Origin of the sequence: Ottowia sp. (assembly GCF_035444425.1) — a bacterium.
In the GTDB taxonomy this organism is placed as follows: domain Bacteria; phylum Pseudomonadota; class Gammaproteobacteria; order Burkholderiales; family Burkholderiaceae_C; genus Ottowia.
This window is the reverse complement of the sequence record NZ_DAOMOQ010000008.1, coordinates 57672-107010: the sequence shown is the minus strand read 5'-3', so window position 1 is coordinate 107010 and position 49339 is coordinate 57672. Positions and strand designations below refer to the sequence as shown.

The window sequence follows — 49339 nt, the reverse complement described above, 5'->3', positions numbered from 1 at the left end:
CCATACCGGTCTGACTCAAGCCAAGGAGCCTCCACGAAAACCGGGGCGGTTCAGCTCCACCAACTCAGTGATAGCCCTGATCCGCCGCCACCTTGCCGCGGAACACGTGGTACGACCAGCCGGTGTAGCCGAGGATGATCGGCAGCAGGAAGGCCAGCCCCCACATCACGAAGCCTTGCGATGCCGGCGGCGACGAGGCGCCCCAGATGGTGAGGGTGGGCGGCACCAGGTAGGGCCACATGCCCAGCAGCAGGCCGGCGAAGCCGAGCGCGAACAGCGCCAGTGTCCACAGGAACGGCCGCGCGTCGTGCGGGCGCTCGGCGCGCGGACCGACGGCGGCGTCGCGCCAGAGGCACCAGGCGACGAGCAGCGTCAGCGCCGGCACCGGGGACAACCAGATGAAGTGGCCGTCCTCGAACCAGCGCGCCATCACGCGCGAGTCGTGGAACGGCAGCCACAGGCTGACCGCGGCCATGAAGAACAGCACGCCCAGCACCAGCGGCCGCGCCCAGCGCCGCGCCTGCTGGTGCAGCCTGCCCTCGGTCTTGAGGATCAGCCAGCCGGCGCCGAGCAGGGCGTAGCCGCAGAGCAGCGCCACGCCGGTCATGAGGGCGAACGGGCTGAGCCAGCCCCACAGGCCGCCGGTGTAGCGGCCGCCCTCCATTGGCAGGCCCTGTACCAGTGCGGCCAGGATCGTGCCCTGGCTGAGCGCGGCCACGAAGGAGCCCAGGCTGAAGGCCGCTCCCCAGGCTCTGCGCGCATGGCCGTGCGCCTTGAAGCGGAACTCGAACGCCACGCCGCGGAAGATCAGCCCCAGCAGCATCGCCAGCACCGGCAGGTAGAGCGACGACAGCACCAGCGCGTACGCCTTCGGAAAGGCCGCCATCAGGCCGGCGCCGCCCAACACCAGCCAGGTCCCGTTGCCGTCCCAGACCGGCGCCGCGGTGTTCATCATGTGGTCGAGCTGCGGGCCGTCGTCGGCCAGTGGCGCCAGGATGCCCAGGCCGAGCACGAAGCCGTCCAGCAGCACGTACATCAGGACGCCAAAGCCGATCGCGCCCAGCCAGGCGATCGGCAGCCAGAATGCGATGCCGTCGGCGGCGGTGCGGATCAGCTCGTCCGGGATCATGCGCGCGCTCCTTCGACGGCCTCGGTGATGTCGGATTCATCGCCGGCCGACATCGGGCGGGCGCCGGTCTTCACGCGGTGGTCGGACGGCGCTGTGCCAGGCGCTTTCTCTCCCGCTTTCGGTCCCTTCTTGAGCAGTTGCCGCAGATACCACATGCCGGCGCCAAAGATGATGGCGTAGACGGTGGCGTACGCCGCCAGCGACGAGGCCACGGCGGCGGCCTGCAGGGCCGGGTTGACGGCGTCGCGCGTGCGCATCAGGCCGTGGATCACCCAGGGCTGGCGGCCGATCTCGGTCACCCACCAGCCGGCCAGCAGCGCCACGAAGCCCGATCCGCTGAGCAGCTGCCAGCCGCGCAGGATCCATACCGACTGCTCCAGCCTGCCGCGCCACCAGGCCCAGGCCGAGGCCAGCACCACCAGCAACATCAGCAGGCCGATGCCGACCATCACGCGGAAGGCGTAGAACACCGGTGCCACCGGCGGGCGGTCCTCGGGCGGAACGCTGGTCAGCGTGGGGATCTCGCCGTCCAGGCTGTGCGTGAGGACCAGGCTGCCCAGGCGCGGAATGGCGACTTCCAGGTCGTTGCGCTCCTCGCTCTGGCGCGGCACCGCGAACAGCACCAGCGGCACGCCGGCACCTTCGCCGTGCGAGCGCCAGTGTCCTTCCATCGCCGCCACCTTGATCGGTTGGTGCTCCAGCGTGTTCAACCCGTGCAGGTCGCCCACCAGCACCTGCGCCGGCACCGTGATGGCACCGAAAACGATCGACAGGCGCAGCATCCTGAGCGCCATCTCGCGGTGCACGCCGCGCCGCAGGTACCAGGCGCCGACGCCGCCGATCACGAAGCAGGTCGTGATGAAGGCGGCCAGCACCATGTGCGTGAGCCGGTACGGAAACGAGGGGCTGAACACGATGGCCCACCAGTCGCCGGGCGAGAACACTCCGTCCTGCAGCACGTGGCCTTGCGGCGTCTGCATCCAGCTGATGGCGGCGATGATCCAGAAGGTGGAGATCAGTGTGCCCGCGGCCACCATGATGGTGCAGAAGAAGTGCACCGCCGGCCGCACCTTGTGGGCGCCGAACAGCATCACGCCCAGGAAGCCGGCCTCCAGGAAGAAGGCGGTGATCACCTCGTAGCTCAGCAGCGGGCCGAGCACGTTGCCGGCGCGCTCCGACAGCACCGGCCAGTTGGTGCCAAACTGGAAGCTCATCACGATGCCCGACACCACCCCCATGCCGAAGGAGATCGCGAACACCTTGCTCCAGAACCGGTACAGGTCCCACCACAGGCCCTCGCGCGTGCGCAGCCAGCGCCATTCCAGGAACACCAGCCAGCTCGCCAGGCCGATGGTGAAGGCCGGGAACAGGATGTGGAAGGAGATCAGGAACCCGAACTGGATGCGGGACAGCAGCAGCGCGTCCATGAGCGGCCATTGTGGGAGCGAGTGCTGCCGTGGCTTGTAGGCGGGTGCCGATGATGGGGGGCGGTGTACTAAAGCATCTTCGGCCTGGATGCATACAGTCTCAGGCGCTGGAACCTGGATATCGGCCCGTCCCCCGTGTGGGAGCGGCGGCAGCCGCGAATGGAGCTTGCGCCCGGCGCAGACGTTTGTTCGCGGCTGCCGCCGCGCCCACAGCCGCTACCACGACACAGCCAACCCGGTAGGTTGGCGGAGGGCAACGCGAACCCCGATAAAGGCCTGCACTTTGAATTCGCGCCTCCATGGTGTCAGCACTTGAGTCGAAGTTGCTCTGGATCTGCCGTGCGATCGCCCATGCCATGGTGCTTTGCGTGCTGCCACCAGGCAGAGCTATGCAAGCCATCACGCGCATGTCAGCGCCAGCGCACAAGAACAAGCTGCGCCAGACGACTCCGGGCAGGCGTCGACAGGCGCAGCATCAGCTTCCCCAATCCAACTGCAAAGGACCGTGCAATGAAACGCATCAACCTGACCGCCCTGGCGATTGCCGCCGGCATGGCGCTGTCGCCCAGCGTGATGGCGCAGGCGGCGCAGAACACGACCACCGTCGATCCGAAACCGCCGTCACAGCCGCAGCCTGGCCAGTACAACCCGGCCGGTCCGACCGCCGCACCGGCTGCGCCATCGCCCGCCGCCGCGCCGGCGCCGGCGACGCGCAGCACCAGCCCGAACCGCGCCACCCGGGCACCACGACCCGACCGCAACTGACCCGAAGCCGCGAAACCGCCAGCGGGTGCGCAACATGCGCAGCATCCGACTGGCGCGATGTCATCGCGTCTATTGCGCCGGCACCAGACGTCCAGGCCGCTGCCGCGTCCGCCAGTACAACCACCCCGCAATGCTCAGGTTGAGCAGGTTCCAGCCGATGCCGTTGATGAAGGCGGCGTCGTAGCTGCCGGTCATGTCGAAGATCCAGCCGCTCATCCAGCCGCCCAGCGCCATGCCGAGCAGGGTGGCCATGATGACGGCGCCGGTGCGGGCGCCGGCTTCGCGCGCCGGGAAATGCTCGCGCACGATGATGGCGTAGGCCGGCACGATGCCGCCCTGGAACAGCCCGAACAGCGCCGACACGACGTAGAGCGAGATCATGCCTTCCACCGGCAGGAACATGAGCAGCGCCACGCCCTGCAGCGCCGAGCCCAGCAGCAGGGTGCGCAGGCCGCCGATGTGGTCGCAGATCCAGCCCGACACCAGCCGGCTGACGATGCCCGAGAACAGCATCAGCGACAGCATCTCGGCGCCGCGCGCGGCGCCGTAGCCGAGGTCGGTGCAGTAGGCGACGATGTGCACCTGCGGCATCGACATGGCGACGCAGCAGGCCACGCCGGCCAGGCACAGCAGCCACTGCGCCTGCACCGGCGCCAGGCCGAAGGGGCGCTCGGTTGGCCAGGGCGTGACGCGCGCGGGCGCCGCCGCGCCGGTGGCTGGCAGCGTCAGCGCCGGCGGTGGGCGGCGCATGAAGAAGGCCAGCAGCAGCATGCCGATGCCGCAGACCAGGCCGAGCGTGATGTAGGTCGGGCGCCAGCCGTACTCGGCGATGCCCCATTGAGCCAGCGGCGGCCACAGGGTGCCGGCGATGTAGTTGCCGCTGGCGCACACCGCCATGGCGACGCCGCGCCGCTTGTTCCACCACAGGCCGGTGTCGGCCATCAGCGGCGCGAAGGTGGCGGCGCCGCCGAGCAGGCCGAGCAGCCCGTGCGCGATGCCGAACATCCACACATTGCCCGACAGCGCCGCCAGCACGTAGCCGCCCAGCACTGCGGCCGAACCCAGCCACAGCACGCGCGCGATGCCCCAGCGGTCGGCCCAGATGCCGGTCCACAGCCCGCCGATCCCAAGGCACACCATCATCACCGTGTAGGGCATCGAGGCGTCGGCGCGGCTGATGCCGAACTCGGCCTGCACCGCCGGCAGCACCACCGACACCACGTACATGGCGCTGTTGCCCAGCGTGACCAGCAGCACCGTCACCAGCAGGCGCCAGGCGGCGGTGCGCGAATCGATCAGGCTGGCGTCGGCTTGAAGCGTTCTCATGGGCAGGCGAGGGTGGCTGCTTACGCGGGCGTGGCGCTGGACTGCGGCGCCTGCGCCAGCCGTGCGATCAGCCCGTGCTCGGCCGGGCCATCGACCGGGATCCATACCCGCAGCGGGTTGCCGGGCGCCACCTCGATCGATTCGCCGTCAGCGTTCTTCATCACCTGAAGCTGCACGGTGCGGTTGCCCTGCGGCGTGATGATCTCGATCCAGTCGCCGACGGCGAAGCGGTTCTTGGTCTCGATCTCGGCCCAGCCATCGCGCGTGCTTTTCACCTCGCCGACGAACTGGCTGCGCGTGGCGACCGAGTGGCCGGTTTCGTAGTTCTGGTAGTTCTGAGCCGGGCGGCGTTCCAGGAAACCGGATGTGTAGCCCCGGTTGGCCAGGCCCTCCAGTTCGGTGATCAGCCGCGGGTCGAACGGCCGGCCGGCGACGGCGTCGTCGATGGCGCGGCGGTACACCTGTGCGGTGCGGGCAACGTAGTACAGGCTCTTGGTGCGGCCCTCGATCTTGAGCGAATCGACGCCGATGCGGGTCAGCTTCTCCACCAGCTCGACCGCGCGCAAGTCCTTGCTGTTCATGATGTAGGTGCCGTGCTCGTCTTCCATGATCGGCATCAGCTGGCCGGGGCGGCCTTCTTCCTCGATCAGGTAGACCTGATCGGCCTTGGGGTGGCGCTGGCCGCTGCCGGTGGTCGACAGGGCGTTTTCTTCCGCCTGCTCCTGCGCGGCGGCGAAGCTGAAGCCTTGCAGGTTGTCGGGAGTCGCCAGCGCCTCGCCGGTGTTGGGGTCGACGGCGGCGTCGTGGGTCTTGTAGTTCCAGCGGCAGGCGTTGGTGCAGGTGCCCTGGTTGGGGTCGCGGCGGTTGAAGTAGCCGCTCAGCAGGCAGCGCCCGCTGTAGGCGATGCACAGGGCGCCGTGCACGAACACCTCCAGCTCGATGTCGGGGCATTCCTGGCGGATCTGCTCGACCTCGGCCAGGCTCAGTTCGCGCGACAGGATGATGCGCGCCACGCCGATCTTCTGCCAGAACTTCACCGCCGCCCAGTTGGTGGTGTTGGCCTGCACGCTCAGGTGGATGGGGATGTGCGGCCACTGCTCGCGCACCAGCATGATCAGGCCGGCGTCGGCCATGATCAGGGCGTCCGGCTTGAGGGCGACGACCGGCTCCAGGTCGCGCAGGTAGGTGCGCAGCTTGTCGTTGTGGGCGATCAGGTTGCTGGTGACGAAGAACTTCCGGCCGCGCGCATGCGCCTCGGCGATGCCCAGCGCCAGCTGCTCCAGGCGGAACTCGTTGTTGCGCGCACGCAGGCTGTAGCGCGGCTGGCCGGCGTACACGGCATCGGCGCCGAAGTCGTAGGCGGCGCGCATCTTGTCCAGGTTGCCGGCGGGCAGCAGCAGTTCGGGGGCTCGGAGCGTCATGGGGCGCTATTGTCTGCGTTTGGCGACCGGCCTGCCGGCGGAACGCCGCTGTCTTGACTCGTGTCAAGATTGCGCGCTCTGCTTTCAGCTATCGTGCAATCAAGCAAAGATCGATATCAACCCCAAGGAGAAAACATGATCCGTGAAGTCGAAGGCGACATTCTGCTCAGCGAAGCCCAGGTGATCGCGCATGGCATTGCCACGCAGGATCCGTTCGATTCCGGCCTGGCGCTGGCGCTGCGCGAGCGCTTTCCGTCCATGGTCAAGGACTACCGCCACGCCATGCGCGCCAATGCGCCCGATACCGGCGACGTCTGGGTCTGGCGCGGCGTCAACGAGGATGGCTCGGTGCGCGGCATCGTCAACCTGCTGACCCAGGGCATGCAAAGCCAGGACAAGGCGGCGCGCCCGGTCAAGGCCAAGCTGGAGGACGTCAACCGCGCCCTGCGCGCGCTGGCCAAGCTGGTGCAGGACGAGGGCATCAAGAGCGTGGCGCTGCCGCGCCTGGCCACCGGCGTCGGCGCGCTGGACTGGGCCGAGGTCAAGCCGCTGATCCAGCAGCACCTGGGCGGGCTCGGCATCCCGGTGATCGTCTACGAGGTCTACCGAAAGGGCGAGAAGGCCGACGAGAAGCTGGCCTGATCCGGGCGCTCGCGCCCGGTCACCGAGCCAAGGCCCGGCAGGCGCGCCTGCCGGGCCTTGTTGCGTCTGGCGCCACCATGGGCCTAGGAGTCTGCGCGGCAGAACAGGGTAGTTCCTGATGTCGGAGTGAGCGGTGTAAGCGTTGATGACGCATGCCCACGAGTTACCGCCCCTACGAACCCGAGCAAGTGATGTTGTTGCCTGCGGCGCCGCAAGACTGGCTGCCGGCCGGGCACCTGGCCTACTTCATCCATGACACGGTTGATGCGCTGGACCTGAAGGCGTTCTACGCCCGCTACGAGGGCGGCGGCTCGCGCAACCAGCCCTTTCACCCGGCCATGATGGTCAAGGTGCTGCTCTATGCCTACGCCAGCGGCGTGTTCAGCTCGCGCAAGATCGAGCGCCGGCTGCACGAGGACCTGGCATTTCGAATGCTGGCGGCCGGCAACTTCCCACGCCACCGCACGATCTGCGACTTCCGGGCCTTCCACCTGAAGGAGCTGTCGGAGCTGTTCGTGCAGGTAGTGCAACTGGCCCGCGAGATGGGCCTGCTCAAGCTAGGCACGGTGGCCATCGACGGCACCAAGCTCAAGGCCAACGCCAGCCGCCACAAGGCGATGAGCTACGAGCGCATGAAGCAGGCCGAGATTGAACTCAAGGCGCAGATCGATGCGCTGCTGGCACGCGCCAAGGCCACCGACGAGGCCGAGGCGGGCGAGCCCGAGCTGGACCTGCCGGCCGAAATTGAGCGGCGCCAAGTGCGCCTGGCAGCCATCCGTGAGGCCCGCCAGCGCCTGGAGCAGCGCCAGCGCGAGGCGGACCTCGAGCGCGGCCGCAGCGATGACGATGACCGCCGACCGCGGGGCCCGGACGGCAAGCCCCGCGGCGGGCGCTACAAGCGCGAGTTCGGCGTGCCCGAGGCCAAGGCGCAGGAGAACTTCACTGACCCGGACAGCCGCATCATGAAGCGCGCCGGCGGTGGGTTCGACCCCGCCTACAACGCCCAGACCGCGGTCGACGAGGCCGCGCACATTATCGTGGCGGCCGAGCTGGACAACACCGCAGCGGATGCGAACTGGCTGCTGCCGATGATCCAGGCGGTGCACGACAACCTGGGTGAGCTGCCCGAGCTTGGCCTGGCCGATGCAGGCTACCGCAGCGAAGACAACCTGAAGAACGCGCCCATCGACGTGGTGGTGGCGCTGGGCCGAGAGGGCAAGCAGCACGCTGAGATCGACGCCCAGCAGCATCCGCACACCGCGGCCATGGCCGCCAAGCTCCAGACCGAAGAAGGCCGGGTGGCCTACCGCAAGCGCAAGTGGATCGCCGAGCCGCCCAACGGCTGGATCAAGAACGTGCTGGGTTTCAGGCAGTTCAGCATGCGGGGGCTGCATCGGGTGCGGGCTGAGTGGAAACTGGTGTGCACGGCGCTGAACCTGCGGCGGATGGCAGCGATGGCCGGCTGAGGGGCCGCAGCTGGCCCCAACCAAACCCGGCTCAACCCTTCCGCTCGCAGACCGCCACGTAGCCTCGCAGCCTGTCACAGAACCCGCAAGGGGTCGATCACGGCCATCGAGACCCCAGATGCCGCTTCGCTATCGCAGTTTCCTCGCGCTGAACTTCTGCCGCGCAGACTCCTAGGGCCTGTGCGTCACGCCCGGGGTGGCGGCGCGCGATGAAGCGGCGCTGCCGCGCCGGGCCGACAGGGCATTGCTGGCTTGGTTGACGGCAGTTTCGGGCGCTGCAAGCGGGATCTCGGCCCGCCACCCGTGTGGGAGCGGCGCCAGCCGCGAATGGCCGTTGCTTGTTGGACGCGTTGATTCGCGGCTGCCGCCGCTCCCACAGCCACAGCCAACCCAGTAGCTCCCACAGCCACAGCCAACCCAGTAGCTCCCACAGCCACAGCCAACCCAGTGGCGCCCACAGCCACAGCCAAGGCGACGACCCGCCGCAGCCTGAATTCGCGCCACCATGGTGCAGGCACTGGCGCCGAAGTTGCCCCGGCGGCAGGCATTTGGTATGACCACGAGTAGGGCGATGGCCGCCGCGATGGAAAAGTCACGGTGCGCCTGACACAATGGGCCACGCCTGCGCTTGGCGGGCATCACACGATATTGAAGGAGAAGCTCATGGCCACCAGGAAATCCCACGCGTTCGCGTCCACCCTGAAGTCCTTCAAGACCGCCTCCGGCGAGACCGGCAAGCTGTTTTCGCTCAAGGCGCTGGCCAAGGAGTTCCCCAACGTCGAGCGCCTGCCGCTGTCGATCCGCATCGTGCTGGAGTCGGTGCTGCGCCATTGCGACGGCAGCCGCGTCACCGTCGATCACGTGCGGCAGCTGGCCAACTGGCGGCCCAAGGCGCCGCGCACCGACGAGATCCCGTTCACCGTCGCGCGCGTGGTGCTGCAGGACTTCACCGGTGTGCCGCTGCTGGCCGACCTGGCGGCGATGCGTTCGACCGCGCAGCGGCTCGGCGCCGACCCGAAGAAGATCGAGCCGCTGGTGCCGGTCGACCTGGTGGTCGACCACTCGATCATGGTCGACTACTACGGCCGCCCGGATGCGCTGCAGCTCAACATGGAGCTCGAGTTCCGCCGCAACCGCGAGCGCTACGAGTTCATGAAGTGGGGCATGCAGGCCTTCGACACCTTCCGCGTGGTGCCGCCGGGCTTCGGCATCGTGCACCAGGTCAACCTGGAGTACCTGGCGCGCGGCGTGCACCGACGCGCCGATGGCGTGTGCTACCCCGACTCGCTGGTCGGCACCGACAGCCACACCACCATGATCAACGGCATCGGCGTGGTCGGCTGGGGCGTCGGCGGCATCGAGGCCGAGGCCGCGATGCTGGGCCAGCCGGTGTACTTCCTGACGCCCGACGTGGTCGGCTTCGAGCTCACGGGCCGCCTGCGCGAAGGCTGCACCGCCACCGACCTGGTGCTGACGGTGACCGAGTTGCTGCGCAAGCACAAGGTGGTCGGCAAGTTCGTCGAGTTCTTCGGCGAGGGCACAGCCAGCTTGAGCGTGCCCGACCGCGCCACCATCGGCAACATGTCGCCCGAATACGGCGCCACCATGGGCTTGTTCCCGGTCGACCACCGGACCATCGAGTACTTCGAGGGCACCGGCCGCACCCAGGCCGAGATCGAGCTGTTCGAGGCCTACTTCCGCGCCCAGGGCATGTTCGGCGTGGCGAAGGCCGGCGAGATCGACTACTCCCAGGTGGTGACGCTGGACCTGGGCGACGTCACGCCCAGCCTGGCCGGCCCCAAGCGGCCGCAGGACCGCATCGACCTGGGCAGCCTGTCGAAACGCTTCACCGAACTGTTCAGCACGCCGATGGAAGACGGTGGCTTCAGCCGCCCGGCCGAGCTGCTGCACACGCGCGTGACGCTGGAGTGCGGCATCGGCGAGGTGGCTGGCCGCGCGCCGGCCACACCGGATGGCGCGCCGCGCTCGGTGGTCGAGATGGAAGGCAACCGGCCGCTGGTCGACGCGGTGGCGGCGGTGGTCGAAGAGTGCGAGGTGCCGGAGCCGGGGACCCCGGAAATCACCATCGGCAACGGCGACGTGCTGATTGCCGCCATCACCAGCTGCACCAACACCAGCAACCCGAGCGTGCTGCTGGCCGCCGGCCTGCTGGCCAAGAAGGCGGTCGAGGCCGGCCTGACGGTGGATCCGCACGTCAAGACCTCGCTGGCACCCGGCTCGCGCATCGTCACCGAATACCTGACCGAAACCGGCTTGCTGCCTTACCTTGAAAAGCTGGGCTTCACGGTCGCCGGCTACGGCTGCACCACCTGCATCGGCAACTCGGGCGACCTGGCGCCGGAGATCAACGAGGTCATCAACCAGAACCAGCTGGTGTGTGCGGCGGTGCTGTCGGGCAACCGCAACTTCGAGGCCCGCATCCACCCCAACATCAAGGCCAACTTCCTGTCCAGCCCGCCGCTGGTGGTGGCCTACGCGATTGCCGGCAACGTGATGGTGGACCTGATGACCGAGCCGGTCGGCCAGGGCAAGAACGGCAAGCCGGTCTACCTGGGCGACATCTGGCCGAGCAGCGACGAAGTGCAGAAGCTGCTGAAGTACGCAATGAAGGGCAAGGCCTTCCGCGCCAACTACGCCAAGATCGAGACCGAACCCGGCGAGCTGTGGGAGCGCATCGAGGGCGTCGAGGGCGATGTCTACACCTGGCCGACCAGCACCTACATCGCCGAGCCACCGTTCTTCGAAGGCTTCACCATGGACCTGGGTGACACGGGGCAGGGCGGTGCGGCGGTGCACGGTGCGCGCATCATGGCGCTGTTCGGCGACAGCATCACCACCGACCACATCTCGCCGGCCGGCAGTATCAAGGAGGCGTCGCCCACCGGCCAGTGGTTGCGTGAGCACGGGGTGCAGAGGGCTGACTTCAACAGCTATGGCTCACGCCGCGGCAACCACGAGGTGATGATGCGCGGCACCTTCGCCAACGTGCGCATCAAGAACCTGATGATCCCGCCGCACGCCGACGGCAGCCGCGAGGAGGGTGGCCTGACCATCTACCAGCAGCCGGGCGAGGAGCAGGGCAGCAAGCAGTTCATCTACGACGCCGCCATGAAGTACATCGCCGCCGGCGTGCCGACGGTGGTCTTCGCCGGCGAGGAATACGGCACCGGCTCCAGCCGCGACTGGGCCGCCAAGGGCACGCAGCTGCTCGGCATCAAGGCCGTGGTGGCCAAGAGCTTCGAGCGCATCCACCGCTCCAACCTGGTCGGCATGGGCGTGCTGCCGTTGCAGTTCAAGCCCGGCGAGTCGTGGGAAAGCCTCGGCCTGCACGGCGACGAGCTGATCGACATCATTCCCGACGATCTGGCGCCGATGAGCAATGCGCGCATGGTCATCACGCGCGCCGACGGCTCGAAGCAGGAAACCAAGCTGACCCTGCGCATCGACACGCCGATCGAGGTCGACTACTTCCGCCACGGCGGCATCCTGCCGTTCGTGATGCGGGAGCTGCTGGCCTGATGCGCATGGCGCGGGCGTCGATGCGGGCGGTCCGATGAACGCACGCGTGTTCGGCAATCCCTTCGTCGACCGCTACCTCGCGGCCTACATCGGCTTCGACGTGCCGGCGCTGCTCGCCATGCTGAGCGAGGATGTCTGCTTCGAGACCTACGCGAACGACCGCCTGACTGCCTCGGCGCGCGGCATCGCCGAGTACGAGGCGCTGGCCAGGAGCTCGGGGGCGCTGTTCTCCGAACGCAGCCAGGCGCTGCGCTCGCTCAGCCTGTGGTCGGATCGCGGCATGGCGGTGATCGACTTCCGTGGCACGCTGGCGCGGGACATCCCGGACGGCCCGCCGGCCGGCACCGTGCTCGAGCTGACGGCCCGGTCCGAGTTCAGGTTCCAGGGCGACAGGATCACCCGCATCACCAACCGCTCCTGAAAGCGTGTCAGGCATCTCAGGCCGCGTGGCGTCAATCAGGTCTTGAAAGGAATCGACATGAACCAACGCGTCCACCTCGGCCAGGCCGCCCCGGAGCTGTACCAGGCGGTGCTGGCGCTGGAGCAGCTGATGTCCGATCGCGTCGCCAAGGCCGGCATCGACAAGGGCCTGGCGCACCTGCTGCGCCTGCGCGCCTCGCAGATCAACCAGTGCGCGTTCTGCGTTCGCATGCACACGCGCGACGCGCTGGCCAGCGGCGAATCCAGCGACCGCATCGCCATGGTGGCGGCATGGCATGAATCCGGCTATTTCAGCCTGAAGGAGCGCGCCGCGTTGGCGCTGGTGGAGGCCATCACCCTGGTCGCCGATGGCCAAGTGCCGGATGCGGCCTATGCGGAAGCCGCAGCCAGCCTTTCCAGCGAGGAAATCCTGGCCGTCGAATGGCTGGCGGTGGTCATCAACGCCTGGAACCGCATCGCCATCGCCAGCCGCTACCCGGTCGAGCCGTAGGCGCGCGTGGCGACGCGATGGGCGCGCTCTACGACCGCATCGGTGGCAGCTACGCGCGGTCGCGCCGTGCCGATCCCGGCATCGTGCAGGCGCTCGCGGGGCTGTTGCGCCCGCTGCGGTCCGGCACCTACCTCGACCTCGGCTGCGGCACCGGCAGCTACACCGTTGCGCTGAATGCGCTGGGCGGCACCTGGAGCGCGGTGGATGTGTCCGGGACCATGCTGGGCCAGGCGCGCGCAAAAACCGGCGAGATCGGATGGATACAGGCCAGCGCGGATGCGCTGCCGTTCGGCGATGCGGTATTCGACGGCGCGATCTGCACGCTTGCCATCCATCACTTCCCGGACCTCGAGTCGGCGTTCGCCGAAGTCCGCAGGACGCTGCGCGCCGGGCCCTTCGTCATCTTCACCGGCCTGGCCGAGCAGATGCGCCACTACTGGCTGAGCCACTACTTCCCGGACATGATGGCGTGCTCCATAGAGAAGATGCCATCGGAGCGGCAAGTCCGGGCGGCATTGAACCGTGCGGGGTTCAGGTCGGTCGCGCTGACGCCGTTCTTCGTCACGAACGCGCTGCAGGATCTGTTCCTGTACTCGGGCAAGCACCGGCCCGAGCTGTACCTGGATCCGGCGCTGCGTGCCAACATGAGTTCGTTCTCCAGCCTGGTCACCGCTGCCGAACTTGAAGACGGATTGGCGCGGCTGGTCGCCGACCTGCGCAGCGGTGCCTTCGCGGCGGTGCAGGCGCGCCATGTCTCGGCGCTGGGTGACTATGCGTACCTCTGTGCGCGGCCCTGATGCGCTGTGCCGCGATTGGGCCTATAAAGCGTATCGACCTGACAAGGAGCGCCTCCGTGACCACACCGTCTTCGATTGCGCTGGCTGGCTTCGTCACCTGGGCGCTGCTGGTGGTGCTGATGGAACTGGTGCGTACACGGCTGGTGCTGACGGGGCGGGTCTCGCCGGCGGGCTTCGTGCCGGACAACGCGAACCTTTCTCCCTTCATGCAGCGCCTGGCGCGCGCGTATGCCAATTGCGTCGAGAACATCCCGATCTTGGGCGGCCTGCTGCTGGTGGCCATCGTCACCGGACGCGCGCCGGTTACCGACCCGCTGGCCTGTGTGCTGCTTGGCGCCAGGGTGGTCCAGTCGTCGATTCATCTGGTGTCGGTTTCGCCGCCGATGGTTACCGCCCGCTTCGCCGCCTTCGCGGTGCAGCTGGGCATCGGCCTGTACTGGGCCTGGAAGCTGCTGTTCACGGCCGGCGCCTGATGGCCCGCGCGGCCGCGACCTACGGGTGAGGCGGGCGGCCCCGGCTGATCGCGGCGTCACCGCTGGTGGCCAGCGCCGCCACCAGCGCCCACGGCGGCACAATTCGGTCCATGAGAACGCAACAACTGCTGATCGCCGGTGGCGGCATCGGTGGGCTGGCCGCGGCGCTGGCGGTGGCGCGCGCCGGCTGGGACGTGCGCCTGTTCGAGCGTGCGCCGCAGTTCAGCGAAGTCGGTGCCGGCGTGCAGCTCGGCCCCAACGTGACCCGCGTCCTGCGCGACTGGGGCCTCGAGGATGAACTGGCTGCCGTCGCCGCCTTCCCCGACCGCCTGCAGGTGCGCAACGCCGTCAGCGGCGCCGAGCTGGGCACGCTCGGCCTGGGCGCGCACTCGCTCGAGCGCTACGGCGCGCCGTACGCGACCATCCACCGCGCCGACCTGCACGGCCTGCTGCACCGCGCCGCCCGCGGGCAGGCGCGGCTGCACCTGAACCTGGAGCACGAGCTGACCGATTTCGTCGACGACGGCAAGACGGTCACGCTCGGCCTCAAGTCGGGCGCCCCGGTCGAGGGCGACGCGCTGCTGGGCGCCGACGGCCTCTGGAGCCGGGTGCGCCAGCAGCTGCTGGATGACGGCCCGCCGCGCGTGACCGGCCACCTGGCCTACCGCGCCATGCTGCGCCAGTCGGCGCTGCCGCAGGCGCTGCGCAGCAGCCAGGTCACCGCCTGGCTGGGGCCGCGCCTGCACGTGGTGCAGTACCCGGTGCGCCGGCGCGAGTGGATGAACCTGGTGGCGATCGTGCACGGCGCGCCGCCGGCCGATCCCCAGAGCTGGGACCACCACGCCAACGCCGCCGACCTGCAGCGCGCCATGGGCACGCTCTGCACGCCGCTGCGCGATCTGATCGCGGCCGTGCCGGCGGCCAGCGTCAACCCGCAGGCCTGGCGCCTGTGGGCGTTGGCCGACCGGCCGCCGCTGAGCGCCGCCGGGCAGATGGCGCGCGGCCTGGTGGCGCTGCTGGGCGATGCCGCGCACCCGATGCGGCCCTACCTGGCGCAGGGCGCCGGCATGGCGATCGAGGACGCGGCCGAGCTGGCACGCTCGCTGGCCATGGATGCCGTGGATGTGCCGACGCGGCTGAAGCGCTACGCGCTGGCGCGCTGGCAGCGCTGCGCACGCGTGCAGGCGCGCTCGATCCGCAACGGCCAGATCTTCCATTCGACCGGGCTGATGCGCCTGGGGCGCGACGCCTCGATCCGGCTGCTGGGCCAGCGCGTTCTGGACGTGCCCTGGCTGTACCGGGGCTGAAGCACCGCGCCTGGGCCGGGCGCCGGCGACGCGGCGGCGGTCTGGCGCGCGGGGAACCCGGGCTTGTTGTTTGTCTCTATCAAGAGTACATTTTGTCTCTAATGATGGAGGTGCCCATGACCGCTTCGCTTTCGTCCGCCACCGCGCGCCAGGCTTCCGACCGGCCGGGCGCCTACGTGATCCCCGGCCGCGCGGCGCACCAAGCAGCGTACCGGCTGTCGCCGGTGGAACGCTCGCAGCTGGTCAAGCAAGGCGTGCCGGCGCGCCAGGTGGTGGCGCTGAGCCAGGCCATGGGCCTGCCGCGCGACCAGTTGATGCGCGTGCTGGGGTTGGCGCGCTCCACCGTGGAACGCAAGATCGCCCAGCGCGGCGCGCTGTCGCAGTCCGAGAGCGAGAAGCTGGTCGGCGTCGAGCGCCTGATCGGTCAGGTCGACGCCATGGTGCGCGAAGCCGGCGAGGCGCCGCCCGAGTTCGACGCCGCGCGCTGGTTCGCGCGCTGGATGGCCGAGCCGGTCGCGGCGCTGGGCGGCCTGACGCCGCAGTCGCTGCTGGACACCGCCGACGGCCGCGAAGCCGTCAGCACGCTGCTCTACCAGATGAAGTCCGGCGCCTATGCCTGATGCCGACGCCGTCAGCGTCTGGCGCATTGCCACCGACACGCCGGCCTATACCGCCGACGACCTGAGCGGCGCCGGCGCGCGCGCCACCGGTGGGCGCTGGAACGAGCGCGGCACGGCGCTGGTGTACGCCAGCAGTTCGCGCGCGCTGGCCTGCCTGGAGACCGTGGTGCACCTCGGCGGCGGCGTGGCGCTGCCGCTGAACCGCTACCTGGTGCGCATCGACGTCCCGGCCGCGTGCTGGGCCGCGCGCACGGTGTTCGATGCGGCCCGGCACGTCGGCTGGGACGCGCTGCCGGCCGGCCGCGTCAGCATCGCCTGGGGCACGGCCTGGGCCGCCTCGAGCGCCAGCCTGCTGGCGCAGGTGCCCTCGGTGATCGTGCCCGAGGAGCACAACCTGCTGCTCAACCCCCGGCACCCCGACGCCGCGCAACTGCGCGTCCGCAAGCTGCGCCGCTGGCTGTACGACCCGCGTGCCGTGGCTGGCCGCACCTGACTGCCTAGAATGCCCGCATGAACACTGCCGCACGTCCCCGCATCCTGATCGCCCGCGCCATCTTCCCCGAGGTGGTCGAGAAACTGTCGCAGCACTTCGAGGTCGAGGCCAACCCGTCCGACGAACTGTGGCCGCGCGACGAGCTGGCGCGCCGCCTGCAGGGCAAGCAGGGCGTCTTCACCACCGGCGGCGAGCGCATCGACGCCGCGCTGCTGGCCCAGTGCCCCGAGCTGAAGATCTGCGCCAACATGGCGGTCGGCTACAACAACTTCGACCTGGCGGCGATGACGGCCGCCGGCGTGCTCGGCACCAACGCGCCCGACGTGCTCACCGAGACCACCGCCGACATGGGCTTCGCGCTGCTGATGGCGGCGGCGCGCCGCGTCACCGAGAGCGAGCATTTCCTGCGCGCCGGCAAGTGGGACCGCTGGGCCTACGACATGCTGATCGGCCAGGACGTGTACGGCGCCACGCTCGGCATCCTCGGCATGGGCCGCATCGGCCGCGCCATCGCCCGGCGCGGCGCACTCGGCTTCAACATGCCGGTGATCTACCACAACCGCTCGCGCCTGCCGGCTGAAGCAGAGGCCGAGGTCAGGGCACGCTACGTCAGCAAGGACGAGCTGCTGCGCCAGTCCGACCACCTGGTGCTGGTGGTGCCCTACAGCGCCGAGTCGCACCACGCCATCGGCGCCGCCGAGCTGGCGCAGATGAAGCCGACCGCCACGCTGGTCAACATCGGGCGCGGCGGTGTGGTCGACGACGCGGCGCTGGCGCAGGCGCTGCTTGACAAGCGCATCGCCGCCGCCGGCCTCGACGTTTTCGAGGGCGAACCCAAGCTCAATCCCGCGCTGCTCAAGTGCAGCAACGTGGTGCTGACGCCGCACATCGGCAGCGCCACCGTGCCGACCCGCATGGCGATGGCCGGGCTGGCGGCCGACAACCTGATCGGCTACCTGACTACGGGCAAGGCGCTCACACCCCTCAACCCGGAGGTCATCGGCCAGCGCTGACACGCCCCGTGGCTCAGGGCAGGAGCGGCGGCCGCCGCGAACAGCCGCCGACATGTACCCCAGGGTAGGAGCGGCGGCAGCCGCGAACAGACGCCTCGATCGGGCACAAGTCGATTCGCGGCTGCCGCCGCTCCCACAATGTCAGCATCGATCTCCGACAGCCAGCACCCAAGCCGCGCGATCAGCCACATTGAAGACAGCATCCTCGCCGCCATGACCGCCGCCGAGTTCATTGCCAAATGGGGTCCCGGTGGCCCCGCCTACGCGCTGAACGAGGAGCAGGGCGCGCAAAGCCATTTCCTCGACCTGTGCGATCTGCTGGGCGTGGCCAAACCCGGCAGCGGCGACGCCGATGGCGAATACCTGTTCGAGCGCCGCTCGCTGCAACTGGGCGAGGCGCGCGGCTTCGCCGACGTGTTCTACCGCGACCACTTCGCGTGGGAGAACAAGGCGCCGGGCCGCAACCTCGACACCGCGCTGCGCCAGCTCCAGCAGTACAGTCTGGCGCTGGCCAACCCGCCGCTGCTGGTGGTCTGCGACCGTCTCACGATCCGCATCCACACCCAGTTCAACGGCCATCCTTCCGAGACGCACACGGTGCGGCTGGAGCAACTCGACCAGCCCGACAAGCGTGAGCTGCTGCGCCGACTGTGGACAGCCCCCGAAAGCTTTCGCCCGCGCGCCACCAGCCGTGACATCACCGAAGCCGCCGCCCGGAGCTTCGCCACCCTGGCCGAGCAGTTGCGTGGCCGCGGCCACGACGCCGATACCGTGGCGCACTTCCTGACCCAGTGCCTGTTCTGCTTCTTCGCCGAGGACGTCGGCCTGCTGCCCGGGCGCATGTTCGAGCGCCTGGTCGGCAACCGCCAGCTCACCAGCGACCGGCTCAGCGCCGGTCTGCAGGTTCTGTTTGCCACCATGCGCGATGGCGGCCTGTATGGTCCCGACGACATCCCCTGGTTCAACGGCAACCTGTTTCAGCGCATCGACGTGCCGCCCTTGCAGGTCATCGACATCACCGAACTGCGCAACGCCGCCGCCCTCAACTGGAGCGCCATCGACGTCTCCATCTTCGGCACCCTGTTCGAGCGCGGCCTCGACCCCGCCAAGCGCAGCCAGCTCGGCGCCCACTACACCGACCCCGCCACCATCGCCCGCATCGTCGAGCCCGTCGTCACCCGCCCCTTGCTACAACAATGGGAGCTGGCCGCGCAAGACCTGCGGGCGCTCACGGCCAAAGTCAAGAAGCATGGCGACGCCGCCCACCGCAAGGCCCACGCCCGCTTCGTGCAGTGGCTGGAGGTGCTGCGCGCCTACCGCATCCTCGACCCCGCCTGCGGCAGCGGCAACTTTCTGTTCCTGGGCCTCAAGGCGCTCAAGGACATCGAACTGCTCACCATCATCCAGGCCGCCGACCTGGGCCTGGATCGCGAGCAGGACCTGGTCACCGGCCCGCACAACGTGCTCGGCATCGAGCTGAACGAATACGCCGCCGAGCTGGCCCGCGTCAGCATCTGGATCGGCGAAATCCAGTGGCGCATCGCCCATGGCTACCCGCCCAAGACCAACCCCGTGCTCGAGCCGCTGGAGCAGATCGAATGCCGCGATGCGCTGCTGCAATTCCTCCCTCCCCCGCTGGGGGAGGGCCGGGGTGGGGGCACGCCCGCCCAGCCAGCCACCGCCCAGCCCCTCACCCCCACCCTCTCCCCAGAGGGGCGAGGGAGCCAGCCCGCCACCGAAGCCCCCTGGCCCGCCGCCAGCGTCGTCATCGGCAACCCGCCGTTCATAGGCGTCAGTCGCAAGCGCCGTGAACTTGGCTCCGAATACGTCGATGCGCTGGACGCGGTTTATGCACCTCGCGTACCGGGCGGCGCTGATCTCGTTTGCTACTGGTTTGAGAAAGCGCGTGCAGCCATCGAGCGACAAGCATTGACCGCTGCCGGTTTCGTAGCCACCAACTCCATCCGTGGGGGCGCCAATCGCGCTGTGCTGGACACCATCACGCGCGAGTCGCGCATTTACGACGCCTGGAGCGACGAGCCCTGGATCAACGAGGGCGCCGCCGTGCGTGTGTCGTTGGTTTGCTTTGGGCTTCGACTCCCAGCACGGCTCAACGGACAAGATGTACCTGAGATATACGCCGACCTGACAGCACCGACTCAGGACGGCGTCAACCTTGATCTGACCAGCGCGCACAGGTTGACGACCAACTTCGGTGCCAGTTTTCAAGGTGCGTCGAAGAAGGCCAAGTTCGAGATAGACGGTACGCTCGCACGCCGATGGCTGCGGCAACCTAATCCACACAGCAAGCCCAACAGCGATGTACTGAAGCCGTGGGCCAATGGGTTCGAACTGAGTCGCAGGCCACAAGATCAATGGATCATCGACTTCGGAATTGAGATGACGGAAGCCGATGCATCGTTGTACGAGACGCCATTCAGCTACGTGACCTCTCACGTAAAACCAGAGCGCCTAAGAAACAACCGTGAGGCATACCGCAGGTTCTGGTGGCGCTTTGCCGAACCCCGTCCAGGATTGCGCGCCGCACTCCGTGAGGTTCATCGTTTCGTCGGCACGATTGCACATTCCAAGCATCGGTTTTTCACTTGGCTGCCAGTGACGACCTCGCCGGATCAAGCGCTGATCACCATCGCCCGCGCCGATGACACCACCTTCGGCATCCTGCACAGCCGCTTCCACGAACTCTGGTCGCTGCGCATGGGCACCTCGCTGGAAGACCGGCCGCGCTACACCCCCACCACCTGCTTCGAGACTTTTGCCTTCCCCGCCGGCCTGACCCCCGCCGACACCGCGCACCAGCGCACCGAGGACATCGAAGGCGGCGCGCTGATCCCGGCCGGGCTGCCCGAGGCCGTGCGCGCCGCCGCGATCCCCATCGCCCAGGCCGCGCACCGGCTCGACACCCTGCGCCAGAACTGGCTCAACCCGCCTGAGTGGACGCAGCGCGTGCCCGAGGTGGTGCCGCTGGGCATGACCGAATCGCCGTACCCCGACCGCATCGAGCCGCGGCCCGGTTTGAGCGCGCAGGACGACAAGGCGCTGCAACAACGCACCCTCACCAAGCTCTACAACCAGCGCCCGGCCTGGCTGGCGCAGGCGCACGCGGCGCTCGACGCCGCCGTGGCGGCCGCCTACGGCTGGCAGGACTACACGCCCGAGATGTCCGACGACGAGATCCTGCGCCGGCTGCTGGCGCTGAACCTGGCGCGAGCGACGCTTGAGAAGAAGGGTGATGACCACCGTGAGAAGGCGGTGCAGCCATGAAACTCGACAAAGTTTGGCGGGGTGCGGTGCTGGGTTGGTGGCTGGCGACAGGACTCGTTGCGCCAGCCGCTGCCTGGAAGATCACACCCGAGGCGACGGCGACGGAACGCGGCTTGGCAGCGGTGTCCGGCACCCGGTTGCGCCAGTTGGTCAGTGCTGGCGCCTTTCAAGGCGTGGCGGTGGTGGGTGAGGCGGTTCACGAAGAAATCACCCGGCGCGCGTTGCAGTGCCCCGAGGACGGGCCTCGGCCGACCGGCTGTGCGTTCGACATCCGCTATGAACTGGCGGGGGCGCGCTGGAATGACGACCCGGCGTTCCGGTTTCTGCCGGGGCGCGGGCAATACGCGGGCTGCCTGGCGGGCCAGACGGTGCGCATGGTCACGCAGCCGGCCTGCTGGATACAGGTGTTCCTGAACGGGGAGCGCATGGCTGCTCGGGGCAAGCGCTTCACCGGTGCCAATTCGAATCTGCTGGTGCGCTCGCATTTCGGCGATCTGCAGTTTCTGCACGCCATGGCGGGCACTGATGGCGAGGCGCCGGAACAGACGCGGCGGCAGATCATGGCGTGGCTGGAGTTTACCTGGCGGACCGCGATTGGCGACCGCGGCTTCGGATCGCAGCGTATCGTGTCCAGCTTGCCGATCGAGGGGTTTGACCGGCTGTTCAGGTTCAACCGCGGGTGGCGCATCCAGGACTTGTTCGCGCTGGGTAACCCCGGCGTGCGGAGCGCCGAGGGGATTCAACGCATCGCATTCGGCAGCTTGCTGCATCTGGTGCAGGATTCGTTTGCCGGGGGACATGCCGAGCGCGCCGAGGCGGTACCCGGCGCGATCTGCGCAGGTCGACCGGACTGGCCGGCGCCGGGCCCGATCGTCGAGTTCCATTCGTACCCGCATCAGGACTCGAGAAAGCATGGTCATGCCGATAAGCTGGATGCGCTGGAGGCGCAGGTTGAATCCACCCGACCCACCGTAATCGCCGTGGTGCAAACGCTGGCTGCACTGTGGCGCGACCGAAAGCCCTGGGAAGAAGCCCAGGCTTATCTTGAATGCGTGGTGGCCCTGTCGCCGCAGGCACGAGCGTCATCGTCAGGAGAGCGCTATAGGCTCAACGTGGATCGAATCCAATGGGGCGGGTGAGCTAGGGCATGGCCTTGCTCAAGGAAAACTGGGCAACAGCGCTTTGTGGCACGCGCGAGCAGCTATTTAATCAGGAGTGAAATGACCGAATCCGTCTGGCCCGCATGGCTGATCTGGCTGGCGCTGGCTGCGCTGGGCCTCAACCTGGTGTTGGTGCTGGCACTGCTGTTCAAGCGCCCGCGCCGCCCCGACGACGTGGCTTCGCGCGGCGAGCTGCAGCAGCTCGTCGGCCAGGCGGTGGGGCAGGGCAATGAACGGCTTGAGCGCGAGCTGCGGCAGGAGATCGGCGGCAGCGCGCGCGAGGGGCGGCAGGAGCTGACGCATTCGCTGGCCAGCTTCCAGGACGCGGTGGTGCGCCAGGGCGCCGAGGCGGTGCGCACTCAGAACGCCCAGGTCGATGCGCTGGCGGCGCAGTTGACGCAGCTGCGCGGCACGCTGGGCGACACGCTGGTGGCGCAACTGCAGGCGCTGGGCCTGTCGATGGCGCAGCAGGCGCAGGAGACCACGCGCACGCAGAACGCGCAGATCGACGCCTTCGCGCAGCAGCTGATTCAGTTGCGCGGCACCCTGTCGGAGACGCTGACGCAGCAGCTCACCGGCCTGAGCGAGGCCAACGCGCGCCGCCTGGCCGAGGTGCGCGGCACGCTGGAGCAGCAGCTCGGCGCGCTGCAGGCCAGCAACACGGCCAAGCTCGACGAGATGCGCCAGACCGTGGACGAGAAGCTGCAATCGACGCTGCAGGCGCGCCTGGGCGAGAGCTTCAAGCAGGTCGCCGACCGCCTGGAGCAGGTGCACAAGGGCCTGGGCGAGATGCAGACGCTGGCGCAGGGCGTGGGCGACCTGAAGCATCTGCTGACCAACGTGAAGACGCGCGGCATGTTCGGCGAGGCGCAGCTGGCGGCGCTGCTGGAGCAGGTGTTCGCACCGGACCAGTACGCCGAGCAGGTGGTGACGCGGCCCGGCACGCGCAACGCGGTCGACTTCGCCATCCGGCTGCCCGGGCGCGGCGACGAAGGCCTGCCGCTGTGGCTGCCGATCGACGCCAAGTTCCCGAACGAGGACTACGAGCGCCTGCTCGACGCCCAGCAGCGCGCCGACGCGGGCGCGGTCGAGGTGGCGGCCAAGGCGCTCGAGGCGCGCATCCGGCTCGAGGCCAAGGGCATCGCCGAGAAGTACGTCGAGCCGCCGCACACCACCGATTTCGCGATCCTGTTCCTGCCCACCGAGGGCCTGTACGCCGAGGTGCTGCGGCGGCCGGGACTGATGGACGTCTTGCAGCGCGAGCACCGCATCACGCTGGCCGGCCCGACCACGCTGCTGGCGATGCTCAACAGCCTGCAGATGGGCTTCCGCACGCTGGCGCTGGAAAAGCGCAGCAGCGAGGTGTGGCAGGTGCTGGGCGCGGTGAAGACCGAGTTCGGCAAGTTCGGCGACGTGCTCACGCGCATCAAGGCGCAGACGCAGACGGTGCTGAACACGCTGGATCAGGCGCAGACGCGCACGCGGCAGATGAACAAGGCCTTGACCAAGGTCGAGGCGCTGCCGGATACCGAGTCGCAGGCGCTGCTGCCGGGGGTGGGCGAACAGGACGGCGGGGTTGATTGATTGGCGCGGTCGTCGTTCGCGGCTTCCGCCGCTCCCACACCAAGATGCATGGAGCGTTCGCGGCTGCCGCCGCTCCCACACCGGTGTGGGAGCGGCGGCAGCCGCGAACCTGCATCACATCCACACCGCATTCCAATGCGGATAGTCGCCCACACGCTCGACCAGCCCGGCGCGCACCGGATTCGCCACCAGGTAGTACCTGGCAGCGGTGCGCAAGTCCTCGTCGCGCCGCAGCGCATGGTCGTGGTAGCCGGCCTGCCACAGCGGCTGGCCGGCACATGAACGCTGGCGTTGAACCGCCCTGGCGGCGTGGGCCTTGAAGCTTCCGATGGTCTGCGACAGTGTGCCTTGCTCAAGGCGCAGCAGCCAATGCAGGTGGTCGGGCATCAGCACGTAGGCCAGGGTTTTGCAACGCCCTGAATCATCGCTGCGCCGCAGTTCGGTGATGGCCAGACGCGCCAGCAGGAAATCGGCAAACACCGGCTGGCGTTCGCGCGTGATCGTGGTAACCAGGTACACATAGCCGGAGTGGCTGAAGCGGCCACGGCGCAGCGCGCTGGAGCGCGCGAGCATGGCGGATGGTTGCCTCTTTGTGGGAGCGGTGGCAGCCGCGAACGGATGGCTGGTTCCGAAGATGCCCTATTCGCGGCTGCCGCCGCTCCCACATCCGGTGGATGCCCTGTTCGCGGCTGCCGGCGCTCCTGCATCCGGTGGAGGGGATGTTCGCGGCTTCCGCCGCTCCTACATTCAGTCGAAAGTCTTATTCCACTTCGGCGATCAGCTCGATCTCGACGCAGGCGCCGAGCGGGATCTGCGCCACGCCGAAGGCGCTGCGGGCGTGCTTGCCGGCGTCGCCGAACACCTCGCCGAGCAGCTCGGAGCAGCCGTTGGTGACCAGGTGCTGCTCGGTGAAGTCGAGCGTGGAGTTGACCAGGCTCATCACCTTGACGATGCGCCGCACCCTGGACAGGTCGCCGACGGCGGCCTGCAGCGTCGCCATCAGGTCGATGGCGACGGCGCGCGCGGCCTGCTTGCCTTCGTCGGTGCCCAGGTCCTGGCCCAGCTTGCCGGCCCAGGGCTGGCCATCGCGGCGCGCGATGTGGCCGGACAGGAACACCAGATTGCCGCTGCGCACGAAGGGCACGTAGGCGGCGGCGGGGGTGCTGACGGGCGGCAGGCTGATGCCGAGCGAGGCGAGTTTTTCTGCGGGGGTCATGCTTGGGGCTCCTTGGGTTCAGTACTGCGGGGATGATACGGGCGGTGCGTCGGCCAGCGTGGCGGCGCCGAACGGCTCGACCGTGACGCCGACGCTGAGTTGGTGCTCGGCCGCGCCCTGGACCACGCCGCGCAGCGGCGAGATGTCGGCGTAGTCGCGCCCCACGGCCAGGCGCACGTAGTCCTCGCCGGGCGTGCTCCAGCCGTCGCGCGCATTGGTCGGATCGAGGTCGTACCAGCCGTGGCCGCCGGCCTCGGCGGCCAGGTCGGGCAGGAACACCGAGACCCAGGCGTGCGAGGCGTCACTGCCGACCAGGCGCGGCTGGCCCGGCGGCGGCTCGGTCAGCAGATAGCCGCTGACGTAGCGCGCCGGCAGGCCGAGCGAGCGCAGGCAGGCCAGCATCAGGTGGGCGAAGTCCTGGCAGACGCCGCGGCGCTGCTCCAGCACCAGCCGGGCCGGGGTGTTGAGCTGGGTGCTGGCGCTGGCGTACTCGAAGTCCTGGTGGATGCGCTGCATCAGCTCGCGCGCGGCCTCGATCAGCGGCCGGCCGAGCGTGAACGAGGAGCGCGCGTAGTCGGCAAAGGCCATGCCCGGGTGCACGTATGCCGACGGGTAGATGAATTCGGCCGCCGGGTGCCAGTCGGTGCCGGCGTGGTAGACGAAGCTTTCCGCCACCGCGTTCCAGGCGATGCGGCTGGGCGCCGCGTCGGGCGCCCGCGTGACGACCAGGCTGGTGGCACGCACCCACAGCCGCTGGTGCGCGCTGGCGATCTCGAAGAAGGCGCGCTGGTTGCGGTAGATGTCCTGCGTCTCGGTCAGCAGCACCGGGGTGGGCTCGACTTCCAGCCGGGCGTCGATGCGCTGCTGGCAGCGCGTCTGCGGCGGCGTCAGGTGCGCCATGTGCAGCGCCGTCCGGACCGGGCGGGCGTAGCGGTAGCAGGTGTCGTGGGTGACGCGCAGACGCATGGGGTTGAGGCCTGTCGACGCTAGGCCCCCAGGCTGGTGTGTTCCTCGCCGGCGTGGCTGAAATGGCGCAGGCCGATCTCGTCGGACAGGCGCGCGCCGGCCGCCATCAATTGCGCCAGCCGGGCCTGCAGGTGGATGAAGTCGCCGATGGCGTCGGCCTCGCACAGGCGCGGCAGCTCGTCGGCCACCGGGCCGTGCAGCGGCGGCAGGTCGAGCGGCTGGCTGTCGTGCTGCCGCAGCCGCGCCAACCGGTCCTGCAGCAGCTGCAACGCGCCGCCGAGCGAGCGCGGGTTCTGCTGGTTCAGCACCACGTGTTCGATCAGCGCCGCGATCGAGCGGCTGCGCTGGTGGCGCGCGTGGAACGAGATCGTGCTGTCGAACAGCTCCAGCACCACGCCGTAGCCGGCGGCGTCGTGCACGGCGTTGGTGTAGAAGCCCTTGGACAGCGCGTCCGACAGGTGCAGCAGGCGCTCGAGCTGCCGCCCCACGGTGAGCAGCCGCCAGCCGTCGTCGCGCCACATGCGGTCCTGCTGCGCGCCGGTGACCGCCGCCAGCGTGTGCGACAGCTGGGCCAGCGCGCGCGCGGCGTCGGCGCTGGCGGCCTCGCCGCCGTGCTGCGATGGATCGCCGGCGCGGCGCCAGTTTTCCCGCGCCTGCTTGATGAAACTCCAGTGCTCCGGCGACAGGCGCTCGCGCAGGCTGGCCGCCACCTGGTACAGGCGCCGCAGCGTGTAGCCGATGCCGGGCGTGCCTTCGGTGTCGGGCAGGGACTGGATCAGGGCGCGCTCGAAGGCGGCGCGGTCGTGCAGCGGCGACGGCGTGCCGGGCGGCACCAGGCCGGCGAACGCGGCCAGCTGCTCCAGCCACATCAGCACCGCCGGGGAAGGCTCTTCCTCGCCGTGCAGCGCGTTCAGCACGATGCCGGCCAGCCGGGCGCCGTTCTCGGCGCGCTCGGTGTAGCGGCCGAGCCAGAACAGGCCCTCGGCGGCGCGGCTGGTGATCAGCCGCTCGCGCTGCACCAGGGCGGTGTCGGCCGGGGTGATGGCGACCAGCGAGCTGCGGTCGGCATGGGGTCCGGCTTCGTGTTCCGGATCGGCCGGCGGCGCCGCGGCGGCGCCGGGCAGCACCCAGGTGTCGGCGCTGCTGCCGCCCAGCGCCATGGTCGCCAGGCCGGCGCTGGCGCTGACCAGCCGCGTCATGCCGCCGGGCAGCACGCTCCAGCGCCCGCTGCCGTCGGACAGCGCGAACACGCGCAGCATGGTCGGGCGCGGCAGCAGGCCGCCGGCGTCGCCCGGCCGGGTCCAGGTCGGCATCAGCGAGGGCGCCAGGAAGGCCTGCACCGTGTGTTCTTCCGGCACGCGCTGGATGCTGTCGGCCCAGGACTGCAGCACCTCGGGGCTCATCAGCGGGCCGACGCCGGGACCGAAGGTGCCGCGGCTGGTCGACCACGGGTAGGTCGGCTTGATGACGCAGCGCGCCAGTTGCGGCAGCACCTCGCGCAGCGTCGGCGGTTCGCCGCACCACCAGGTGTGCAGCGAGGGCAGCCGCAGCGGTTCGCCCAGCACCTGCCGCGACAAGGCGGGCAGGAAGCCGAGCAGGGCGCTTGATTCCAGCAAGCCGGCGCCCGGCGCGTTGGCCACCAGCACGGTGCCGGCGCGCACCGCCTGCAGCAGGCCGGGCACGCCGAGCTGCGATTCGGGCCGCATCTCCAGCGGGTCCAGGTAGGCGTCGTCGACGCGTTTGATCAGCCCGTGCACCGGCCTGAGGCCGTGCAGGGTCTTCAGGTACAGGCGCTCGCCGCGCACCGTCAGGTCGTTGCCCTCGACCAGGGTCACGCCCAGGTAGCGCGCCAGGTAGGACTGCTCGAAATAGGTTTCGTTGTACGGGCCGGGCGTGAGCAGGGCGATGTGCGAATCGGCGCCGCCCGGGGCCTGCGCCTTCAGGCCCTCGATGAAGCCGCGGTAGCTGGCGGCCAGGCGCCGCACCCGCAGGCTGTCGAAGCTGTCGGCGAACTGGGCCGAGACGGCGGCGCGGTTTTCCAGCAGATAGCCCAGGCCCGAGGGCGCCTGGGTGCGCTGCGACACCACCCACCAGTCGCCGTGCGCATCGCGCGCCAGGTCGAACGCGGCGATGTGCAGGTAGGTGCCGCCGACCGCCGGCACGCCGTGCATGGCGCGCAGGTAGTCGGGGTGGCCCTGCACCAGCGCGGCCGGGATCAGCCCGTCCTTGAGCAGCCGGCGCTCGCCGTACAGGTCGTGCATCACCGCTTCCAGCAGCCGCACGCGCTGCAGCACGCCGGCCTCGATGCGCTGCCAGTCGGCATCGGGCAGCAGCAGCGGGAACAGCTCAAGCGGCCACGGACGCTGCAGCTTGGCCTCGTCGGCGTAGACGTTGTAGGTGACGCCGTTGTCGCGCAGATGGCGGCGCAGGGCGCTGGCACGGCGGTCCAGGTCGTGCCAGCCGTCGGGGCCCAGCCCGCCGAAGAAACGGCGCCAGTGTGGGGCGAACGCGGCCGGATCGGGCCTCGAGATGACGGCCGCCGGCTCGCCCGCCGGCCGGGTGCGTCCGTGCAGTTCGTCGAAGACCCCGCTGTCCTGATCGGTGCTGCCGGGATCGCTCTGGAGCGGGATGGTCAAGCTGGGCGGTGATGCCTGCGGCATGGCACGGGAATCCGGTGCGCGGCGCCTCGCATGGGCGCCGTCGTCACCCGCATGTCGTGCCTACCCCGCTTGCGGTTGGCGCCACGGCGACGCTGCGGCAGAGTCACACGCGGGAAACAGGGTTCTGGTGACACGCAACTGATCACGTAGTGGAAAGAGCTGTCCATTCTCGCACCCGCCACGCGGGCACGGTGCGCTGTGGTCATGCAGGCGACGGCATGGACGCTGGCGCCAGCGCGGGCGCGGCGCCTCACACCTGATGTGCAGGCAGGGAGGCACTTGACGCAGGGCACCCGCGATTCGCTTCAGCGCCAGCGCCTGGCCGGCTGGGCTGTGCCGGCGCTGCTCGGCGGCTGGGTGCTGGGCACGGCGTGGCAGGTGCAGCAGGCGGCCCTGTGGCCGCCTGCCGCCTACGCCGGCCTGGCCGGGGCGGCGCTGGTCGTGGCCGTCCTTGGCCTGCGGCAGGCGCGCGAGCGTCCGCACCGGGCCGTGGCCGGCTGGCTGATCGTGGCGGCCTGCGCGGCGGCCGGTGCGGCGTTTGCCGTCGCCGGCGTGCGCGCCGGCGCGATGCAGGCGCAGGCGCTCGATGCGGCGCTGGAAGGGCGCGACCTGCAACTGCTCGGCGTGGTCAGCCGCATGCCGCAGCGCGGCGACGCCGGCTGGCGCTTTCGCTTCGACGTCGAGTCGGCGCGGCTGGACGGCGCTGCGGTGCAGGTGCCGCCGCGGCTGCAGCTGGCCTGGTACGGCTGGCCCGGGCGCGATGGCGCCGCGCCGGCCCAGGAGCCGCTGGCGATCGACCTGCGCGCCGGCGACCGCTGGCAGTTCACGGTGCGCCTGCGGGCGCCGCACGGCAACCTGAATCCGCACGGCTTCGATTACGAACTGTGGCTGTGGGAGCGCGGCGTGCGCGCCACCGGCTACGTGCGCGCCGGCCCGCGCGATGCGGCGCCGCGCCGGCTGGATCGGCGCGTGGCGCATCCGGTCGAGCGTGCGCGCCAGTCGGTGCGCGATGCCATCCTGGCCGGCGCCGACGGCAAGAGCGCCGACCGGCAACGCTTTGCCGGCATCGTCGCGGCGCTGGTGACCGGCGACCAGAACCTGATCGAGCGCGCCGACTGGGACCTGTTCCGCGTCACCGGCGTGGCGCACCTGATGAGCATCTCGGGCCTGCACATCACCATGTTCGCCTGGCTGGCGGTGGCCGTGGTGGGCTGGGTCTGGCGCCGCAGCGCCTTGTGGCGCGCGCCGTCGCCACTGAACCCGAGCCTGCGCGTGCCGGCGCCGCACGCCGCGTTGGTCGGCGGCGTGCTGCTGGCCAGCGGCTACGCCGTGTTCAGCGGCTGGGGCGTGCCGGCGCAGCGCACCGTGCTGATGCTGACGACCCTGGTGCTGCTCAAGCTGGCGGGGCTGCGCTGGCCGTGGTGGATGAGCTGGCTGCTAGCCTGCGCGGTGGTGCTGGCGGTCGACCCGTGGGCCGTGCTGCAGCCCGGCTTCTGGCTCAGCTTCGTCGCCGTCGGCGTGCTGTTCGCGGCCGGCTCCGACCTGGTGGAGACCGGGCGGCGCGGCCTCGGCGGCCGCCTGCGCCAGTTGCTGCGCGAGCAGGCGGTGGTGACGCTGGCGCTGACGCCGCTGTCGCTGATCCTGTTCGGCCAGGCCTCGGCGGTCGGTCTGCTGGCCAACCTGATGGCGATCCCGTGGGTGACGCTGGTGGTGACGCCGCTGGCGCTGCTGGGCGTGCTGTGGCCGCCGCTGTGGGCGCTGGCCGGCGCGGCGCTGACGCCGCTGATGGCGCTGCTGAGGGGGCTGGCGGACTGGCCGCTGTCGAGCGTGTCGATGGCCGCGGCACCGTTGTGGCTGGGCCTGGCCGCCGTCACCGGCGGCGTGCTGCTGGCGCTGCGCTGGCCCTGGCCGCTGCGCGCCGCCGGCCTGCCACTGCTGCTGCCGCTGCTGCTGTGGCAGCCGCCGCGCCCGGCGCCGGGGCAGTTCGAACTGCTTGCCGCCGATGTCGGGCAGGGCAGCGCCGTCATCGTGCGCACCACGACGCGCACGCTGCTGTACGACGCCGGGCCGCGCTACTCGCTTGAGAGCGACGCCGGCCAGCGCGTGCTGGTGCCGCTGTTGCGCGCGCTGGGCGAGCGGCTGGAGCTGCTGGTGCTGAGCCACCGCGACGGCGACCACATCGGCGGCGCGCGCGCCATCATCGCCAGCCAGCCGGGCGCGGCGCTGCTGGCCTCGATCGAGCCCGGGCATGATTTGCACGGCGAGCGCCCGGCGATGCGCTGCCAGGCCGGCCAGCGCTGGCGGTGGGACGGGGTCGAGTTCGAGATCCTGCATCCCGCCGCCGAGAGCTACGCGCGCACGCGCGATGCCAACGCCCTGAGCTGCGTGCTGCGCATCCGCACGCCGGCTGGCGTGGCGGCGCTGCTGCCCGGCGACATCGGCGTGGCGCAGGAGCGCGCCCTGGTGGCGGCCACGGACGAGTTGCGTGCCGAGTTGCTGCTGGCGCCGCACCACGGCAGCCGCACTTCGTCGTCGGCCGCGCTGCTGGCGGCGGTGCAGCCGCGCTGGGCGCTGGTGCAGTCGGGCTACCGCAACCGCTTCGGCCACCCGGCGCCGGAGGTGCTGGCGCGCTACCAGGCGCATGGCGTGCGCGTGCTCGAGTCGCCGCGCTGCGGCGCCATGCGCTGGCACAGCGCACGACCCGACGCGCTGCAGTGCCAGCGTGAGAGCGCCGCGCGCTACTGGCACCACCGCATGCCCTGAGTGGCGCAGCGCCCGGCGCGCTCCTTGCTATGCTGTCAGCCGAGGAGCCGCTCTTGTCCATGCACCCGTTCGATGAAATGTACGCACCCCCGGCCTGGCCGGCGACGCTCGGCTCCGGCGGGTACGAGGCGGGCTGGACGGTGCGCCGGCACTACGGCGACTACGCCGGCTGGCTGGCCGGGCAGAGCGACGAATTGATGCGCGCGCGCCGCGACGAGGCCGAGCTGAACTTCCGCCGCGTCGGCATCACCTTCGCGGTCTATGGCGACCAGGACGCCGGCGCCGCCGACACCGAGCGGCTGATTCCGTTCGACCTGATCCCGCGCATCATCCCGGCCGACGAGTGGGAACGGCTGGAGCGCGGCCTGGTGCAGCGCGTGACGGCGCTCAACCGCTTCATCCACGACGTCTATCACGCGCAGGAGATCCTGCGCGCCGGCGTGGTGCCGGCCGGGCAGGTGCTGAACAACAGCCAGTACCGGCCCATCATGCAGGGCCTGGCGGTGCCCAACCAGATCTACGCACACATCGCCGGCATCGACCTGGTGCGCGCCGGCAATGCCCAGGGCGCGGGCGAGTACCACGTGCTGGAAGACAACCTGCGCGTGCCCAGCGGGGTCAGCTACATGCTGGAGAACCGCAAGATGATGATGCGCCTGTTCCCGGACCTGTTCAGCCGCTACCCGGTGGCGCCGGTGGCGCATTACCCCGACCTGCTGCTGGAGACCCTGCGCGACGCCAGCCCCGGCAAGTCGGCGCACCCGACGGTGGTGGTGCTGACGCCCGGCATGTACAACAGCGCCTATTTCGAGCACGCCTTCCTGGCCCAGCAGATGGGCGTGGAACTGGTCGAGGGGCAGGATCTGTTCGTGCAGAACGGCTTCGTCCACATGCGCACCACCCGCGGGCCGCAGCGCGTCGACGTGATCTACCGCCGCGTCGACGACGACTTCCTCGATCCCGAGGTGTTCCGACCCGATTCCACGCTCGGCTGCGCCGGTCTGATGGCCGCGCAGCGCGCCGGCCACGTGGCGATCTGCAACGGCGTCGGCACCGGCGTCGCCGACGACAAGTCGATCTACCCCTACGTGCCGAAGATGATCGAGTTCTACCTCGGTGAGCAGCCGATCCTGAACAACGTCCCGACCTGGCTGTGCCGCGACGCCGACGACCTGAAGTACGTGCTGGCGCATCTGGAGGAACTGGTGGTGAAGGAAGTGCACGGCGCCGGCGGCTACGGCATGCTGATCGGGCCGGCGGCCAGTGCCGACGAGATCGGGCGGTTCCGCCAGGCCGTGCTGGCCGATCCCGGCAACTACATCGCGCAGCCGACGCTCAGCCTGTCGACCTGCCCGACCTACGTGGAGAGCGGCATCGCACCGCGCCACATCGATCTGCGGCCCTTCGTGCTGTCGGGCCAGCAGGTGCGCATGGTGCCGGGCGGCCTGACGCGCGTGGCGTTGCAGGAGGGATCGCTGGTGGTCAACTCCTCGCAGGGCGGCGGCACCAAGGACACCTGGGTGCTGGAGGCCTGAACCATGCTGTCACGCACCGCCGACCACCTGTTCTGGATGTCCCGCTACACCGAGCGGGCCGTTCTGTTCGCGCCAGTGGACAGGGTGCGACAGCACCACAACACCGCCGCACGCGTCAGCGTGCCGGGGTTCGAGGCTTGAGGGGCAGGACCATGCTTTCGCGCACCGCCGACCACCTGTTCTGGATGTCCCGCTACACCGAGCGGGCCGAGAACACCGCCCGCATGCTCAGCGTGCAGCACGAGACCTCGCTGTTGCCACAGTCGGCCGAGGTATCGGGGCAGGGCTGGCAGGGCGTGCTGTCGATCAGCGAGCTGCTGCCGGCCTACAGCGCGCGCCACGGCGCGGTCGTGCCCGCCAAGGTGATGGAATTCATGGTGCTCGACGCCGGGAACCCGGCTTCCATCGTGGCCTGCCTGAAGGCGGCGCGCGAGAACGCGCGTGCGGTGCGCGGTGCGCTGACCACCGAAGTCTGGGAAACGCTCAACCAGACTTGGCTGGAAGTCGAGCGCCCGAGCCGCAAGAACGCCTTCCGGCGCCATCCGGGCCAGTTCTTCGAGTGGGTCAAGTTCCGCTCGCACCTGTCGCGCGGCGTCACCCTGGGCACCATGCTGCAGGACGAGGCCTTCCACTTCCTGCGCCTGGGCACCTTCCTGGAACGCGCCGACAACACCGCGCGCATCCTGGACGTGAAATTCCACGCCGCCGCCGATGAATTCTTCGGCAGCGGCGGCGAGCGCGACCGCGAGTACGACTTCTACCACTGGTCCACGGTGCTGCGCAGCGTGAGCGCGTTCGAGATCTACCGCAAGGTCTACCGCGACGTCATCACGCCCGAGCGCGTGGCCGAACTGCTGATCCTGCGGCCCGACATGCCGCGCGCACTGCACCACTGCATGAATGGCGTGGTGCACAAGCTGCAGCAGATCAACGCGGACCCGGACCGCGACACCACGCGCCTGGCCGGCCGCCTGCAGGCCGACCTGCGTTTCAGCCGCATCGACGAGATCCTGGCCACCGGCCTGCATGCCTTCCTGACGCGCTTTCTCGACCGCGTCAATCAGCTTGGCGCCGGCATCAGCCGGGATTTCCTGGTGTCCAACGGGACCGCCGCGGCGGTGGGCCAGTGAGCGCCGGCCTTCGATCGTTGTCGGCAGCGCTGCCATACTGAGCCACCGGTTTCCGATCGCGCATGTTCGCCTACATCCTCAAGCGCCTGCTGCTGATGATTCCCACGCTGCTGGGCGTGTTGCTGCTGACCTTCGTCGTCATCCAGTTCGTGCCGGGCGGTCCGGTGGAGCAGTACCTGGCCGAGGCGCGTGCCGGCGCCGGCGGAGGCGCCGCCGAGGGCGGTGGCATGGCCTATCGGGGTGCGCAGGGCGTCGACGAGCAGCGGCTGGAGGAAATCAAGAAGCTGTACGGTTTCGACAAGCCGGCGCATGAACGCTTCTTCCAGATGCTGGGGCAGTTTGCGCGCTTCGACCTGGGTCGCAGCTTCTTCCAGAACAAGGACGTGTGGACGCTGGTGCGGGAAAAACTGCCGGTGTCGATTAGCCTCGGCTTGTGGACTTTCTTCATCAGCTACCTGATCAGCGTGCCATTGGGCGTGGCCAAGGCGGTGCGCGCCGGCACGCGCTTCGATCTGGTGACCACGCTGCTGGTGCTCATCGGCTACGCGATCCCGGGCTTCGTGCTCGGCGTCGCGCTGCTGGTGATCTTCGGCGGGCAGCTGCAGTGGTTTCCGCTGCGCGGGCTGACCTCGGCCAACTGGGACGAGCTGGGTTGGGGCGCAAGAATAGTCGACTACCTGTGGCATATCACGCTGCCGGTGACCTCGATGGTGCTGGGCAGCTTCGCGGTGACGGCGATGCTGACCAAGAACTCGTTCCTGGAGGAGATCCGCAAGCAGTACGTGCTGACGGCGCGCGCCAAGGGGCTGACCGAGCGGCAGGTGCTGTGGAAACACGTGTTCCGCAACGCGCTGATCCCCATCGTGACGGGTTTTCCGGCCGCCTTCATCGGCGCCTTCTTCACCGGCGCGCTGCTGATCGAGACGCTGTTCTCGCTCGACGGCCTGGGCCTGCTGAGCTATGAAAGCGTGATCCGACGCGACTACCCCGTGGTGCTGGGCACGCTCTACCTGTTCACGCTGATCGGCCTGGTCACCAAGCTGATCAGCGACCTGACCTACGTCTGGGTCGATCCGCGGGTGAAGTTCGATTGAGCAACGAATTCAGTCGCCCCATGACGAAGGACGCGCCTTCAGCAGGCGCCGTCGTGCGCGTTAACGTCTGGTGCTGCGGTCGCGCCGAATCCTGGATCGCCTGTCTGGCGAGCGCCGCATGAGCGAAACACCCGCCACAGGCCTGTCGCTCAGCCGCCGCGCGTGGCGGCGCTTCCGTGCCAACCGGCTCGGCTTCTGGAGCCTGGTGCTGTTCGTCACGCTGGTGGTGCTGAGCCTGTTGGCCGAGGTGCTGTCCAACGACAAGCCGCTGCTGGTGCGCTACCAGGGACAGTTCTATGTGCCGCTGGTCCAGACCTACTCGGAGAAGACCTTCGGCGGCGACTTCGAGACCGAGACCGACTACCTCGACCCCTTCATCCGCGAGAAGTTCGCCGAGCCGGGCAACTGGGCCATCTACCCGCCGAATCCCTACGGCAGCAAGACCATCAACTACTTCGCCAAGGCGCCCAACCCTGCTCCGCCCAGCGCCGACAACTGGCTCGGCACCGACGACCGCGGGCGTGACCTGCTGGCGCAGCTGATCTACGGCTTTCGCGTCAGCGTGCTGTTCGCGCTGGCGCTGACCTTCGTCGGTACGCTGCTGGGCGTGATCGCGGGGGCGGTGCAAGGCTTCTTCGGCGGCAAGACCGACCTGGCCTTCCAGCGCTTCATCGAGGTCTGGGCCGCGATGCCCGAACTGTACCTGCTGATCATCTTCAGCGCCATCCTGTCGCCCAGCCTCGGCCTGCTGCTGGTGCTGCTCAGCCTGTTCGGCTGGATGGGGCTGTCGGACTATGTGCGTGCCGAATTCCTGCGCAACCGCCAACTCGACTACGTCAAGGCCGCGCGCGCGCTGGGCGTGCCGAACCGGCAGATCATCTGGCGCCACATCATGCCCAACAGCATGGTGCCGGTGGTCACCTTCCTGCCGTTTCGCATGAGCGGGGCGATCCTGGCGCTGACCTCGCTCGACTTCCTCGGCCTGGGCGTACCGCCGGGCACGCCGTCGCTGGGCGAACTGCTGAACCAGGGCAAGAACAACATCGACGCCTGGTGGATCTCTTTGAGTACCTTCGGCGTGCTGGTGCTGACGCTGCTGCTGCTGACCTTCATGGGCGACGCGCTGCGCGATGCGCTGGACCCGCGAAAGGCCGACACATGAGCACGCCGCTGCTCCAGGTGGAAAACCTGCACGTCTCCTTCGGTGCCAAGACGGTGGTGGAGGGCGTGGACTTCGCCATCGCGCGCGGTGAGAAGCTGGCCCTGGTGGGCGAATCCGGCTCCGGCAAGACCGTGACCGCGCTGGCGCTGCTGCGCCTGCTGCACGGCGCGCGCGTCAGCGGTCAGGCCCTGTTCAACGACGGCCAGCAGACGCGCGATCTGCTGGCGCTGTCCGAGCGCGAGCTGCGCGGCCTGCGCGGCGACGACATCGCCATGATCTTCCAGGAGCCGATGACGGCGCTGAACCCGCTGATGACTGTGGGCGAGCAGATCGCCGAGGTGCTGCGCCTCAAGCGCGCCATCGGCAACGCCGAAGCGGCGCAGGCTGCCATCGAACTGCTGGGCCGCACCGGCATTCCCGAACCCGCGCGCCGCGCCGGCGCCTACCCGCACCAGCTCAGCGGCGGCCAGCGCCAGCGCGCCATGATCGCCATGGCGCTGGCCTGCGAGCCCAAGCTGCTGCTCGCGGATGAGCCGACAACGGCGCTGGACGTCAGCCTGCGCGGCCAGATCCTCGACCTGCTGGGCGAGCTGCAGCAGGCCAACGGCATGGCGGTGCTCTTGATCACGCACGACCTGAACCTGGTGCGCCGCTTCGCCGACCGCGTGGCGGTGATGCAGCACGGCAAGCTGGTCGAGCTGGATGAGACCGACCGCATCTTCAACGCGCCGCAGCACCCGTACACGCGCATGCTGATGGCCAGCAAGCCCGAACGCCAGGTGGACGAGGCGCCGACTGCGCCCGGCCTCACGCCGGCGCTGGCAGCACAGGACCTGCGCGTGATCTACCCGACGCCGCTGCCCGGCATCCGGGGCTGGTTCCACAAGGGCGAGTTCGTCGCGCTGCACGGCGCCGATTTCGCCATTGCCCCGGGCCGCACGCTGGGCGTGATCGGCGAATCGGGCTCGGGCAAGTCGACGCTGGCGCAGGCCGCGCTGGGCCTGCTGCCGCGCCGGCAGGTCGGCGGCGAGGTGCTGGTCGCGGGCCAGCCGTGGCAACTCAAGGCGGCCGTCGACAAGCCGCTGCGGCGCGTGGTGCAGGTGGTTTTCCAGGACCCGTTCTCCTCGCTGTCGCCGCGCATGACGGTGGAGGAGATCGTCGGCGAGGGCCTGCAGGTGCATGTGCCCGAGCTGCCGGCACCCGAGCGCACCACCCGTGTGCGCGCGGCGCTGGCCGAGGTCGGCCTGGGCGAGCAGCAGTTTCCCAACCTGCTGGCGCGTTACCCGCACGAGTTCTCCGGCGGCCAGCGCCAGCGCATCGCGCTGGCACGCGCGCTGATCGTCGAGCCGCAGCTGCTGGTGCTGGACGAGCCGACCAGTGCGCTCGACGTCACGATCCAGAAGCAGGTGCTGGCGCTGCTGCAGAAGTTCCAGCGCGAACGCGCCTTGAGCTACCTGCTGATCACGCACGACGTCGACGTGGTGCGCGCGATGGCGCACGAGGTCATCGTGCTGAAGGATGGCGAGGTGGTCGAATCCGGACCGGCCGCGCAGGTGCTGGGCACGCCGCGGCACGCCTACACGCAAAGGCTGCTGGCAGCGGCCTGAGCGCGCCGTTCAGAGCAGCGCCTGCGCGGCGCCAGCCGCCGCGCAGGCCAGCACCACCAGCCATGGCGCCAGCTTGAAGCGCATCAGCGCCAGCAGCGCGAGGAAGGCCAGCAGACTGTCCAGCGGGCCGCGCAGTCCGTGCGTGACAACCGGGTCGACCAGCGCGCCGAGCAGCACGCCGACCACGGCGGCGTTGACGGCGAGCAAGGCCTGGCGCACACGCCGGCTGGTTTTCAGGCGCTCCCAGAACGGCAGGGCGCCGGCCAGCAGCAGGAAGGCCGGCGCGAAAATGGCGAGCAGGGCGATCAGGCCGCCGGCCCAGCCCGTGGGCGCCTCGCCGCGCGCAGCGCCCAGGAAGGCGGCGAAGGTGAACAGTGGCCCCGGCACCGCCTGCGCGGCGCCGTAGCCCGCCAGGAAGGCATCCTCGCCCACCCAGCCGGGCGGCACCACCTCGGCCTGCAGCAGCGGCAGCACCACGTGGCCGCCCCCGAACACCAGGGCGCCGGCGCGGTAGAAGGCGTCCACCAGCGCCGTGACGGCGTGCGCGGCGCTGCCTTGTGTGGCCAGGGTCAGCACCGGCAAGACGATCAGCAGGACGAAAAACAGCGTCAGCCAGATCGCGCCACCGCGCACCGACGGCGCGGGTGCGCCGGCCGCTGCCGAGGCAGCCGGCGGCGCGACGGCGCGCATCAACCCGGCGGCGCCCAGCCCGGCAGCCAGCAGCATCAGGCCGACCTGGGTCCAGGGCGTCGGCCACCACAGGGCCACGATGGCCGTCGCCAGCGCCAGCAGGCGGCGCGGCCAGTCGGGGCAGAGCTTGCGCGCCATGCCCCAGACGGCCTGCGCCACCACCGCCACCGCCACCACCTTGAGGCCGTGCAGCGCCCCCTGCGCCAGCGGATGCGCCATGTTCCAGTGCGTCAGGCCGAGCGCCAGCCCGATCAGCGCGATCGCCGAGGGCAGGGTGAAGCCGGCCCAGGCGGCCAGCGCACCGGCGTAGCCGCCGCGCTGCAAACCCAGGCCCAGGCCGACCTGGCTGCTCGCCGGCCCCGGCAGGAACTGGCACAACGCCACCAGCTCGGCGTAGGCGGCTTCGCTCAACCAGCGCCGGCGCGTGACGAACTCGTCGTGGAAATAGCCCAGGTGCGCCACCGGGCCGCCAAAGGAGCTCAGGCCCAGACGCAGGAAGATGCGCCCGATGGCCCACGAGCTGTCGCGGGTGCCGGCGGGCACTGCGGAATCGGGGTCGGGCACGGTGGCGGACATGGCGGTGCCGAGCATAGCGGCCGCCCGTGACGGTTGGCGTGGCGGCAGCGGCATGAGGCCAGCTTGTCTTGGGGTCCGGTGACCCCGGGGTCGTTGTCAAGATGATGCAATTGATGCTAAAATCCGCAAGATTGACGACCAGATGGGCGGCCTTGCACCCGCCCATTTTTTATGCCTGCTGGCCGGAGTTTTCGGAGCGGCGGCGATGGGTGGATCTACAGGACAACGTGGCGCTGCAGCAGACGATCGAAGCTACCGTGAGCGGACTGGGATACGAGCTGGTGGAACTGGAACGTTCCGCCGGCGGTCTGTTGCGCGTGACGATCGATTGGCCCTGGATGCCGGGTGAGCCGGCCGAGCGGGCGGTGACGGTGGACGACTGCGAGCGGGTTACGCGCCAGCTGCAGTACGTGCTCGAGGTCGAGGGCATCGACTATCGGCGGCTGGAAGTGTCATCGCCGGGCATCGACCGGCCGTTGCGTGATGAGAGGGACTTCGAGCGCTTCGTCGGCGAGGTGGTCGACCTGACGCTGAAGGCGCCGATCGGCGCGGCGGCGGGCGGCCAGGTGCATGCCAACCGCAAGAAGTTCCGCGGCACGCTGGGGCGGACCGAGGACGGTGCCTGGCAGATCGTCTGGCGCGACGAGTCGCCACCGGCCAAGCCGGGCCAGCGCGTCAGCGCCAAGCGGGCGCCGGCGCCGGAGCAGGCGATGACGTTCGAACTGGACGAGCTACAGTCGGCGCGCCTGGCGCCGCTGGTCGATTTCAAGGGACGCAAGCCGGCCGGCGGCCAGCCGGGGCAAGTGGATTGAAGAGCAGTGCGGGGATGCGGGCCAGCATCTCCGATCGAGAGTTTTGAGATAGGGCGAATCATGAATCGCGAACTGTTGATGCTGGTGGAAGCGATCTCGCGCGAGAAGAACGTCGAGCGCGACGTGGTGTTCGGCGCCGTCGAGGCGGCGCTGGCGCAGGCCGCCAAGAAGCTGTACGAGGGCGAGGTCGACCTGCGCGTGGCGATCGACCGCGACACCGGCGAGTACGAGACCTTCCGCCGCTGGCACGTGGTGCCCGACGAGGCCGGCCTGCAACTGCCCGACCAGGAGATCCTGCTGTTCGAGGCACGCGAGCAGATCCCCGACATCGAGGAGGGCGAGTACATCGAGGAGCCGGTCGAATCCGTGCCGATCGGCCGCATCGGCGCCATGGCCGCCAAGCAGGTGATCCTGCAGAAGATCCGCGACGCCGAGCGCGAGATGCTGCTGAACGACTTCATGAGCCGCGGCGAGAAGATCTTCAGCGGCACCGTCAAGCGCATGGACAAGGGCGACATCCTGGTCGAGTCCGGCCGGGTCGAAGGCCGCCTGCGCCGCAGCGAGATGATCCCGAAGGAGAACCTGCGCAACGGCGACCGCGTGCGCGCCATGATCATGGAGGTCGACCTGACCCTGCGCGGCGCGCCGATCCTGCTGTCGCGCGCGGCGCCCGAGTTCATGATCGAGCTGTTCCGCAATGAGGTACCCGAGATCGAGCAGGGCCTGCTGGAGATCAAGAGTTGCGCGCGCGACCCGGGCAGCCGCGCCAAGATCGCGGTGCTGAGCCACGACAAGCGGGTCGATCCGATCGGCACCTGCGTCGGCGTGCGCGGCACGCGCGTCAACGCCGTCACCAACGAGCTGGCCGGCGAGCGCGTCGACATCGTGCTGTGGTCCGAGGATCCGGCGCAGTTCGTGATCGGCGCGCTGGCGCCGGCCAACGTGTCGTCGATCGTGGTCGACGAGGAAAAGCACGCCATGGACGTGGTGGTCGACGAGGAGAACCTCGCCATCGCCATCGGCCGCGGTGGTCAGAACGTGCGCCTGGCGTCCGAGCTGACGGGCTGGAAGATCAACATCATGGACGCCGACGAGTCGGCGCAGAAGGAAGCCGAGGAAACCGGCGCCATGCGCCAGCTATTCATGGACAAGCTCGATGTCGACCAGGAGATCGCCGACATCCTGATCGAGGAAGGCTTCACCAACCTGGAAGAGGTGGCCTACGTGCCGATCCAGGAGATGCTGGACATCGAATCCTTCGATGAGGACACCGTCAACGAACTGCGCGCGCGTGCCAAGGACGCGCTGCTGACGCTGGCGATCGCACGCGAGGAGAAGGTCGAGTCGGTGTCGCAGGATCTGCGCGACCTCGAAGGCCTGACCGCCGTGCTGATCGCCAAGCTGGCCGAGGCCGGCGTGCGCACCCGCGACGACCTGGCCGATCTGGCCGTCGACGAATTGACTGAAATCACTGGGCAGTCCGACGAGGACGCCACGGCTCTGATCCTGAAAGCGCGCGAACACTGGTTCGCCGATCAAGAGTAAGGGTATGGAGACAAGCACCGAATATGACGAACATCACCGTTGCCGATTTCGCGAACGAACTCAAACGCCCCGCTGAAGCGCTGCTGGAGCAGCTGCAGGCCGCCGGCGTGGCCAAGCAGTCGGCGTCCGATGCGTTGACCGACAGCGACAAGCAGCAGCTGTTGAGCTACCTGCAGGCCAGCCATGGCACCGGCGCCGCGCGCAAGAAGATCACGCTGACCAAGAAGACCACCAGCGAGATCAAGCAGGCCGACGCCACCGGCAAGGCGCGTACGATCCAGGTCGAGGTGCGCAAGAAGCGCACATTCATCAAGCGCGACGAGGAACCGGCGCCGGCACCCGTGCCCGAGGCCGCCGCGCCCGAGGCGCCGGCGGCGCCGGTGATCGACGCGGCCGAGCAGGCGCGCCGCGACGAGGAGGCTCGGCGCCAGGCTGAACTGCTGCGCCGCCAGGAAGAAGACGCCGCCGCACGCCGCCGCGAGCGCGAGGAGCAGGAGCGCGAGGCCGCGGAATCGGCGCGCGAGGCCGAGGCCAAGATCGAAGCCCCCGCAGCGCCGGCCGCACCGGCCGAACCTGCGCCTGCGGAGCCGGTTGTGGCCGCACCAGCGGCAGCGTCCGCACCAGCAGAAATGCCGGCACCGGCGGCCGAACCTGCGCCGACGGAGCCGGCCGCGGCAGACGCCGCACCAGCGGTGTCGGCAGCACCCAGCGCCGAGGACGAGGCTGCCCGTGCGCGCGAGCAGGAAGAAAGCCGCCGCAAGGCGCTGGCCGAGGCGGCCGCGATCCGCGCCATGATGAGCGCGCCGCGCAAGGTGCTGGTGGCCAAGAAGCCGGAAGACAAGAAGGCCGAGGAAGCCAAGGCCGCCGTCAAGGGCACGCTGCACAAGCCGGCGGGTACCGCCAAGGCCGCCGCCCCCGCCGCCGGTGTCAACAAGGAAGTCAAGTCGGCCAAACTGTCGTCCAGCTGGGCCGGCGATCCGGCCAAGAAGAAGGGCATCCCGACCCGCGGCGACTCCAGCGGCGGCCGTGGTGGCTGGCGCGGTGGCCCGCGTGGCCGCCGTGGCGAGCGCGATCGCGGCGATGACCGCAGCGCGGTGCAGGCGCCGGTCGAGCATCGCGCGATCGAGGTCCACGTGCCCGAGACCATCACCGTGGCCGAACTGGCGCACAAGATGGCGGTCAAGGCCTCCGAGGTGATCAAGGCGCTGATGAAGATGGGCCAGATGGTCACCATCAACCAGCCGCTCGACCAGGACACGGCCATGATCGTGGTCGAGGAACTCGGACACACGGCCATGGTGGCAGCGCTGGACGACCCGGAGGCCTTCACCGAGGAAGAGGTGCAGGCGCAGGCGGCCGAGGCGCTGCCGCGTCCGCCGGTGGTCACCGTGATGGGTCACGTCGACCATGGCAAGACCTCGCTGCTGGACTACATCCGCCGCGCCAAGGTGGCGGTGGGCGAGGCCGGCGGCATCACCCAGCACATCGGCGCCTACCATGTGAAGACCGAGCGCGGCGTGGTGTCCTTCCTGGACACGCCGGGCCACGAGGCCTTCACCGCCATGCGGGCGCGCGGCGCGCAGGCGACCGACATCGTGATCCTGGTGGTGGCGGCCGACGACGGCGTCATGCCGCAGACGCGCGAGGCCGTCAAGCACGCCAAGGCGGCCGGGGTGCCGATCGTGGTGGCGATCACCAAGTCCGACAAGCCCGAGGCCAACCCCGAGAAGATCAAGGGCGAGCTGGCCGGCGAAGAGGTGGTGCCGGAGGAATTCGGCGGCGATTCGCCCTTCGTCTCGGTGTCGAGCAAGACCGGCCAGGGCATCGACGAACTGCTCGAGCAGGTGCTGCTGCAGGCAGAGGTGCTGGAACTGAAGGCGCCGGTCGATGCCGCCGCCAAGGGCCTGGTGATCGAGGCCAGCCTGGACAAGGGCCGCGGCCCGGTCGCCACGGTGCTGGTGCAATCCGGCACGCTGAAGGTGGGCGACGTGGTGCTGGCCGGCCAGACCAGCGGCCGCGTGCGCGCCATGCTGGACGAGAACGGCAAGCCGACCAAGGAGGCGGGCCCGTCGATCCCGGTCGAGATCCAGGGCCTGGGCGACGTGCCGCAGGCCGGCGACGACTTCATGGTGCTGGCCGACGAGCGCCGCGCACGCGAGATCGCCACCTACCGCGCCGGCAAGTTCCGCAACACCAAGCTGGCCAAGCAGCAGGCTGCCAAGCTGGAGAACATGTTCGCCGACATGGCGGCAGGCGAGGTCAAGACCTTGCCGATCATCATCAAGGCCGACGTGCAGGGTTCGCAGGAAGCGCTGGGCCAGTCGCTGCTCAAGCTGTCGACCGACGAGGTCAAGGTGCAACTGGTGTACGCCGGTGTCGGCGGCATCAGCGAGTCCGACATCAACCTGGCGATCGCCTCCGACGCGGTGGTGATCGGCTTCAACGTGCGCGCCGATGTCGGCGCGCGCAAGCTGGCCGAGGGCAATGACGTCGATATCCGCTACTACAACATCATCTACGACGCCGTCGATGAGTTGAAGGCGGCCATGTCCGGCATGCTGGCGCCCGAGCAGCGGGAAGAGGTTATCGGCACCGCCGAGATCCGCACCGTGTTCGTGGCCTCGAAGATCGGCACCGTGGCCGGCTCCTACGTCACCAGCGGCGTGGTGCGGCGCGATGCGCACTTCCGCCTGCTGCGCGACAACGTGGTCATCTACACGGGCGAGCTGGAGTCGCTCAAGCGCGTCAAGGACGACGTGCGCGAGGTCAAGGAAGGCTTCGAGTGCGGTATCAAGCTGAAGAACTACAACGACATCAAGGAAGGTGATCAGCTGGAGTTCTTCGAGATCAAGGAGATCGCGCGGACGCTGTAAGGTCCGAATACCGGACGCGAGGAACGCGAAAGCGTCGCAAAGTACGCGAAAGATTCCGTGCTCAAGGAGGGCACCGCCAGTTCTCGGGTTTCGAACAAGCCCGCCATGGAACGGATATCGGTTTCTTTCGCGACTGTTGCGTGATCTGCGCGCCCTCCGCGTCCCGGATTCCTGAAGTTCATGCCCAAGAAGCATTCCGTCCCCAACCGCGGCTTTCGCGTCGCCGACCAGATCCAGCGGGATCTGGCGGAGTTGATCGCGCGCGAGCTGAAGGATCCACGCGTCGGCATGGTGACGCTCAACGCAGTCGAGGTGACGCCTGATTACGCGCACGCCAAGGTGTATTTCAGCCTGCTCACCGGCGATCCCGCCGAGACGGAGGAGGCCCTGAACCACGCCGCTGGCCACCTGCGCAACGGCCTGTTCAAGCGCCTGCACATCCACACCGTGCCGACGCTGCACTTCATCTTCGACCGCACCACCGAGCGTGCCGCCGACATGAACGCGCTGATCGCCAAGGCGGTGGCGTCGAAGTCCAAGGACAGCGACGAGTAAATGAGCACCGCCGGGCCGCCCCAAGGTGCGAAGGCCCCCTTGGGGGGCAGCGGACCACGCGCAGCGGGGGAGCGTGGGGGCGGGTTTCGGGTGCAGCGGCGCCCGGTGCATGGGGTGTTGTTGCTCGACAAACCGCTGGGCCTGTCCAGCAACCAGGCGCTGCAGAAGGCCAAGTGGCTGCTGCGCGCCGAGAAGGCCGGCCACACCGGCACGCTCGACCCGCTGGCCACCGGCGTGCTGCCGCTGTGCTTCGGTGCGGCGACCAAGTTCAGCCAGGGGCATCTCGACGCCGACAAGACCTACGAGACCACCGTGCGCCTGGGCGTGACCACCACCACCGCGGACGCCGAGGGCGAGGTCGTGCGGACCACGCCGGTCAGCTGCAGCGCGGGCGACGTGGTCGAGGTGCTGGACCGCTTCACCGGTCCGATCCGGCAGTTGCCACCCATGCACAGCGCGCTCAAGAAGGACGGCAAGGCACTGTACGACTACGCGCGGGCGGGCCAGACGGTGGAGCGGGAGCCGCGCGAGGTGCTGATCCACGAGCTCGAACTGCTCGACATGGATCTGACGGGCGAGCAACCGTTCCTGCGCCTGCGCGTGAAGTGCAGCAAGGGCACCTACATCCGTACCCTGGGCGAGGACATCGGGGTCGCACTCGGCTGCGGCGGCCACCTGGTCGCGCTGCGCCGGGTCGCCACCGGGCCGTTCGATGTCAGCCAGTGCATCACGCTGGCAGCACTGGAGGCGCTGGACGAGCCGCAGCGCAGCGCCCAGCTCAAACCGCCCGAAGTGCTGTTGCCCGATCACACCCCCGTTACGCTGGCCAGCGATGATGCCGGGCGCTTTCTGAGCGGCATGCGCCGCCGCGGCCTCTGGCCCGACGCGGCACGGGTGGCAGTGTTCGGTGAGCGGCCGCACGCGCTGCTCGGCACTGCCCACATCCAGGCCGGCGAAATCATTCCCGATCGACTTCTCAGTCCCCTCGAAATCCAGCAGATCCTGCAAGCGGCGCTGTCACGCGGCGCGCGTTCCTGAACAGACGAATCCATGACCAAGCAAATCCGCAACATCGCCATCATCGCCCACGTCGATCACGGCAAGACCACCATGGTCGACCAGCTGCTGCGCCAGAGCGGCACCTTCCGCAGCAACGAGAAGGTCGACGAACGCGTGATGGACTCCGGCGCCATCGAGAAGGAGCGCGGCATCACCATCCTGGCCAAGAACTGCGCCGTGTCCTGGCAGGGCACGCACATCAACATCGTCGACACGCCCGGGCATGCCGACTTCGGCGGCGAGGTCGAGCGCGCGCTGTCGATGGTCGACGGCGTGGTGCTGCTGATCGACGCCCAGGAAGGCCCGATGCCGCAGACGCGCTTCGTCACCCGCAAGGCGCTGGCGCTGGGCCTGAAGCCGATCGTCGTCGTCAACAAGGTGGACAAGCCGGGCGCGCGGCCCGACTACGTCATCAACGCCGCGTTCGACCTGTTCGACAAGCTCGGTGCGAACGACGAACAGCTCGACTTCCCGGTCGTCTACGCCAGCGGCCTGAACGGCTGGAGCGCGCTGGAGCCCGGTGCGCCGGGCGAGCAGTGGGGCGAGGACATGACGCCGCTGTTCGAGACCATCGTGAAGCACGTACCGGCGCACCAGGGCGACCCGAAGGCGCCGCTGCAGCTGCAGATCTCGTCGCTGGACTACTCCACCTTCGTCGGCCGCATCGGCGTCGGCCGCATCAATGCGGGCACGCTGAAGCCCGCCACCGACGTGCTGGTGATGGAGGGCCCGGATGGCAAGTCCTACAAGGGCCGCATCAACCAGGTGCTCAAGTTCGAGGGTCTGGAGCGGGTGCAGGCGAGCGTTGCCGGCCCGGGCGACATCGTGCTGGTCAACGGCATCGAGGACATCGGCATCGGCGTCACGCTGACCGACCTGGCCAAGCCGCAGCCGCTGCCGATGCTGAGGGTGGACGAACCGACCCTGACCATGAACTTCAGCGTCAACACCAGCCCGCTGGCCGGGCGCGAGGGCAAGTTCGTCACCAGCCGCCAGGTGTGGGACCGGCTGCAGAAGGAGCTGCAGAGCAACGTCGCCCTGCGCGTGCAGGAAACCGCCGAGGAGGGCGTGTTCGAGGTCTCCGGCCGCGGCGAGCTGCACCTGACCATCCTGCTGGAGAACATGCGCCGCGAAGGCTACGAGCTGGCCGTCGGCAAGCCGCGCGTGGTGTTCCGCGAGGTGGATGGCGAGCGGCACGAGCCGATCGAGCTGCTCACGGTGGACATCGAGGAGGGCCACCAGGGCGGCGTGATGCAGGCGCTCGGCGAGCGCAAGGGCGAGCTGGCCAACATGGAAAGCGATGGCCGCGGGCGCGTGCGGCTGGACTACCGCATCCCGGCGCGCGGGCTGATCGGCTTCCAGACCGAGTTCCTCAACCTGACGCGCGGCACCGGCCTGATCAGCAACATCTTCGACGGCTACGAGGCCTGGCGCGGCGAGATCGCCAGCCGCAAGAACGGCGTGCTGGTGAGCCAGGACGACGGCGAGATCATCACCTACGCGCTCGGCAAGCTGGACGACCGCGGCCGCATGTTCGTGCGGCCGGGCGATGCGGTGTACGAAGGCATGATCGTGGGCATCCACAACCGCGACAACGACATCGTCGTCAACCCAGTACGCACCAAGCAGCTCACCAACTTCCGCGTCAGCGGCAAGGAGGACGCGATCAAGATCACGCCGCCGATCATCCTGACGCTGGAGTACGCGGTCGAGTTCATCGAGGACGATGAACTGGTCGAGATCACGCCCAAGAGCATCCGTCTGCGCAAGCGCTTCCTGAAGGAACACGAGCGCAAGCGCGCCAGCCGCGGGGCCTGATTGACCAGCGCATCGCTCACCGCCGTGCCGTCCGTGATGTCGCACGGCCGCGCCGCCTGGACCATGGTGCTGGCGGCGCTGCTGTGGTCGACCGCCGGCGTGGTCACGCGCCAGCTGCAGGTGGCACAGGGCTTCGAGGTCACGTTCTGGCGCAGCTTCTTCACCGTGCTGTCGCTGCTGGTGATCCTGCCGCTGTGGCAGGGCCCGGACGTGTTCGCGCGCCTGCCGTGGCGCCGCCGCCCGTTCTGGCTGGCGGGCTTCTGCTGGGCCGTGATGTTCACCGCCTTCATGGTGGCGCTGACCATGACCGGCGTCGCGCGCGTGCTGATCACGATGGCGGTGGCGCCGCTGCTGACGGCGCTGCTGTCGCGCGTGGTCACCGGGCACCGCCTGCCGGCGCGCACCTGGGCGGCGATCGTCGCCGGCGGCCTCGGCATGGCCTGGATGTTCGCCGGCCAGCTGGGCGGCGTGGCCAGCGGAAGCGAATGGCTGGGCTCGATCGTCGCGCTGGCGGTGCCGATGGCGGCGGCGGTGCAGTGGACCGTGGCGCAGCGCAGCCAGGCGCAGGGCGAGCCGATCGACCTGGTGCCGGCGGTGCTGCTGGGTGCGCTGATCTCCAGCGCCGTCACCTTGCCGCTGGCCTGGCCGTTCCGGGCCACGACCCCTGACCTGGCCTGGCTGGCGCTGCTGGGCCTGACACAGCTGGCGATCCCCTGCGTGCTGGCGGTGCTGGCGGCGCGCGTGCTGCCGGCTGCCGAGGTCTCGCTGCTCGGCCTGCTGGAGATCGTGTTCGGCATCGCGCTGGTGTGGCTGCTCGCCGGCGAGGCCCCGCGCCCCGAGGTGCTGGCCGGCGGCACGCTGGTCATCGGGGCGCTGCTGGCCAACGAACTGCTGGGCTGGCATGAGCAGCGCCGCGACGGCGGCAGCATCGGCCCCGCGTAGCTGCGGTGGTGAGCAAGCCCTGCCAGCTCAGCGGTGGCGCTCCTTCATGGCGCGCTCGACCTCACGCTTGCCTTCGCGCTCCTTGATGGTGTCGCGCTTGTCGTGCGTGGCCTTGCCCTTGGCCAGCGCGATCTCGCATTTCACGCGGCCGTTCTTCCAGTACAGCTTGATGGGCACCAGGGTGTAGCCCTTCTGCTCCACCTTGCCGATCAGGCGCCGGATCTCGTCGCCGTGCAGCAGCAGCTTCTTGGTGCGCACCGAATCCGGCCGCACGTGCGTGCTGGCGGTGCCGAGCGGGTTGATCTGGCAGCCGATCACGAACAGCTCGCCGTCGCGGATCACCACGTAGCCGTCGGTGAGCTGCGCCTTGCCGGCGCGCAGCGCCTTCACTTCCCAGCCTTCCAGCACCATGCCGGCCTCGAAGCGGTCTTCGAAGAAGTAGTTGAACGCGGCCTTCTTGTTCTCGGCGATGACCGGGCTGGGCGACTTGGATTTCTTGGTGGCCATCAGAAAAATATGGGCGCTGGTACGTGCTTTGCAAGCACGCGCGGGGCAGCGCCGCGGTGCAACCCTAGAATCGGGCAGCCGCGCATTCTATGAAATCCGTCCACAAGTCCGTTCTCATCTGGTATTCGGCGCAGGAAATGTTCGACTTGGTCGTCGATGTCGAGCGCTATCCCGAGTTCCTGCCCTGGTGCGACCACGGCAAGGTGCTGGGCGAAGTTCCGAACGGCATGACAGCCGAGGTGGGCATTGCCTTCAAGGGCGTCAAGCAGGTCTTCACCACCCGCAACGAGCACGTGCCGGGCCGCGAGGTCAGGCTGCACCTGGTGAGCGGTCCGTTTTCCAGGCTGGAAGGCGTGTGGACCTTCACCCCGGTTGGTGGCGACAGCCAGCGCGCCTGTCGGGTTGATCTGAAGATGAACTACGGCTTCTCCAACGCCTTGCTGGCCAAGC

General features: G+C 69.3%; 40 protein-coding genes (1 of these 40 running past the window's edge). 30 read left to right on the top strand and 10 right to left on the bottom strand.

The genetic code is table 11. From position 1 onward, the window contains the following. Positions 1-64: 64 nt before the first annotated feature. Positions 65-1129: a cytochrome d ubiquinol oxidase subunit II gene (gene cydB / locus PK606_RS05335; protein WP_324561454.1), complete on the bottom strand. Its 1065-nt coding sequence runs from the start codon at positions 1127-1129 to the stop codon at positions 65-67. Beyond that, the gene (locus PK606_RS05330; RefSeq protein WP_324561452.1) at positions 1126-2556 is read right to left on the bottom strand and encodes a cytochrome ubiquinol oxidase subunit I; all 1431 of its coding nucleotides are present in this window, start codon (positions 2554-2556) and stop codon (positions 1126-1128) included. Before PK606_RS05330 ends, cydB begins: the two co-directional genes overlap by 4 nt. A gap of 510 nt (positions 2557-3066) precedes the next feature. On the opposite strand from PK606_RS05330, the gene PK606_RS05325 reads away from it, so the two are divergent. Continuing rightward, positions 3067-3321, top strand: coding sequence for a hypothetical protein (locus tag PK606_RS05325; RefSeq protein ID WP_324561450.1), 255 nt, complete (start codon positions 3067-3069; stop codon positions 3319-3321). A 69-nt stretch (positions 3322-3390) separates the two neighbouring features. On the opposite strand, the gene PK606_RS05320 is transcribed toward PK606_RS05325, so the two are convergent. Together PK606_RS05320 and trhP are read right to left on the bottom strand one after the other, a co-directional pair. After that, complete coding sequence (locus PK606_RS05320) at positions 3391-4647, bottom strand: MFS transporter (RefSeq protein ID WP_324561448.1); 1257 nt, start codon at positions 4645-4647, stop codon at positions 3391-3393. Between the two features lie 20 nt (positions 4648-4667). Next, complete coding sequence (trhP, locus tag PK606_RS05315) at positions 4668-6068, bottom strand: prephenate-dependent tRNA uridine(34) hydroxylase TrhP (protein WP_324561446.1); 1401 nt, start codon at positions 6066-6068, stop codon at positions 4668-4670. Between the two features lie 135 nt (positions 6069-6203). Here trhP and PK606_RS05310 point away from each other — a divergent pair, with 135 nt between their 5' ends. The 14 genes from PK606_RS05310 to PK606_RS05245 all read left to right on the top strand — a co-directional run bounded on the left by PK606_RS05310 (position 6204) and on the right by PK606_RS05245 (position 23379). Then, positions 6204-6710, top strand: coding sequence for a macro domain-containing protein (locus PK606_RS05310; protein ID WP_324561444.1), 507 nt, complete (start codon positions 6204-6206; stop codon positions 6708-6710). Between the two features lie 152 nt (positions 6711-6862). Then, complete coding sequence (locus PK606_RS05305) at positions 6863-8176, top strand: IS1182 family transposase (protein WP_324561442.1); 1314 nt, start codon at positions 6863-6865, stop codon at positions 8174-8176. 663 nt (positions 8177-8839) lie between these two features. After that, a complete protein-coding gene (locus tag PK606_RS05300) occupies positions 8840-11716 on the top strand; it encodes an aconitate hydratase (protein WP_324561440.1) in 2877 nt (958 codons plus the stop codon). Between the two features lie 34 nt (positions 11717-11750). Beyond that, complete coding sequence (locus PK606_RS05295) at positions 11751-12137, top strand: nuclear transport factor 2 family protein (protein ID WP_324561438.1); 387 nt, start codon at positions 11751-11753, stop codon at positions 12135-12137. A gap of 57 nt (positions 12138-12194) precedes the next feature. Then, positions 12195-12647, top strand: a complete 453-nt coding sequence (locus PK606_RS05290) for a carboxymuconolactone decarboxylase family protein (protein WP_324561436.1) — start codon at positions 12195-12197, stop codon at positions 12645-12647. 17 nt (positions 12648-12664) lie between these two features. Next, a complete protein-coding gene (locus PK606_RS05285) occupies positions 12665-13444 on the top strand; it encodes a class I SAM-dependent methyltransferase (RefSeq protein ID WP_324561434.1) in 780 nt (259 codons plus the stop codon). A gap of 56 nt (positions 13445-13500) precedes the next feature. Next, complete coding sequence (locus PK606_RS05280) at positions 13501-13917, top strand: MAPEG family protein (protein ID WP_324561432.1); 417 nt, start codon at positions 13501-13503, stop codon at positions 13915-13917. A gap of 110 nt (positions 13918-14027) precedes the next feature. Beyond that, on the top strand, positions 14028-15224 hold the full coding sequence (locus tag PK606_RS05275; RefSeq protein ID WP_324561430.1) for an FAD-dependent monooxygenase: 1197 nt from the start codon (positions 14028-14030) through the stop codon (positions 15222-15224). 116 nt (positions 15225-15340) lie between these two features. After that, positions 15341-15844: an Xre family toxin-antitoxin system antitoxin gene (locus PK606_RS05270; RefSeq protein ID WP_324561428.1), complete on the top strand. Its 504-nt coding sequence runs from the start codon at positions 15341-15343 to the stop codon at positions 15842-15844. Continuing rightward, positions 15837-16337, top strand: coding sequence for an RES family NAD+ phosphorylase (locus PK606_RS05265; protein WP_324561426.1), 501 nt, complete (start codon positions 15837-15839; stop codon positions 16335-16337). Before PK606_RS05270 ends, PK606_RS05265 begins: the two co-directional genes overlap by 8 nt. A gap of 17 nt (positions 16338-16354) precedes the next feature. Beyond that, a complete protein-coding gene (locus PK606_RS05260) occupies positions 16355-17350 on the top strand; it encodes a 2-hydroxyacid dehydrogenase (protein ID WP_324561424.1) in 996 nt (331 codons plus the stop codon). Between the two features lie 138 nt (positions 17351-17488). Further along, a complete protein-coding gene (locus PK606_RS05255) occupies positions 17489-20635 on the top strand; it encodes a class I SAM-dependent DNA methyltransferase (RefSeq protein ID WP_324561422.1) in 3147 nt (1048 codons plus the stop codon). Further along, positions 20632-21774 (top strand): hypothetical protein, encoded by a 1143-nt coding sequence (locus PK606_RS05250; RefSeq protein ID WP_324561420.1) that lies wholly within the window; start codon positions 20632-20634, stop codon positions 21772-21774. Before PK606_RS05255 ends, PK606_RS05250 begins: the two co-directional genes overlap by 4 nt. 81 nt (positions 21775-21855) lie before the next feature. Then, positions 21856-23379: a DNA recombination protein RmuC gene (locus tag PK606_RS05245; protein ID WP_324561419.1), complete on the top strand. Its 1524-nt coding sequence runs from the start codon at positions 21856-21858 to the stop codon at positions 23377-23379. Positions 23380-23493: 114 nt separating this feature from the next. Here the strand turns inward: PK606_RS05245 and PK606_RS05240 are convergent, their stop codons facing one another. The 4 genes from PK606_RS05240 to PK606_RS05225 all read right to left on the bottom strand — a co-directional run bounded on the left by PK606_RS05240 (position 23494) and on the right by PK606_RS05225 (position 28197). Then, positions 23494-23952, bottom strand: a complete 459-nt coding sequence (locus PK606_RS05240) for an REP-associated tyrosine transposase (protein WP_324561417.1) — start codon at positions 23950-23952, stop codon at positions 23494-23496. A gap of 187 nt (positions 23953-24139) precedes the next feature. Further along, positions 24140-24595: a RidA family protein gene (locus tag PK606_RS05235; RefSeq protein WP_324561415.1), complete on the bottom strand. Its 456-nt coding sequence runs from the start codon at positions 24593-24595 to the stop codon at positions 24140-24142. A gap of 18 nt (positions 24596-24613) precedes the next feature. After that, the gene (locus PK606_RS05230; protein ID WP_324561413.1) at positions 24614-25561 is read right to left on the bottom strand and encodes a transglutaminase family protein; all 948 of its coding nucleotides are present in this window, start codon (positions 25559-25561) and stop codon (positions 24614-24616) included. Between the two features lie 20 nt (positions 25562-25581). Then, complete coding sequence (locus PK606_RS05225) at positions 25582-28197, bottom strand: circularly permuted type 2 ATP-grasp protein (protein ID WP_324561411.1); 2616 nt, start codon at positions 28195-28197, stop codon at positions 25582-25584. 303 nt (positions 28198-28500) lie between these two features. Between PK606_RS05225 and PK606_RS05220 the strand changes: the two genes are divergently transcribed. The 7 genes from PK606_RS05220 (at position 28501) to PK606_RS05190 (ending at position 37512) form a co-directional block, all read left to right on the top strand. Then, complete coding sequence (locus tag PK606_RS05220; protein WP_324561409.1) at positions 28501-30984, top strand: DNA internalization-related competence protein ComEC/Rec2; 2484 nt, start codon at positions 28501-28503, stop codon at positions 30982-30984. Between the two features lie 59 nt (positions 30985-31043). Next, positions 31044-32519: a circularly permuted type 2 ATP-grasp protein gene (locus PK606_RS05215; protein ID WP_502920788.1), complete on the top strand. Its 1476-nt coding sequence runs from the start codon at positions 31044-31046 to the stop codon at positions 32517-32519. A gap of 3 nt (positions 32520-32522) precedes the next feature. Further along, positions 32523-32660, top strand: coding sequence for an alpha-E domain-containing protein (locus PK606_RS05210; protein ID WP_324561407.1), 138 nt, complete (start codon positions 32523-32525; stop codon positions 32658-32660). Positions 32661-32671: 11 nt separating this feature from the next. Further along, on the top strand, positions 32672-33649 hold the full coding sequence (locus PK606_RS05205; RefSeq protein WP_324561405.1) for an alpha-E domain-containing protein: 978 nt from the start codon (positions 32672-32674) through the stop codon (positions 33647-33649). A gap of 62 nt (positions 33650-33711) precedes the next feature. Further along, positions 33712-34743, top strand: coding sequence for a microcin C ABC transporter permease YejB (locus PK606_RS05200; protein WP_324561403.1), 1032 nt, complete (start codon positions 33712-33714; stop codon positions 34741-34743). A gap of 118 nt (positions 34744-34861) precedes the next feature. Continuing rightward, entirely contained in the window at positions 34862-35905 is a 1044-nt protein-coding gene (locus PK606_RS05195) for an ABC transporter permease (RefSeq protein ID WP_324561402.1), read from the top strand. After that, entirely contained in the window at positions 35902-37512 is a 1611-nt protein-coding gene (locus PK606_RS05190; protein ID WP_324561399.1) for an ABC transporter ATP-binding protein, read from the top strand. The genes PK606_RS05195 and PK606_RS05190 overlap by 4 nt, the downstream gene beginning before the upstream one ends. A 9-nt stretch (positions 37513-37521) precedes the next feature. On the opposite strand, the gene chrA is transcribed toward PK606_RS05190, so the two are convergent. Next, the gene (gene chrA / locus PK606_RS05185) at positions 37522-38778 is read right to left on the bottom strand and encodes a chromate efflux transporter (RefSeq protein ID WP_324561397.1); all 1257 of its coding nucleotides are present in this window, start codon (positions 38776-38778) and stop codon (positions 37522-37524) included. A gap of 227 nt (positions 38779-39005) precedes the next feature. Here chrA and rimP point away from each other — a divergent pair, with 227 nt between their 5' ends. From rimP to PK606_RS05150, 7 genes are all read left to right on the top strand, one after another. After that, entirely contained in the window at positions 39006-39590 is a 585-nt protein-coding gene (gene rimP / locus PK606_RS05180) for a ribosome maturation factor RimP (RefSeq protein ID WP_324561462.1), read from the top strand. A gap of 60 nt (positions 39591-39650) precedes the next feature. Continuing rightward, entirely contained in the window at positions 39651-41135 is a 1485-nt protein-coding gene (gene nusA / locus PK606_RS05175; protein ID WP_324561395.1) for a transcription termination factor NusA, read from the top strand. A gap of 23 nt (positions 41136-41158) precedes the next feature. After that, positions 41159-44008: a translation initiation factor IF-2 gene (gene infB, locus PK606_RS05170; RefSeq protein WP_324561393.1), complete on the top strand. Its 2850-nt coding sequence runs from the start codon at positions 41159-41161 to the stop codon at positions 44006-44008. A gap of 180 nt (positions 44009-44188) precedes the next feature. After that, positions 44189-44563: a 30S ribosome-binding factor RbfA gene (gene rbfA, locus PK606_RS05165; RefSeq protein ID WP_324561391.1), complete on the top strand. Its 375-nt coding sequence runs from the start codon at positions 44189-44191 to the stop codon at positions 44561-44563. Between the two features lie 117 nt (positions 44564-44680). After that, positions 44681-45601, top strand: a complete 921-nt coding sequence (gene truB / locus PK606_RS05160) for a tRNA pseudouridine(55) synthase TruB (protein ID WP_324561390.1) — start codon at positions 44681-44683, stop codon at positions 45599-45601. A 12-nt stretch (positions 45602-45613) separates the two neighbouring features. Further along, the gene (gene typA / locus PK606_RS05155) at positions 45614-47440 is read left to right on the top strand and encodes a translational GTPase TypA (protein WP_324561388.1); all 1827 of its coding nucleotides are present in this window, start codon (positions 45614-45616) and stop codon (positions 47438-47440) included. A gap of 36 nt (positions 47441-47476) precedes the next feature. Then, positions 47477-48382, top strand: a complete 906-nt coding sequence (locus PK606_RS05150; protein WP_324561460.1) for a DMT family transporter — start codon at positions 47477-47479, stop codon at positions 48380-48382. A 27-nt stretch (positions 48383-48409) separates the two neighbouring features. On the opposite strand, the gene smpB is transcribed toward PK606_RS05150, so the two are convergent. Further along, entirely contained in the window at positions 48410-48889 is a 480-nt protein-coding gene (gene smpB / locus PK606_RS05145; RefSeq protein ID WP_324561386.1) for an SsrA-binding protein SmpB, read from the bottom strand. Positions 48890-48978: 89 nt separating this feature from the next. Between smpB and PK606_RS05140 the strand changes: the two genes are divergently transcribed. Further along, a protein-coding gene (locus PK606_RS05140; protein ID WP_324561384.1) for a type II toxin-antitoxin system RatA family toxin crosses the window boundary here: on the top strand, positions 48979-49339 show its 5' portion. It continues 92 nt past the right edge of the window; only the first 361 of its 453 coding nucleotides appear in the window; it begins with the start codon at positions 48979-48981; its stop codon lies off the right edge, out of view.

What these genes read in the sequence shown, in the direction of transcription:
- chrA (WP_324561397.1), bottom strand. Translation starts at nt 38,778, where the DNA reads ATGTCCGCCACCGTGCCCGACCCCGATTCCGCAGTGCCCGCCGGCACC.
- typA (WP_324561388.1), top strand. Translation starts at nt 45,614, where the DNA reads ATGACCAAGCAAATCCGCAACATCGCCATCATCGCCCACGTCGATCAC.
- PK606_RS05250 (WP_324561420.1), top strand. Translation starts at nt 20,632, where the DNA reads ATGAAACTCGACAAAGTTTGGCGGGGTGCGGTGCTGGGTTGGTGGCTG.
- PK606_RS05295 (WP_324561438.1), top strand. Translation starts at nt 11,751, where the DNA reads ATGAACGCACGCGTGTTCGGCAATCCCTTCGTCGACCGCTACCTCGCG.
- PK606_RS05255 (WP_324561422.1), top strand. Translation starts at nt 17,489, where the DNA reads ATGTCAGCATCGATCTCCGACAGCCAGCACCCAAGCCGCGCGATCAGC.
- PK606_RS05150 (WP_324561460.1), top strand. Translation starts at nt 47,477, where the DNA reads ATGTCGCACGGCCGCGCCGCCTGGACCATGGTGCTGGCGGCGCTGCTG.
- nusA (WP_324561395.1), top strand. Translation starts at nt 39,651, where the DNA reads ATGAATCGCGAACTGTTGATGCTGGTGGAAGCGATCTCGCGCGAGAAG.
- smpB (WP_324561386.1), bottom strand. Translation starts at nt 48,889, where the DNA reads ATGGCCACCAAGAAATCCAAGTCGCCCAGCCCGGTCATCGCCGAGAAC.
- trhP (WP_324561446.1), bottom strand. Translation starts at nt 6,068, where the DNA reads ATGACGCTCCGAGCCCCCGAACTGCTGCTGCCCGCCGGCAACCTGGAC.
- PK606_RS05305 (WP_324561442.1), top strand. Translation starts at nt 6,863, where the DNA reads ATGCCCACGAGTTACCGCCCCTACGAACCCGAGCAAGTGATGTTGTTG.
- PK606_RS05215 (WP_502920788.1), top strand. Translation starts at nt 31,044, where the DNA reads ATGCACCCGTTCGATGAAATGTACGCACCCCCGGCCTGGCCGGCGACG.
- PK606_RS05310 (WP_324561444.1), top strand. Translation starts at nt 6,204, where the DNA reads ATGATCCGTGAAGTCGAAGGCGACATTCTGCTCAGCGAAGCCCAGGTG.
- rbfA (WP_324561391.1), top strand. Translation starts at nt 44,189, where the DNA reads ATGCCCAAGAAGCATTCCGTCCCCAACCGCGGCTTTCGCGTCGCCGAC.
- PK606_RS05300 (WP_324561440.1), top strand. Translation starts at nt 8,840, where the DNA reads ATGGCCACCAGGAAATCCCACGCGTTCGCGTCCACCCTGAAGTCCTTC.
- PK606_RS05230 (WP_324561413.1), bottom strand. Translation starts at nt 25,561, where the DNA reads ATGCGTCTGCGCGTCACCCACGACACCTGCTACCGCTACGCCCGCCCG.
- PK606_RS05205 (WP_324561405.1), top strand. Translation starts at nt 32,672, where the DNA reads ATGCTTTCGCGCACCGCCGACCACCTGTTCTGGATGTCCCGCTACACC.
- PK606_RS05290 (WP_324561436.1), top strand. Translation starts at nt 12,195, where the DNA reads ATGAACCAACGCGTCCACCTCGGCCAGGCCGCCCCGGAGCTGTACCAG.
- PK606_RS05270 (WP_324561428.1), top strand. Translation starts at nt 15,341, where the DNA reads ATGACCGCTTCGCTTTCGTCCGCCACCGCGCGCCAGGCTTCCGACCGG.
- PK606_RS05275 (WP_324561430.1), top strand. Translation starts at nt 14,028, where the DNA reads ATGAGAACGCAACAACTGCTGATCGCCGGTGGCGGCATCGGTGGGCTG.
- PK606_RS05285 (WP_324561434.1), top strand. Translation starts at nt 12,665, where the DNA reads ATGGGCGCGCTCTACGACCGCATCGGTGGCAGCTACGCGCGGTCGCGC.
- infB (WP_324561393.1), top strand. Translation starts at nt 41,159, where the DNA reads ATGACGAACATCACCGTTGCCGATTTCGCGAACGAACTCAAACGCCCC.
- PK606_RS05330 (WP_324561452.1), bottom strand. Translation starts at nt 2,556, where the DNA reads ATGGACGCGCTGCTGCTGTCCCGCATCCAGTTCGGGTTCCTGATCTCC.
- PK606_RS05190 (WP_324561399.1), top strand. Translation starts at nt 35,902, where the DNA reads ATGAGCACGCCGCTGCTCCAGGTGGAAAACCTGCACGTCTCCTTCGGT.
- cydB (WP_324561454.1), bottom strand. Translation starts at nt 1,129, where the DNA reads ATGATCCCGGACGAGCTGATCCGCACCGCCGCCGACGGCATCGCATTC.
- PK606_RS05265 (WP_324561426.1), top strand. Translation starts at nt 15,837, where the DNA reads ATGCCTGATGCCGACGCCGTCAGCGTCTGGCGCATTGCCACCGACACG.
- PK606_RS05260 (WP_324561424.1), top strand. Translation starts at nt 16,355, where the DNA reads ATGAACACTGCCGCACGTCCCCGCATCCTGATCGCCCGCGCCATCTTC.
- PK606_RS05320 (WP_324561448.1), bottom strand. Translation starts at nt 4,647, where the DNA reads ATGAGAACGCTTCAAGCCGACGCCAGCCTGATCGATTCGCGCACCGCC.
- PK606_RS05325 (WP_324561450.1), top strand. Translation starts at nt 3,067, where the DNA reads ATGAAACGCATCAACCTGACCGCCCTGGCGATTGCCGCCGGCATGGCG.
- PK606_RS05240 (WP_324561417.1), bottom strand. Translation starts at nt 23,952, where the DNA reads ATGCTCGCGCGCTCCAGCGCGCTGCGCCGTGGCCGCTTCAGCCACTCC.
- PK606_RS05245 (WP_324561419.1), top strand. Translation starts at nt 21,856, where the DNA reads ATGACCGAATCCGTCTGGCCCGCATGGCTGATCTGGCTGGCGCTGGCT.
- PK606_RS05195 (WP_324561402.1), top strand. Translation starts at nt 34,862, where the DNA reads ATGAGCGAAACACCCGCCACAGGCCTGTCGCTCAGCCGCCGCGCGTGG.
- PK606_RS05200 (WP_324561403.1), top strand. Translation starts at nt 33,712, where the DNA reads ATGTTCGCCTACATCCTCAAGCGCCTGCTGCTGATGATTCCCACGCTG.
- PK606_RS05210 (WP_324561407.1), top strand. Translation starts at nt 32,523, where the DNA reads ATGCTGTCACGCACCGCCGACCACCTGTTCTGGATGTCCCGCTACACC.
- PK606_RS05235 (WP_324561415.1), bottom strand. Translation starts at nt 24,595, where the DNA reads ATGACCCCCGCAGAAAAACTCGCCTCGCTCGGCATCAGCCTGCCGCCC.